This is a genomic window from Gordonia sp. LMA484 (assembly GCF_058129505.1).
Map to the genome: position 1 here is coordinate 3,621,323 of NZ_CM176700.1, position 57,671 is coordinate 3,678,993.

Genomic DNA, 57,671 nt, shown 5'->3' on the forward strand with positions numbered 1-57,671 from the left:
AGCCGGGTCAGCCCGTTCCAACAGAGGTTCACGAGGTGAGCGGCCACCACCTCCTTGGACGGTTCCCGCACGTCGAGCCACCACTGCGCAGTCACCGACACCATGCCGACCAACGCCTGCGCATACAGCGGGGCCAGGGAGGGTTCGAATCCGCGGCGCTCGAAATCGCTCGCGAGGATGTGCTCGACCTGGCTGATGGCGTCGTTCAGCAGACTCGAATAGGTGGTGGTCCCGCTGGTGTTCGTCCGGTCACCGCGCACCAGGATGCGAAAGCCGTCGGTGCGCTCCTCCATGTAGGTCAAAAGCGCGAGCGCAACCTGCTGGATGCGATACAGCGACCGGTTCTTGGACAGCGACGACGTCACCATCTCGAGCAGCGTCTCCATCTCGCGGTCGACGACGACCGCGTAAAGACCTTCCTTGCCACCGAAATGCTCGTACACGATCGGTTTCGACACACCGGCACGCTGGGCGATCTCCTCGATCGAGGTCCCTTCGAAACCCCGTTCGGCGAACAGTCCGCGGGCCACCTCGATCAGCTGCAATCGCCGCTGGGGACCGGTCATACGGGCCCGCGGCGCACGCTGCACCTCATCGGACTTGTCGGTCGGGCGGCTCACTGCCATACGGCAACCCTATCGACGCGGACCGATCTGCGGTAATCAATAGAGATGCTGTCCATCGAGGAGATCTCCGCACGACTCGAGATCCAACAGATCCTGGCCGATTACTCGACTGCAGTCGATGCGGGCCGATTCGACGAGCTCGACGGGGTGTTCATCCCCGACGCGCACATCGACTACAGCGCGACCGGCGGCATCGTCGGAAACCTCAGCGAGGTGAAAGCATGGCTTTCCCAAGTACTTCCAGCCTTCTCCGCTTACTGCCACCTGGTCGGCAACCACGACATCCGGGTGGACGGGGCCACCGCCACGACCCGCACGCTGTGTCTCAACCCGATGCAGACGCCGGACAACTCGACGTTCCTGCTGGGGCTTTGGTACTCCGACACCTGGACGCTGACCGATGACGGCTGGCGCATCGTCACCCGAACGCTGGAAAGGTGCTTCGACAAGCAGCTTTGACTCGGCGGGCGCAGAAGTCGACTTTCTTTGACGAATCGTTACCTCGCGGCATCGCCACAGGTCAGACGGTGTCGCCGACCCGATGGCGGCGATCTCGAGCTCGGACCATCTCGAGCAAAACCGTCGGCGACGAGGATTTCGGTTATATGGTGAAATCCGGTTCAGCTCCCCAGTCCGACGATCGGTCCGGTGAGTGACCACCGTCGGGGCCGACGACGAGGGGGTTCGGTGTGCAGCTGTGGGACTACGTGCAGGGGCACGCGGCCACTCTGACGTTCCTCACGTATCAGCATGCGTCGCTGGCGTTTCAGACTGTGCTGGTCGGCACGCTGGTGGCCGTACTCGTCGCCGTCGCGGTTTATCGGCTGCCTTTCTTCTCGGCGCTCACGCTCACCACCAGCCGTGTCGCCCTGACCATTCCGTCCCTCGCCCTGCTGGCATTGCTGATCGTGCCGTTCGGGCTCGGCGTGGTGCCGTCGTTCATCATGCTCGCGTTCTTCGCGACGATGCCGGTGATCGGCAACGCGATCGTCGGATTGCGCTCGGTGCCACCATCGGTGGTCGAATCGGCGCGCGGAATCGGTCTGTCACGCTGGCGCATCCTCGTGTCGGTCGAGCTGCCGATGGCATGGCCGGTGATTCTCACCGGGATTCGGGTGTCGACGCAGATGATCATCGGGATCGCCGCGATCGTCGCCTACGTGCTCGGCCCGGGTCTCGGGTCCCTGATCTTCAGCGGACTGTCCCGGCTAGGCGGCGCCAATGCGCTCGAGATGGCTCTCACCGGAACGATTCTCATCGTCATCATCGCCCTGGTGTTCGACGGACTCCTGGTTCTGCTCGGACGACTCACGATATCCAAAGGACTGCAATGACCGAATCGTCCACCGCGCCGGGGGCCCCGGACCGCGTCGTCACGGGCGCGTCGATCCACCTCGACGGCGTCATGAAACAGTTTCGCGGGCAGCATGAGCCCGCGGTCGCACGTCTCGACCTCGAGATCGACGCGGGCGACATCGTCACCTTTGTCGGCCCGTCCGGGTGCGGAAAGACCACGACGCTGAAGATGATCAATCGGCTCATCGAACCGACCGAGGGCCGGATCCTGATCGACGGCCGGGATGTCACGCACGAGAACCCGGACAAATTGCGTCAGGGCATCGGGTACGTCATCCAGTCGGGCGGGCTGTTCCCGCATTGGTCGGTGGCCAAGAACATCGCCGCGATCCCGAAGGTGCTCGGCTGGGACAAGAAGCGGATTGCCGACCGTATCGAGTATCTGCTCGACCTCGTAGGTCTCGACCCGGCCACCTACGCCGATCGTCTGCCCAAGGACATGTCGGGTGGGCAGCAGCAGCGGGTCGGGGTGGCTCGCGCACTGGCCGCCGATCCGCCGATCCTGTTGATGGACGAGCCGTTCGGGGCCGTGGATCCCATCACCCGGGTCCGCCTGCAGGACAGCCTGATCGCCATCCAGCACGAGCTGGGCAAGACGATCGTGGTGGTCACGCACGACTTCGACGAGGCCACCAAGCTCGGCGACAAGGTCCTCATCCTGTCTCAGGGCGGCCACATCGAGCAGTACGCGCCGCCCGAGGACATTCTCGCCAACCCGGCCACGCCGTTCGTGGAGGACTTCGTCGGATCGGGTGCGACACTGGCGCATCTGACGCTGTCGCGGGTGCGCGATGTCCCGGTCGAGCCGGTCACCACCGCCGAGGTCGGCGAATCGTCGCAGACGGTGCTCGGACGTGCGCACGCCGCCGGGCACACGTGGGTGGTCGTCGTCGATGAGCATGGGCACCCGCGCGCGTGGCCGTCACTGGACGAACTCGGCGCCAAACCACAGGTCTCCGACTACATCGACCGGCGACTGCCGGTCGTCGCCAGGTCTTCGACACTGAACGACGCCCTCGACTCCATGCTGGCGGCCAGCCAGGGTGGTGTGCTCATCACCGATGGTCGCGGCGCGGTGGTGGGCTCCCTGTCGATCGGGACGGTCATGGAGATCATCCGAGGGCAACTGTCGGAGGCTCGGCCCGACGAGGACATGAGCTACGTGGGACACCCGGAGGGCACATCAACCGACGAGATGCCGGTGATCGTCGCCGCCGACGACGAGCCCCACGAGAAGCCATGAACCGCCTGCGACGACTGCCGATGGATGTGTGGTTCGAGCCACTCATCATCGTCGTGCTACTGGTCGGTTACATCGTCTGGTATCGGACGACCACCTTGACCGAGACCGAGCAGGCCGCGTTGGCGTGGGACAACCTGCGCATCACCATCTACGACCACATCAAGCTCACCGTCGTGTCGACCGTGATCGTGGTGGTGATCGCGATCCCGCTCGGGATCGTGCTGACCCGGCCATCGATGCGGTGGCTCAATCCCATCGCCGTGAACATCGCGAATGTCGGTCAGGCCGCCCCGGCCGTCGGTCTCCTGGTCCTGTTCACCTTCTGGCTGGGCACCGGGTTCAGAACCGCCGTGGTCGGCCTCGTGGTCTACGCGATCCTGCCGATCCTGCAGAACACCATCGTCGGGCTACGACAGGTCGACCAGCGAACCGTGGAGGCCTCGCGCGGAATCGGCTACTCCGGACTACGCACCCTGGTCCTTGTCGAGCTCCCGCTGGCGGTGCCGGTGATCCTCAACGGGGTCCGGACCGCGCTGGTCATCTTGGTCGGCACCGCGACGCTGAGCACGTTCATCGGCGCGACGAGCCTCGGCACTCTCATCACCACCGGCGTCACCTTGTTCCTGCCGAAACTCCTCCTGTCCGGCGCCGTGCTGGTCGGCCTGCTGGCCCTGACCATCGACTGGCTCGGGCGTCTGTTCGAGTTGTTCGCCACGCCCAAGGGGATCTCATGACCGGACGTGGCGGCATGGTGCGCATGGCCCGGATCGTCGCCGGGGTGGCGATGACGATGCTGACCGTCGCCGGCTGCGGCCTGGTCAGTTCGTCCGGTACGTTTCACAGCGCCTCACTGCCCGACGGCGAGAAACCCCTTGACGGCGCGAAGATCACCGTCACCTCCAAGAACTTCACCGAGAGCATCATCCTCGGCAAGATCGCCGCGACGTATCTCGGCGCGGCAGGCGCCGCGATCACCGACATGACCAACGCGCCCGGGTCCGCGTCGTCGCGGCAGGCCATGCTCAACGGCACCGCCGACCTGACGTGGGAGTACACCGGCACCGCCTGGGTGACCTATCTGCACGAGACCGACACCATCCCGGACCCTCAGGAACTGTGGCAGAAGGTCCACGACGTCGAACTCGCCGAGAACGACCTGGTGTGGTTGCCGCCGGCCAACTTCAACGACACCTATGCGTTCGCCGTGTCCACCCCGACCGCCGAGCGCCTGAACGTGAAGACCATGTCCGACATCACCCGTCTCCCGGTGGCCGAACGCACCTTCTGCATCAACGACGAATTCTTCAGCAGGCCAGACGGATTCCTGCCGATGCTGCAGACCTACGGCATTCCCTACAACACCCCGAACGGCGTGCCGACCGGCAATGTGACCCAGATGGACTCCGGCATCGTCTACACCTCGACGGCCAAGAGCTCGCCCTGCAATTTCGGCATGGTGTACACCACCGACGGACGTATCAAGAACCTCGATCTCGTGGTCCTCGACGACGACAAGAAATACTTCCTCCCCTACAGCGGCACCGTCGTCGTCCGCAAGGAGGTCTTCGACGCGTACCCCGAGATCGCGCCACTGATGAAGCCGGTGTCGGAGCGGCTGACCGACGAGGTAATGCAGGAACTCAACGGTCGCGTGGACATCGACGGCGAGGACCCCTCCGACGTCGCCTATGACTGGCTCAAGAGCGAGGGCCTCGTCGAGTGATCACCGGGCCTGTCACGGCCCGAAAATCATGTGTCCCCCACGTGGTTCGCCTGTATCTCGCGAACCTGTCCCTCGGTGATGGGCGGCGCGGACAGCGGCGTGTGCCCCGGCGCACGGACACCGTCGAGAATGATGCCGAGGTAGCGGCGCCACGCGTCGGGCACGGTCGGCCCGATGGTGTCGGTGACTGCTCTCATCATGGTCAGGATCGCGAAGAAATCGGTCGGTTCCAGATCTGGACGCAGTACTCCCGCTGCGCTGGCACGCTCATAGACCCGTTGTAGTTGCTCGGTCAACGTCGCCTTCGCACTCACGATGTCGGGATGCGAGTGGTCGATGCGCATGATGACGGCTCCGAGTCCACGGTCGGCGGCGATCGAGGACACCACCAGGGTGAAGATGTCGACGACGGCCTGCCACGGATCGGTGTCGTCGAAGGTGGCGCGAGCCTTTTCGGCGACCTCGGCGAGATGCTCGGTCAGCACACCCACGATCAGTTCGTCGCGGTTGGCGAATCGTCGGTAGACGGTACCCACTCCGACACCGGCGTGGGCGGCCACATCATCGAGCGTGACCTCCAGCCCCTGCTCGGCGAACAGCTCCCGAGCCGCGGCGATGATGCGCAACCGGTTCCGTTCGGCATCGGCCCGGAGCTTGCGGCCGCCGCCGACCTCGGCCTCTGAGGTGTTCATGGTCACAGAATAGCAAGTGGAGGAATTACCTCCGGTTGGCGTACGTTGTGACCATCAGTAACCGGAGGAATCACCTCCGCCTAGACCAAGGAGGCTCGGATGAGCATTGTCTACGACGCCCTCGACGATCCGTCCGTCGAGGAGTCACACGAGGCGCGGCATCACCGCCTTCGCTGGGTGATCCTGGGAGTCCTCGCACTCGCACAACTCATGGTCGTGCTCGACGCGACCATCGTGAATATCGCACTTCCGCACGCACAGGAGTCGCTCGGCTTCGGCAACGAGGACCGGCAGTGGATCGTCACGGCGTATGCGCTGTCGTTCGGCAGCCTGCTCCTGCTGGGCGGCCGCCTGTCGGACCTGTGGGGACGCCGCACGACCTTCATCGTCGGGCTGATCGGCTTCGCGGGCATGTCCGCCGTCGGCGGTGCCGCGGTCAACTTCGAGATGTTGGTCGCCGCACGCGCCGGCCAGGGGATCTTCGGTGCACTACTCGCGCCGGCCGCACTGTCGCTGCTCACCACGACCTTCACCGACCCCTCCGAACGGGGTAAGGCGTTCGGTATCTTCGGCGCGATCGCGGGCGGCGGCGGCGCGCTCGGCCTACTGCTCGGCGGCATGCTCACCGAGTGGGCCGACTGGCGCTGGTGCCTGTATGTGAACCTCGTGATCGCTGCGATCGCGCTGGTCGGAGCGGTGATGTTCCTCGGACGGAACACCTCTGATCACCGGCCCAAGCTGGATCTCCCGGGTGTGGCCGCCGCCTCCGCAGGCCTCTTCTCGATCGTCTACGGATTCTCGAACGCCGAGACCAACGGCTGGGCCGACTGGGCGACCATCACCTGGCTCGTCGCCGGCGCATTGCTCCTGGCCGGCTTCGTCTGGTGGCAATCCCGCACCGAGCACGCGCTGCTGCCACTGCGGGTGATCACCGACCGCACCCGCGCGGGGTCCTACATGGTGGTCTTCATCGCCGGTATCGGTATGTTCGGCATCTTCCTGTTCCTCACCTACTACCTGCAGCAGAACCTCGGGTTCAGCCCCATCCGGACCGGATTGGCCTTCCTCCCGATGATCGCCATGCTGGTGGTGACCGCTACGACGGCGACGGGAGTACTGCTCCCTCGCTTCGGTCCGCGGTGGCTGATGTCCGGTGGCATGATGATCGCCGCCGGCGGGATGCTCTACTTGACCCAGATCACCGAGACAAGCTCGTACGCAAGCCATGTGCTGCCGGCCTTGCTGATCCTCGGCGTCGGCATCGGCGCCTCCATGGCGCCGGCCATGCAGGGCGCAATCTCCGGGGTGTCACCGCAGGACGCCGGGGTCGCATCGGCCACGGTCAACACGATGCAGCAGGTCGGCGGTTCGGTCGGCACCGCATTGCTGAGCACCATCGCGGCGAGCTCCGCGACCGCGTACTTCACCGATCACGCTGCGCACGTGACCAATCCGGCTGAGCTGGCACAGCTCGCGGCGGTCCATTCGTACACCACCGCGTTCTGGGTGGCCGCAGCCGTCTTCGCTCTGGGTAGTGTGCTCGCCGCGCTCGTGGTGCGGAGCGGGAAGCTGCCGGCCGCACCGGAGGGTGCGCCCGCCATGGCGCACTGAGGTTCTGCCTCGCAACGCAAGCTGGACACTGCTACGTCACCCGGCCTCTGAGGCGCGGAGCGCCACAGCATCCGGCCCCTGAGGAGGCCCGGAGCGCCAGCGGAGGGCCGTCAGCATCCGGTCCCTGAGGAGGCCCGGAGCGCCAGCGGAGGGCCGTCAGCGTCCGGCCCCTGAGGAGGCCCGGAGCGCCAGCGGAGGGCCGTCACGAAGGGCGGCCCTTCGTGACGCTCGCAAGCTCGCTCCTCAGGGACCGGATCGTGGGTTCCTCTCCCCTCCACAGAAAACCGGATGGTGGGTTCCCTCCTCGCTCCTCAGGGACCGGATCGTGGGTTCCCTTCCCCTCCACAGAAAACCGGATGGTGGGTTCCCTCCTCGCTCCTCAGGGACCGGATGGTGGATTCCCTCCTCGCTCCTCAGGGACCGGATGTTGGGCCCGGAGCGCCGTCATCCGACCCCTGAGGAGGCCCGGAGCGCCAGCGGAGGGCCGTCACGAAGGGCGGCCCTTCGTGACGCTCACAAGCTCGCTCCTCAGGGACCGGATGTTGGGGCCGGATCGTAAGCGCTCCCCTCCACAGAAAACCGGATGACGGGCACTCTCCCCGCTCCACGACGGCCGCCGAAGGCGGCCGTCGTGGAGCCGAGTTCAGGCGGCGAAGACCGCCAACCGCGAGGGCTCCTCGACACCCGAATAGTGGGTCGCGTCGCCCTGCAGGATCTGACTGCGCTGCCCGTGGACGTCCACCGGCACATCACCGGCCAGGGTGATCCGGTGCAGCTGGCGCTTCTGGTTGCCGTAATCGGAGATCCCGTAATGCTGGGTCGCCCGGTTGTCCCAGATCGCGACATCCCCGAGACTCCAGTTCCACCGGAAGGTGTTCTCCAGTTTGGTGATACGCGACTGCAGCAACTGATACAGATTTGCGAACTCGGCATTCCTCAGCCCGCGGAACTCCTTCGCGAAATGGCCCAGGAGAAGGCTCCGTTCCCCCGTCTCCGGGTGAACGCGGACCACCGGATGCAGGGTTTCGTACTCCGTCGCGGTGAACTCCTTGTAGTGATCCACCTTCTGACTGACGTCGACACCACCCGATGGTTCCGCCTGCCCCACATAGTCGTACAGATTGCTGTGCGTCGCCCAGAGTTCTTCGGTCAGCGCGCGCAACGCATTCGGCAGCTGGTCATATGCTGCGACGGTCGACGCCCAGGTCGTCGCACCGCCGTAACTCGGCAAGGTGACCGCACGCAGGATGGACGCCTTCGGAATCCGATCGACGAACGTGACGTCGGAGTGCCAACTGTTCGCTGCGCCTTCGATCGTCAGCAATTGGGTCCCCCGCGAGGTGACCGTGGGGTGCGGCGCGGTGGGCTCACCGAGCAAGCCCGCGAACGCGTACTGAGCGTCGTCGTCGAGGTGCTCCTGCCCCTGAAACACGACGGTTTTGTTGATGGCCAATGCGAGCCGGATCGCTTCCACCTGCTCGGGCGGGAGGTCTCCGCCGAGACGAACCCGGCCGATCCGTGCGCCGATGTGCTCGCCGAGCTTCTGGACCGTGATCCCGGCATCGGCATAGATGTCCTGTGCCGCACGCTCCCGATCTGTCCGATCCTCGATCTGTGCAAGCGTCATCCCAAAATCCTCTCTCACCAATATCTCTATCTCTCAGACGAATTCATCTCAGCACGACGGCAACGTGCTGTTCGAGTCAAAACTCACGGTGATCGGAAGTCTCCTCAGTCGGCGGCGTACTCGGCGGCGTCGTCGATCACGCGGCGAACATCGCCCGGCACCCGAACCGTTCCGGGGCGATAGGTAACGGCCCGCAACGCGGGGCCGAATCGAAAGGAGCCCCGTTGTCGTCGCAGCTCGACATCGACCGGCCCGCGTGCGTCCACGCCCACCGATATCCCGGTCCAGGGGGCCATTCCGACGAGCTGGAACTGATCGTCGAGTTTCGCCACGACCGACGTCTGTCCACCTGCCACGGCCTCGATCGAGAAGTCCCAGCGGACCGACTGCGTCGCGACGGCGCGCACAACCAATGTGGTCGTTCCCGGCGGTACAGCTCCCGAGGCCCGATGCAGTCGCCCATAGCTGTTGAAGACGAAATGCACTGATCCCGAATCGATGTATGCCAGATATCCGCCCTGTTGGTCGCCGTGGGCCACGAGAACCCCCTCGTCCGCGGCGGTCCAGTCCACCAGATCCACCTCGATGTCGAAATCGCGGTAGGCGATCAAACGGCTGGAACGGTAGCGCTCCAGCGTCGGGGTGCCGGCGACGATCCGGACCGCGCCACTGAGGCGTTGCTCGTCAGGCCGACGCCTGATCTGGTCCCCAACGGAGTCGAAAAGTGGAAACACTGTGTTGTGCCAGGCCGCGTCGTCCCAGGCTCGGGCCAGTTCGGCCACCTTCTCCGGATACCGTTCCGCCAGATCTCGCGTCTCCGCGGGATCGCGCGTCACGTCGTAGAGTTCCCATCGAGGGGCGTCGACGGCGGCCGGATCGGTGTGCAGGGACACGAGCTTCCAGCCGTCCCGGTAGAAGCCGCGATGGCCACCGAACTCGGCATACTGCTCGGTATGCCCGGACGGCGCACTCCGATCATGCAAGAAGTCGGCGATGCTCACACCGTCGCGGCCCTTTGCCGGGCGTCCGAATCGTTCGGTGGGTGTGTCGATCCCGGCCAGTTCGAGCAACGTCGGCACGACATCGGTGACGTAGGAGAACTGGCGGCGCACTCCGTTGTCGCCATTCGGGCGCGACAATCCGCGTGGCCAGGAGATCACGAACGGTACTCGCACCCCGCCCGCGAACGTCTGGCCTTTGTAGAAGCGGAAGGGTGTGTTCGAGGCCTGTCCCCACCCGCGCGGGTAATGGACACCCAGTTCTGCGGAACCGATGAGTCGCTCGTCGTGAGCGACGTCGCGTTCCCAGTCGGGCGGAACCGGACCGTGCACGAATTGACTGAAATACGAGCGGGTTCCGACCGGGCCTCCCTCTGCGGTGCCACCGTTGTCCGAGGTGAACACGATGATGGTGTTGTCGAGCTCGCCGAGCTCGGTGAGGGTGTCGACGATGCGCCCGACGCTCTGATCGACGCTGTCGACCATCGCGGCGTACACCTCCTGATAGCGCTGATATCGCTGCTGCTCATCCGGCTCGAGGTCGGCCCAGTGGGCTGCCTCGAACCCCGGTTCGGTGTTTCGCGGCGCGATCGGTGTGTCCGGATCGAACAGACCCTCCGCGATCTGACGTTCGAAGCGGCGCTGCCGGACGACATCCCAGCCGTCGGCATACCGTCCTCGGTACTTACGCAGGTCGTCGTCCTTGACCTGATGCGGTCCGTGCATCGCGATGTGCGCGAAATACAGGAAGAACGGTTTCGTCGCGTCCTGGGCGCGCAGGGACTTGATCTGCGCGACGGCACGATCGGTCAGATCATCGGTCACGTAGTAGTCATCGGGATACTCGGTGATGTCGACGACGGAATTGTCCGAGATCAGTTGATTCGGGTAGAAGAACGAGTTGAGTCCCTCGAGAGAGCCGTAATAGCTGTCGAATCCGCGTTGCACCGGCCATGAATCCCGTGGTCGTCCCGGACCCATGTTCGCGTCGCGGACCAGGTGCCATTTCCCGACCGCGTAGGTCGCATACCCGCCCTCCCGCAAGATCTCCGGCAGGGTCAGCACGTCGTCGGCCAACTCCAACCGCAACCCGGGGAATCCGGGATCGGAGTTCGCAACACTGCCGTACCCGGCCCGGTGCGGGTTCAGGCCGGTCAGCAGTGCGGCCCGGGCCGGCGAACACACGGGCGTCGTGTGATAGTTGGCCAGCCGAATTCCACGTCGTGCCAACCCGTCGATGTTCGGTGTGTCGATCTCGGCACCAAAGGGTGAGATATCCGAGTAGCCCATGTCATCGACGAGGATGACCACGATGTTCGGAGCCCCGGGCGGAGCGGATCGCTCCTGCGGCCACCACGGTGTCGATCGGGAGCTCGTGCGCCCCACGACACCACCGAAGCCCTCGTATCCGCGTGCATTCGCCGGGATCGCCGGCGTTTGGTTCTCGACCATGTGGCCGCCTTCCTGTCGTTGCCGTCGGCGTCGGAGATGCCCGGCAGACAGCGACCGTGCCGAAGCAAACCAGTCATGTCAAGAGTTCGATCCGCGCCAAGCAGAACCCGGCGATCATTCGTCGGTATCGCCATAATGAACGTCGATCCCGCAGCTGTGCAGTTTATTTCGACGTTCGTTCCTCGGCCGGGATCGTTCCGCTTCGACCCGAGAAAGAAATGTGGTCCCCATGCCCCGACATCGAGGTATCCGCGTGTGCTGTGCGGTCGCCGTCACACTCCTGCTGACGATCGCGACTGCCGGGTGTCAGTCTGCCGTCTCGCAGCAGCAGAATACGACGGCGCCTTCGCTCGCTCCGGGTCAGGCCGTGCCGAGAGGAGGAGATCTCCGCGTCGGCGTCCTGGGTGACCTGTCTCCGAAGACGTTCCTGCAGATCGGAACCGGAGCCCTCAACGGACAGGTGGTCGCGAACACCTATGACACGCTGATCCGGTACGCGCGCGACTCGTTGACGGTGCAACCCTCCCTGGCGACCGCCTGGCATCTCGCTCCGGACGGCCGCTCGCTCGCACTGGACCTACGCAACGACGTCACCTTTCATGACGGGCGGCCGTTCGTCTCCACCGACGTGGAGAACTCGATCAAGGCCTATCTCGGTGGCCCCTGGACCCCGCAGTTCAAGCGGACCGCGGCCGCGATCACGCGGTTCGACACCTCCGACCCACATCGCGTCGTACTCGGGTTCGCCCACCCGCTCAGCAACATCTTCGATCTGCTCGACTCGGCACCGGTCATCGACCAGAACACGCTCGCCGATCTCAAGGCCGGCACGCAGTTCAACGGGACCGGTCCGTTCCGGTTCGACAGCTGGCAACCGAATTCGTCTGTGCGACTGGTCCGCAACGAGCATTACTGGGGTGGCACACCTCCGCTGGAAGCGATCACCTTCGTGGTCGTCAAGGACGATCAGTCACTGTTCACGCGCCTGCGGACCGGACAGATCGACGTTGCCGACGGCCTCGACTACCACGACCAGCAACTGGTGTCATCGAGATACGGCTTCAAAGAGGTGACGCTCACCGGCGCCGAATCGCAGGAGTATGTGGGGATCAACGTCGCGAATCCCGCGCTCGCTGACGTGCGGGTGCGACATGCCATCGCGTACGCCATCGACCGTCGACGCATCATCGACGACGTCTTCCGCGGAAGTGGGTACACCGTCAACCTGCCGTGGCCGACATGGTCACCCGCCTACCGTGCCGACGCCAACGCGACCTACACGCGAGACGTCGCCAAGGCACGCGCACTGGTGGCCGCCGCCGGCCCCATTCCCACTCTGACACTGGACTACTCGACGCACAGCGTGGACGGGGTCATCGCCGAGATCGTGCAGTCCAATCTCAAGGACGTCGGGATCCGGGTGAAGTTGGTCCCGAACGACAAGACCCAGCAGTCGTCGAAGCTCATCGGCGGCAAGTTCGACGGGCTGTGGCTGCTGCAACACGCCTTCGCCCAGTTCACCCCGTCGACCCTTGCCGTGTCGGCGTATCCGTTCAATGCCGCCAAGAACTCCTCGAACTACACCGATCCCGGCTACTCGGCCGCGGCCACCACGGCCTGGACCACACGCGACAGTTCCTCACCGACCGCACTCGCGGCATACCGTCAACTCGACGACAAGTGGCTCAACGACCTCTTCCTCATTGAGATCGGTGTGGTCCTGCGAAAGGTCGCGACGGCGGGCGCAGTCGGCAACGTCGACTGGGATCGACGCAATCAGCTCCACTTCGCCAACACCTACCTCGCATCGGAAGGGAAGCAATAGACGATGCTCGGATATCTCCTGCGGCGCATACCCACCGCCATCCTCGTCTTGTTCGTCGCGTCCATCCTCATCTTCTCCGTGCTGCGCCTGATCCCGGGCGGCCCGGAATCCGCCCTGGCCGGCCCCGACGCCTCGGCCGCTGATCTCGCGGCCATCCGGCACGACCTCGGCCTCGACCACAGTTTCTTTGCCCAGTATCTCGCCTGGATCGGTGGGGTGATCACGCTCGACTTCGGACAGAGCTACCAGGTCGGTGGCAGCATTGCCGCGCTCGTCGGATACGGACTCATGAATACGATCATCCTCACGCTCTCCGCGTTGGCGATCGCGATCGTTCTCGCACTGATCCTGAGCCTCACTGCGGTGCTGTCCGACAACCGATATCTGGGCGCACTGCTGACCGGCATCAACGCCGCTGCGATCGCGTTACCGACCTTCGTCGTCGGGACCGCGTTGATCCTCGTGTTCGGGGTCCGGCTGCGACTGTTGCCCGCCGGTGGCACACCGCCGGACGGGTTCTCCGACAGCCTGCAGATCAGCGCGCAGTTCATCCTGCTGCCGGCATTGACGTTGGGCCTGCCGGCCGGCGCGATGCTGGCCCGGTTCCTGACCGAGTCGCTGCGCACCGAGCTGCGAGCGCCATATGTACTGACGGCGAAGGCTCTCGGCGCCTCCCACACCGACGTCGTCCTCAAGCATGCGCTGCGTAATGCGCTGCCGCCCACACTCACCGCGCTCGGCATCACGGTCGGTTCGCTGCTGGGCGGTGCCGTCCTGGTCGAGTCCATCTTCGGGTGGCCCGGACTCGGATTGCTCACCGAGGAGGGGATCTTCGCACGCGACTACCCCTTGGTGCAGGTGCTCGTCTTGTTGTCGGTCGGGGTGTTCGTGATCATCCAGCTCCTCGCCGACATCGTCCACGCTTGGCTCGACCCCCGTATCCGACTGGCAGGTGAATGATGACCTCGAGTACTACAGGTATCCCGAGCGCCGACACGGTGCTCGCTGCAACGGGCCACGACGCCGACGTCGGGCCCGGGCTGCTCCCCGAGAGCCCCGGCGACCGGGAGGCGAGAAGTCCGCAGATACCGCTGTGGCGCAGCCTGTCCCACGGAATCGGACTCGTCGGGAGCATCCTGGTCGTCGGTGTCGTCCTCCTGGGTGTCATCGGCCCGCTGTTCACCCCGTACGGCCCGGACCAGCAGATCGACGGCGCGTATCTCCTCACGCCCGGTCTCGATCACTGGCTGGGCACCGACGACGTGAACCGCGACCTGCTGACCCGGGTGCTCTACGGGATCCGGATCGATCTGCTCATCATCTTCGTCGCCGTGCCGATCGGTGCGGCGTTGGGGACGTTGGCGGGTCTGACCACCGTCATCACGCCCATCACCGATGTTGCAGCCCAAAGGGTTTTCGACGTGATCCTGGCGTTCCCGGCGCTGGTTCTCGGTATCACGCTCACCGCGGTGCTGGGCCCCGGAGCGTTCACGGTCGGCCTCGTCATCGCGCTCGCCGAGATCCCGATCTTCGGGCGTCTCACCCGTACATCCGTACTGCGGATCCGGGAGATGCCGTTCGTCGAAGCCGCGCGCGTGAGTGGCGCGAGCACGTCGCGGGTGCTCCTTCACCACGTGCTGCCCCACTCGCTCGAGTCGCTCTCCGTTCAGTTCGCCCTGTCACTGTCACTGGCGGTGTTCGTCGAGGGCGCGCTGAGCTACCTCGGCATCGGGGTGGTTGCCCCGACGCCATCGCTGGGTTCGATCCTCGCCAGCGGCAACGGCTACCTCGAGACCAATCCCTGGTTCTCGATCGGTCCGCTGATCGTGGTGTCGGCTCTTGTACTGGGCTTCTACCTGATCGCCCAATCGATCTCACACGACCGGAGGATCGGACGATGACATCGTCGACACACCCGACACCCACGCCCGCACTCGTCGTCGAGGACCTCCGCGTCCGCTTCGACTTCCCCCGACCGGCGGTGGCCGGGATCAGCCTTCGCGTCGAACGCGGTGAGATCGTCGCACTCGTCGGGGAATCCGGATCCGGAAAGACGATCACCGCGCAAGCTGCCATCGGGCTGCTGCCCGAAAGTGCACACGCCACCGGCTCGATTCTCGTCGACGGCGTCGAGGTGCTCAACCAAGCCGAGAAGGTACTCACCTCGATCCGCGGCGACCGGGTCGCGATGATCTTCCAGGAACCACAAACCGCACTCAATCCCTCGCAGACCGTGGGTTGGCAATTACGCCAGGCACTTCGGGCGCACCGGAACATCTCTCGCAAGCAGGCGCGCCAACGCGCCGTCGAGTTGCTGACCCTGGTGGAGATCCCCGATCCCGACGAGAGGATCGACTTCTATCCGCATCAGCTGTCCGGTGGGCAGAAGCAACGAGTCGTGATCGCCCTGGCCCTGGCCGGAGATCCCGTGCTGCTGCTCGCCGACGAGCCGACCACCGCTCTCGACGTGTCCGTCCAGCTGGAGATCCTCGATCTGCTGGCGCGCCTCCGCGACCGTACCCAGGCCGGAATCCTGCTGATCACACACAATCTGGGGGTCGTCGCGGATATCGCGGACCGCGTGGTCGTCGCGCAGCTCGGCGAGATCGTCGAATCCGGTGAGGTTCACGACATCTTCGCCCACCCGACGCAGCCGTACACACGTCAGCTGCTCGCCGCGGTGCCGCGCCTGCCGGACCTCCGGGCCGAGGACGATGACGCCGAGGCCGACACCACCGGTGATCCGACGCCGGTCCTCACCGTCGACACCGTGACCGTCACCCATCCGGGCAGATTCGGCGCGCGGCCACACACCGCGTTGTCCGGGGTGTCCTTCACCGTCGGCCGCGGCGAAGTGGTCGGCGTGGTAGGTGAATCCGGCTCGGGCAAAACCACACTCGGACGGGCCGTGGGCGGCCTGATCCCCGTGCGAGACGGCCGCATCCTGGTCGACGGGGACGACATCGCGACCCTGTCGCGCGCCCGCTTACGCTCCGTGCGCCGCAAGCTGGCGTTTGTGCCGCAGGACCCGACAGCGTCGCTCGATCCGCGCTTCACCGTCTCCGAGTCGATCTCCGAGCCTCTCGACATCCAGGACATCGGCGATCGCGCGAGCCGTGACCGTCGCGTCCACGAGCTGCTCTCCGCGGTTCAACTGCCGCGGGTGTTCGCGTCCCGCCTCCCGCACGAGCTGTCCGGCGGTCAGCGGCAACGGGTCGCGCTCGCACGCGCGCTCTCGGCGGAACCGGAGTTGTTGATCGCAGACGAACCGACGAGCGCGCTCGATGTGTCCGTCCAGGCCAAGGTGCTCGACCTGTTCGCGAGCCTGCAGGAGGAGTTGGGCTTCGCCGCGATCTTCATCAGCCACGACCTGGCGGTCGTCGAGCAGGTGTCCGATCGTGTGGTGGTGCTGCGGGACGGCCACGTCGTCGAGGCCGGGGGTGCGCGCCGTGTTCTCACCGCGCCGTCCGACCCCTACACGCGCCGATTGGTCGACGCGGTGCCGTATCCGGACCCGGTGGTGCAGCGGCAGCGGCGAGCGCGTGTGGCGGCTGTGTGAGCAATCGAAGCTCCCCCACCAGGACTCGAACCTGGAATGCCTGAACCAAAATCAGAAGTGTTGCCGATTACACCATGGGGGAATACTGCGCAGACGATTGTGCCATAGGCCCCGCCCGCACGAATCTCGGCGTTACCGCTCCTCCGTTTCGTATCCGCTCCCTCGATCGAAGGAGCGGGAACGAAACGGAGGAGCGGGAACGAGATCAGTCCTTCGGGCCGCCCGCCACGTAGACCACCTGGCCGGACACGAAGCCGGCACCCTCGCTGATGAAGAACGACGCCGTGTGTGCGATGTCCTCCGGAGCGCCGACCCGGTTCACCGGGATCTCGGCGGCTGCGGCCTTCTTGAAGTCCTCGAACGGGACACCCACGCGCGCGGCGGTGGCGGCGGTCATCTCCGTGGCGATGAAGCCGGGGGCGATCGCGTTGGCGGTGATGCCGAACTTGCCGAGCTCGATCGCCAGCGTCTTGGTGAAGCCCTGCATGCCGGCCTTGGCGGCCGAGTAGTTGGCCTGCCCGCGGTTGCCCAGGGCGGACGTACTCGACAGGTTCACGATGCGGCCCCAGCCGGCATCCACCATGTACTTCTGAGCCGCCTTGGTCACGTTGAAGGCGCCACGCAGGTGCACGCCCATGACCGCGTCCCAGTCGTCGACGGACATCTTGAACAGCAGATTGTCGCGCAGAATGCCCGCGTTGTTGACCACGACGGTGGGCGGGCCGAGCTCCTCGACGACCTTCGCCACCGCGGCGGTGACCGAGTCTTCGCTGGAGACGTCGGCGCCGACGGCGATGGCCTTGCCACCGGCCTCGGTGATCGCCGAGACGGTGTCGGCGCAGGCATCCGCATCCAGGTCGAGGACGGCGACGGCCAGCCCGTCGGAGGCCAGGCGTTTGGCGACGCCTGCGCCGATACCGCGGGCGGCTCCGGTGACGATCGCGACTTTCTGAGTGCTCATTGTGGGGGTACCTCCGTTGGTCGTGGGGGCGGTTTGCGCCTCACTGTTTCTATCAGCCCGAACATTCGCTCGGTACTGGGCGGCGGGTGAGCGCATTGTGGTGGTGGCCACTGCGTAGTATCGAGCCACATGACGGAGACGTCCTCGCCTGCAACTGCCGTGATCGTCCTCGCGGCAGGTGCGGGCACCCGAATGAAGTCGAAAGTCCCCAAGATCCTGCACACGCTCGGTGGCCGACCCTTGGTCGGCCACGCCCTGCACGGTGCGGCCGGGATCGAGCCGACCGACCTGATCGCCGTCGTCGGACATGAGCGAGAACAGGTGAGCGCAGCGGTCGCCGAGATCGCCGACGAACTCGGCCGCAAGGTCTCCATCGCCGTCCAGGACCAACCGCACGGCACCGGCCACGCGGCGCAGGCGGGATTGTCCGCCCTGCCCGACGACTTCACCGGGACGGTCGTGGTGATGGCCGCCGACGTTCCCCTACTCGACGCGGCCACCCTCGACGCGCTCGTCGTCGCACACAATGCCCATGGCGGGGCGGCCGTCACGCTGACCAGCTTCCTCGCGCCCGACCCCACCGGGTACGGCCGGATCATCCGGACCAACGACTCGATGGTGCAGGCCATCGTCGAACACAAGGACGCCACCGACCGGCAACGCTCGATCGCCGAGGTCAACGCCGGGGTCTATGCGTTCGACGCGACGTTCCTGCGCTCCGCGCTCGGGCAGCTGTCCACGGACAATGTCCAAGGGGAGTACTACCTCACCGACGTGATCGGGATCGCCCGTGAGGACGATGAGGCCATCCACGCGTTGACCGTCGACGATCCTCTGCTGGTGGCCGGCTGCAACGACCGCATCCAGCTGGCCGATCTCGGCGCCGAACTCAATCGCCGGATCATCCGACGTCATCAGCTGGCCGGCGTCACCGTCGTCGATCCGAACTCGACCTGGATCGACGTGGACGTTGTCATCGGGGTCGATGTCCGGATCGAGCCGGGCACCCAGTTGCTCGGCACCACCACCATCGCCGACGACGCCGTGATCGGCCCCGACAGCACCTTGCGGAACGTCGTCGTCGGGTCCGGCGCAGCGGTGATCCGCACCCACGGCAGCGAATCGGAGGTCGGCGCGAACGCGTCCGTCGGGCCGTTCGCCTACCTGCGTCCGGGGACCCGACTCGGGGTCGGCGGCAAGATCGGCACCTTCGTGGAGACCAAGAAGGCCGATATCGGCGCGGGGAGCAAGATCCCCCACCTCACCTACGTCGGGGACGCGACGATCGGCGAGGAAACCAACATCGGCGCTTCCAGCGTGTTCGTGAATTATGACGGCGTGGCGAAACACCGTACGGTGATCGGGTCCCACTGCCGTACAGGGTCTGACAACATGTTTGTCGCACCTCTGCGCGTCGGGGACGGCGCCTACACCGGGGCGGGTACGGTCTTGCGGGACGACGTACCTCCCGGAGCTCTCGCGGTGTCGGCGGGCCAACAACGGAATATCGAGAACTGGGTGGTGCGCAAGCGCCCGGGTACCGCGGCGGCTCGCGCTGCCGGCGATGCCCAACAGACCAACAGCCAGGTCGACAACCGGTCTGGCGACTGATTCAGCAAGTCTTTCGAGCAGAAGAGTTTTCATGACCTGGACCACGGATAACCAGAAGAACCTGATGCTGTTCTCTGGGCGCGCCCACCCCGACCTCGCACAGGCCGTCGCCGATGAACTCGGCATCAAGGTGACCCCGCAGACCGCGAGGGACTTCGCCAACGGTGAGATCTTCGTCCGCTTCGAGGAGTCGGTTCGTGGTTCCGACGCCTTCGTCCTGCAGAGCTGCCCGTTCCCACTGAACCAGTGGGTGATGGAGGCGCTCGTCATGATCGACGCGCTCAAGCGCGGCTCGGCCAAGCGCATCAGCGTGATCCTGCCGTTCTACCCCTACGCCCGCCAGGACAAGAAGCACCGTGGCCGCGAGCCGATCTCGGCACGGCTGATCGCCGACCTGCTGAAGGCCGCGGGCGCCGACCGGATCATCACGGTCGACCTGCACACCGATCAGATCCAGGGCTTCTTCGACGGGCCGGTCGACCACATGCACGCCCTGGGCCAACTCGCCGACTACGTCCGGGCGAACTACGGCACCGACAATGTCACCGTCGTCTCCCCCGACTCCGGTCGAGTGCGCGTCGCGGAGAAATGGGCCGATGCGTTGGCCGGTGCGCCGCTGGCATTCATCCACAAGACCCGGGATCCGTTGGTCCCCAACCAGGTGAAGTCGAACCGGGTGGTCGGTGAGGTCGAAGGCCGCACGTGTGTCCTGATCGACGACATGATCGACACCGGTGGCACCATCGCCGGGGCCGTGAAGGTACTCAAGGACGCGGGCGCAGGCGACGTCATCATCGCCACCACGCACGGGGTCTTCTCCGACCCCGCCGCCGAGCGACTGGCCAATTGCGGCGCGAAAGAGGTCGTCGCGACGGACACGCTGCCCATCCCGGAGGAGAAGCAGTTCGCGAACCTGACGGTTCTGTCGATCGCCCCGTTGCTCGCCCAGACCATTCGAGAGGTTTTCGAGAACGGCTCCGTGACGAGCCTGTTCGACGGCAGCGCGTAGCACCCAGAACACAAACCACAGTAGAGCGGACCGTCGCGGCGCAGTGCGTCGCGACGGTCCGCTTTTGTGTCGTCTCTGCAGCTCAGTGAGCCGGATGACGATGCGTCCGACCATGCCCGCCTCCCGGTAACCTCGCTGCGCAGTGTCGAGAACTCGGTTCCCATCCTTTTAAGGATAGTAATACTTGTAAATCTTGCGCGCACCTGTTTAGACTCCGACGCGAGCGACTTTGTGGCCTGCATCACGCCGCACCTGCCCGTGCTCCACTCGCCGCAGGAGCAGGTCGCCGTCACCGATTCCTCTCAGCACAGGAGGCCCACCTTGACCCAGGCGGCCCGCTACATCAGCCCTGCGTCCCATGACCTCGCCGACGGCTGGAGCCTCGAGCGCGTTACCGAACCCAGTCGCCTGTTCGGCGCCAACGGCATCCGTTCGGGACCCGACGGGCGTGTCTACGTCGCCCAGGTGGCCGGCAGTCAGATCAGCGCACTCGACCTCGACACCGGTGCGCTCGAGACGATCAGCGCGAAGGGCAGCGACATCGTCGCGCCGGACGACGTGGCCTTCGACAGCCGCGGCGACATGTACATCACCGAGTACTACGACGGCCGTGTGAGCGTACGGGACAGCACCGGCTCGACCCGACTACTGCGCGACGACCTTCCGGGCGCCAACGGCATCACGATCCATCAGGACCGGCTCTTCGTGAACGAGTGTCGACCAGGCGGTCGACTGATGGAGCTCGATCGGTCCGGCGGCGCCCCGAAGGTGCTGCTGGAGGACCTGCCGATGCCCAACGGCATGGAGGTCGGTCCCGACGGCAAGTTGTACTACCCGCTTCTCGGCGCCAACGAGATCTGGCGGATCGACCTCGACGGCGGTGAACCAGAAAGAGTGGCAGGCGATCTCGGCGCGCCCGATGCGGTGAAGTTCGATGCTGACGGCTACATCGTGTCCACCCAGGTCGCGTCCGGGCAGGTACTGAGGATCAATCCGCGCACCGGCGACCAGACGCTGTTGGCCCAGCTCTCCCCTGGCCTGGACAACCTCACGTTCGCCGGCGACCGCCTGTTCGTCTCGAGCTTCACCGGGCAGATCACCGAGATCCTGGCCGGTGGTGAGACGCGCACCGCGCTGGCCGATGGCCTGACGTGGCCGCTCGATCTCACCGTCGGACCTGATGGCACCCTCTACATCGCCGACGGCACCTTCTTGCTCGCCCACCGCCCGGGCGCCGAACCACACACCCTGGGAATGCTTTTCAGCCCGGGCTACCCCGGCTACATCCGGGGTATGACGTCCGTCGGCGACGGCGAGTTCGTCGTGGCCGGCAACGGCACGGTGTCGCGGTACTCACCGGCCGCCGCCGAGAGCGAGGTCCTCGTCGACGGCCTCGACCAGCTCTACGGTGTCGCGGTGTCATCGGCCGGTCTCATCGCGGTTGCCGATCTCGGTACCGGGAAGGTGCATGCCGTGCGGTCCGGTCAGGCCGATGTTCTCGCAAGCGGCCTCGATCGACCGATGGGCGTCGCCTTCACCGCCGACGGAACCTGCCTGGTCTCCGAGTCGGGTGCGGGACGGGTTGCCGCGGTGACGAGTTCGGGCACCGACACCATCGTCGACGGGCTCGAGACACCGCAGGGCATCGTCGTCGACGGATCGCAGCTCTACATCGTCGACGCCGGGAGCAAGTCGGTGGTGAACGTCGACCTCGAGACCAAGAGCCGCCAGGTCATCGCCACCAACCTGCCGGTCGGTGCGCCGCCCGGGGTGACCCCCAAGCCGCTCCTGGGACTGGTCCCCTTCTCCGGACCGCAGGGTCCGTTCGCGGGTATCGCCCTCGGCCCCAACGGAACCCTGTATGTCTCCGCCGACGCCGACGGCAGCGTCATCGCTCTGCGGAAGGGGGCCTGAGCACCGGATGGGTACCCAACAGCTGGACCACAACCCTGTCGGGCTCGCCGGACGCATCGTGATCGTGTCCGGCGCGGCCGGAGGGGGGATCGGCACGACGGTGACGAGGATGGTCGCCGAGGCGGGCGCGACCGTGATCGCGGTGAGCCGTTCGAAGGAGAATCTCGACACGCATATCACCCCGCTTGTCGACCAGGGCCTTTCGGTGATTCCGGTGAGCGCCGACGCGGCCACCGACGAGGGCATCGCGACGGTGCTGGATCGGGTACGGCTCACCGGCGGCGCGCTGTACGGACTCGTCAACGTGGCCGGCGGTGCGGCACCGGCCACCTGGATGCCCGCCATCCGGGTGAGCCGCGAGGACTGGCGGGACCTGTTCACCCAGAACCTGGAGACCATGTTCTTCATGAGCCAGGCGGTGGCCGCCGAACTCAAGTCGCAGGCTCTGCCCGGGTCGATCGTTTCGATCTCCTCCATCAGTGGGATGAACACAGCACCCTTCCACATCGGGTACGGCACCGCGAAAGCAGCGCTGGTGGCGGCGACCCGGACCATGGCCGTCGAACTCGCCACCGACGACATCCGGGTGAACGCCGTCGCGCCGGGGGTGACCGCCACACCGGCATCGATGACCTACGTGGACGACGACGAGGATCGCGACCGCCGTGCCATCGCCATGGGTCGGCGTGGCCGCCCGGAAGAACAGGCCGGCGCGATCCTGTTCCTCCTGAGCGATCTATCCAGTTACATCACCGGACAGACCATCCTCGTCGACGGCGGCCTCAATCTGAAGTGGACGCACATGGGCGCCGACCACACGTCCCTGTTCCTCAAGGACGAGAACTTCCGCGCCGCAATCACGCACTGATTCAACGATTTTTCATCGGGAGAATGTCATGACCAACACCATCGACGACATCAACGTACCGGTTCAGAACTCCACCGATGAGCCGCCGATCACACCGCTGGAGATCGGTGTGGAGGCCTACATCTCCAAGGATTATCTCCGCGCCGAACAGGACAGACTCTGGAGCAAGGTCTGGCAGCAGGTCGGTCGGGTGGAGGAGATCCCGAAGGTCGGCGACTTCCTCACCTACGAGATCATGGACAACTCGTTCATCATCGCCCGCTCGGCCCCGGACAAGATCAGTGCCTACCACAACGTCTGTTCGCATCGCGGACGCCGACTCGTCGACACCCCCGACGGCAAGCGAGAAGCCAAGGGCAAGTGCAAGACCTTCGTGTGTGGCTTCCATGGCTGGACCTACGACCTGGAGGGCCGCAACACCTGGGCCGCCGAACGTGCGGACTGGCCCACCGGCCTCACCGAGGAGAAGACCCGGCTGCGCAACGTACAGGTCGATACCTGGGGCGGCTGGATCTGGATCAACATGGACCCGGAGTGTGAACCGCTGCGTGACTACCTGGAACCGGCTGCGAGCCTTCTGGACCCCTTCCAGCTGGAGAACATGCGCTACCGCTGGCGCAAATGGCTTGTCTTCGAATGCAACTGGAAGGTCGCACTCGAAGCGTTCATGGAGACCTACCACGTCCCCTACACACATCCCGAGTTCCGCGCCTACGGGACCTTTCTCGGATGGTCGCGCGCCCACGGCAAGCACAGCAACATCGGCTACGACGTGCCCAAGGGGATGGAGGACAACCAGTCGAAGCTGCGGGTTGCCGACGGTCCGGACGCACGGATGTCCACCATCGATCTGCAGAACTTCACCTGGGAGAACGCCAACACCAACACGACACGGACTCTTGTCGATGCCGCCCAACGGTTGATGGACGAACTGCCCGAGGGCACTCCGGCCAACGAGGTGCTGGCCCATTGGCTGACGTCGGCCCGTAAGGCCGATGCCGACCGCGGGGTGATCTGGCCGACCGTCGCACCGGAGATCGTCGCCAAGAGCGGTACGGCGTGGCAGATCTTCCCCAATTTCCAGATCGGGCATGCGCTGAACAACATGCTCTGCTACAGCGCACGGCCCTACGGCGATGACCCCGACAAGTGCTACTTCGAGGCCGCGGTATACGAGCTCTTCCCTGAGGGCGAGGCGCCGGAAACCGAGTGGGAGTACACGCCCGAGGACGACCCCGGCTGGCGCACGGTGTTGCCGCAGGACTTCTCCAACATGGCCGCCGTGCAGAAGGGCATCAAGTCCCAGGGCTTCTCGGGCGCCAAACCCAACCCGTACCGCGAACGCAGCGTCGTCAACCTGCACCACAACCTGGCGAAGTACATGGGCACCGGCACACCGGTCGACCTCGGCTGAGCTGTCGCTCACCACTTTCCACCCACATCCATCAGCAGTGCCGAACCAAGGAATTCAGATGCAGAAGTGCGAACCCACGCAGACACCGGACGTCGACATCCCGGCCCTCCACGAGAAATACCTTTCCGAGCGCGACAAGCGTCTCCGATCGGACGGGCAGGCCCAGTATCTCGAGGCCGAGGACGATTTCGCCGAGTTCTACGAGGGCGACCCCCACATGCCGGTGGTCCCGCGACAGCCGATCACCGATGACATCGACGTGGTGGTGCTCGGCGGCGGATTCTGTGGCCTCATCACCGCTCACCGGCTACAGCAGGCAGGGGTCTCGGATTTCAAGATCATCGAACTCGGCGGCGATTTCGGCGGGGTCTGGTACTGGAATCGCTACCCGGGCATCCAGATCGACTCCGACGCCTACTGTTACCTGCCGTTGCTCGAGGAGACCGGCTTCATGCCGAAGGAGAAGTTCTCCAAGGGCGACGAATGCTTCGAGCACGCGCAGCGCATCGGCAAGCATTTCGGCCTCTATGATCACGCTCTCTTCCACACCCTCGTCCGAGCCATGGAGTGGGACGGCTCCGACAACCGGTGGCACATCACCTCGAACCGCGGCGACGAGATCCGCGCCCGGTTCGTGATCATGTGCCAGGGGCCCTACAACCGGCCCAAACTGCCCGGCATTCCGGGGATCAAGGACTTCAAGGGCCACACCTTCCACACCGCTCGCTGGGACTACGACTACACCGGCGGCGATCTGCACGGCGGACTGGACAAGATCGCCGACAAGCGCATCGCCGTGATCGGCACCGGATCGAGCGGCGTACAGGCGATCCCCCACCTGGCCCGCGGAGCCAAGCACCTCACGGTGTTCCAGCGGACACCCTCCTACATCTTCGAGCGTGCCAACTATCCGACCGACCCCGAGTGGGTGCAGAGTCTGGAGCCGGGGTGGCGTGCCGCGCGACAGCGCAACTTCCACAACGCAGCGTTCGCGTTCTACAACCCGGGCGAACCCGACCTCATCTGCGACGGATGGACCGAGGTCGCCCGTAACATGGCCGCGAAGCTCAATGCGACCCCGAACTTCGAGGGCTGGGCTGCGCTCGCCGATCCGGCGAAGTTCATGGAGCTCAAGGAGATCGAGGACTACCGCGCGATGGAACGCCTCCGCCGGCGCGTCGAGCAGATCGTCGAGGACCCGGAGACCGCGGAGAAACTCAAGCCCTATTACCGAAACATGTGCAAGCGGCCGGTCTTCAATGACGACTACCTACCGACCTTCAACCGTCCCAACGTCACGTTGGTCGACGTTTCGGAGACCAAGGGCGTCGAGCGGATCACCGAGAAGGGTGTCGTCGCCAACGGTGTCGAGTACGAGGTCGACTGCATCGTGTTCGCCAGCGGCTTCGAGATCACCACGGCGCTCGAGCGACAGTTCGACATCAAGCCGTTCGCCGGCCGAGATGGGGTGTCGCTCTATGACCATTGGGGCAAGGGCTTCCGCACCCTGCACGGGGTGATGGCGCACGGCTTCCCCAACCACTTCGCCACCGGCTTCGTCCAAGGCGGTGTCACCGCGTCGACGACGCTGATGTTCGAGCAGCAGGCCGACCACATCTCCTACATCGTCTCCGAGGCGCTCAACCGGGGTGCGACCTACGTCGAACCCACCCCCGAGGCCGAGGAGGGCTGGGTGCAGACCATCCGCGAGTACTCGGTGGACAACAGCACCTTCACGATGGAATGCACGCCGGGTTACTACAACAGCGAGGGCGAGCCCAATGGGCGCTCCTTCCTCGGTGATCCGTTCTGGGGCGGCTTCTACGAACTGAGTGACCTGCTCCAGAACTGGCGTGACACCGGCGAACTGGAAGGTCTGGTGCTGGACAAGTGAGCTTGCGTTACGACAACCGGGTCGCTGTCATCACCGGTGCCGGACGAGGTCTGGGACGTGCCTACGCCCTTCTGCTCGCGTCGCGGGGGGCAAAGGTGGTCGTCAACGATCCCGGAAGCAGTATCAGCGGCGAGAACACCGATGCCGGACCGGCGGCCGACGTCGTACAACAGATCACGGCCGCCGGTGGAGAGGCCGTCGCCTGCACCGAATCCGTCGCGACCGCCGAGGGAGGTCGCGCCATCATCGACGCCGCGATCGACACCTTCGGCACGATCGACATCTTGATCCACAACGCCGGCAACAACAGATATGCCTCGTTGTCGGAGATGACGTACGAGGACTTCGACGCCGTCCTCGACGTGCACCTGCGGGGCGCATTCCACGTTCTCCGCCCGGCCTTCCCGCGGATGTGCGCCGCCGGCTACGGACGCGTGGTGCTGACCTCGTCGATCGGCGGCATCTACGGCAACAGGAACGTCGCCAACTACGGCGCGGCGAAGGCCGGGATCATCGGCCTGTCCAACGTCGCGGCCTTGGAGGGAGCCGAACACGGTGTGCGGTCGAACGTGATCGTCCCGGCGGCCCTGACCCGGCTCGCCGAGGGCCTCGACACCTCCGCCTATCCACCGATGGAGCCCGAATTGACCGCGCCCGCCGTGGGCTGGCTGGCACACGAATCCTGTTCGATCACCGGGGAGATGCTGGTGTCGATCGCGGGTCGGGTGGCGCGGGCCTACATCGCCGAGACCGAAGGTGTGTACCAGCCGGCCTGGTCGGTCGAGGACGTCGGCGAACGTATCGCCGAGATCCGCGACACCGAGAATTCGTGGCTCCTGCCGGTCGTCCCGTCAGGCCACGTCGACCACATCACGAAGAGTTTCGCACTAGCGACGGAAGGCAGCGCACGTGTCAGTCAAGGTCTATGAACGGATTCTCGATCTCTTCGAGGCCGAGGGCATCAACACCATCTTCGGCATTCCCGATCCCAACTTCGTCCATCTGTTCCACACGGCCGAGGAGCGGGGCTGGAATGTCGTTGCCCCGCATCATGAGGAGACAGCAGGCTTCATGGCCGAGGCGGTCTCCCGGATGACCGGCAAGGCCGCGGTGTGCATCGGCACTCTGGGGCCGGGCATCGCCAACATGGCCGGCGCGGTCATGTGTGCCAAGGTCGAGAACTCGCCGGTCATCTTTCTCGGCGGCCAACGCGCCCGCATCACCGAACAGCGGGTGCGCCGCGGCCGGATTCAGTTCGTCCAGCAGTCCGGGCTGATCGAACCGTCGGTGAAGTACAGCGCCAGTATCGAATACGCCGACCAGACCGACGAGATCATCCGTGAGGGGCTCCGGAAGGCACTGTCGGGGACGCCGGGACCCGTCTACATCGAGTACCCGTCGCACGTCATCCAGGAGGAACTCGACGTTCCGCCGGTCCTGCCGCCGAGCGCGTATCGGCTGGTCGGCCAGACCGCAGGCCAGGACAAGATCGACGAGGCGGCACGGCTGATCGGCGCCGCCGAACAGCCCATCCTGCTCGTCGGGCACGGCGTGCACACGGCGCGCGCGGGTGCATCGGTGAAGGAACTCGCGGATCTGATGGCCTGCCCGGTGATCCAGACCTCTGGCGGCACCTCGTACATCGAGGGTCTGGAGGACCGCACCTTCGCGTACGGGTTCTCCACGTCGGCTGTGGAAGCGGTGGTGCAGTCCGACCTGTGTCTCGCGATCGGCACGGAACTCGGCGAGCCGGTCCACTTCGGCCGGGGACGGCATTGGGTGGAGGGCGAAGCCAACCGGTCCTGGCTGCTCATCGAGCAGGATCCGGCCGCGATCGGGGTCAACCGCCCCATCGACGTGCCGATGGTCGGCGACCTGCGGGCGGTGGTGCCGCAACTCGTCGAGGCCCTCAAGGACTCCCCGCGCACCGCCACACCCGAACTCGAGCGGTGGATCTCCGAGGATGCCTCGCAGCTGGCCGAGCTGGCCGAGACGGCACCGTCGGGAACGACGCCGGTGCATCCGGCCCGACTGATCGTCGAGGCGACCAAGGACTTCCCCGCCGACGGCATCATGGTGCGCGACGGCGGCGCCACGACCATCTTCGGGTGGACCTACTCGCAGGCCAAGCCGCACGACGTGATGTGGAATCAGAACTTCGGCCACCTGGGTACCGGTCTCCCCTATGCGGTCGGCGCGGGCGTCGCCGACGGCGGCAAACGGCCGATGATGCTGATCACCGGCGACTCGTCGTTCCAGTTCCACATCTCCGAACTGGAAACCGCAGCCCGTCTGAACCTTCCGTTGGTGTGCGTGGTCGCCGTCGACTATGCGTGGGGTCTGGAGGTCGGTGTCTACAAGCGCACCTACGGCCACGGGTCGCTCGAGACCGGTGTCCATTGGAGCGAGGCCACCCGCCTGGACAAGGTCGCCGAGGGATTCGGCTGCTACGGCGAATACGTCGACAAGGATGCGGACATCGCTCCCGCGATCAAGCGGGCGTACGCCAGCGGGAAGCCCGGCGTGATCCACGTCGCCGTGGACCCGAAGGCGAACTCGGAGGAAATGCCGAGCTACGACGAGTTCCGCACCTGGTACGCGGAAGGCCAGCAGTGAGACGCCGGCGATGAGACCTCGGATTGCACAACAACAGAATTGGGGCTGTCATGCGTGAGTACCACAAGTTCTACATCGACGGTCGGTGGCTGGAGCCGGCCCAGACGGACACCTTCGAGGTGACCAATCCGGCGACCGAAGAGGTGTGCGGCACCGTTTCCCTCGGCTCGGCCGCCGACGTCGACAAAGCGGTGTCCGCGGCCCGGCGGGCGTTCAGCACCTGGTCATCGTCGTCGATCAAGGACCGCATCGAGCTGCTGCAGAACATCTCGGTCGAATACCAGAATCGCAGCGGCGACCTCGGGGCGGCGCTGACCGAGGAGATGGGTGCGCCGACCGCCCTGGCCAACGGCTTCCAGATCGGGCTCGGCGCCGGACATCTGGGCACCGTCATCGAGACACTCGGCAACTATGTGTTCGAGGAACAGCGTGGCGCGTCGCTGGTGGTGAAGGAACCGATCGGCGTGTGCGGCTTGATCACTCCGTGGAACTGGCCGTTGAACCAGATCGCGGTCAAGGTCTTCCCCGCGCTGGCAACCGGTTGCACGATGGTGCTCAAGCCGTCGGAACGGTCGCCGTTCACCGGACAGATCTTCACCGAGATCCTGCATGCCGCAGGCGTTCCTGCCGGTGTGTTCAATCTGGTCCAGGGCGACGGACCGAATGTCGGTGTCCCGCTGTCGAGCCATCGGGATGTCGACATGGTGTCGTTCACCGGTTCGACCCGGGCTGGTATCGACATCGCGAAGAACGCGGCCGCCGGCGTCAAGAGGGTCACGCAGGAACTCGGCGGTAAGGGACCCAACGTCGTCCTCGACGACGCCGATTTCGCGGAGAATGTCACCAAGGGTGTCGTGACGATGATGCTCAACTCCGGCCAGACCTGCAGCGCCCCCTCGCGCATGCTGGTACCGAACCAGCGCATGGAAGAGGCGATCGACGCCGCGAAGCAAGCGGCGTCGACCGTGACGGTCGGCGACCCCGCCGGAGACTTCGCCATCGGCCCGGTGGTGTCGAAGTCGCAGTTCGACAAGATCCACAGCCTCATCCAGCAGGGTGTCGACGACGGCGCCACCCTGGTGGCGGGCGGCCCCGGGCGGCCCGAAGGACTCACGAAGGGCTACTACGTGCAGCCGACCGTGTTCGCAGATGTCAAGAACGACATGACGATCGCGCGGGAAGAGATCTTCGGCCCGGTACTGACCATCCTCGGCTATGACAGCATCGACCACGCCATCGAGATCGCCAATGACACCGAGTACGGCCTCGCCGGGTTCGTGGCGGGCACCGACCTCGACCAGGCTCGCGCCGTAGCGCGACGCATCCGTGCCGGATCGGTCGCCATCAATGACGCGTTCGATTTCTGTGCCCCCTTCGGCGGATTCAAGAAAAGCGGAAACGGCCGCGAGTGGGGCGAGTTCGGGTTCGAGGACTATCTGGAGATCAAGGGCATCCTTGGCTACGCACCGGCTCCGGACGAGGACGGGGCATGAGTTCAGATACCGAGCGACTGCGCAGGGTCCTCGATCACGCCGACATCCGGGACTGCATCATCCGTGTTGCGCGGGGCGAGGACCGCAGGGATGCGGGGTCGATCCGGACCGCGTTCTGGCCGGATGCCACCACCGATTTCGGCATTTTCACCGGCGGCTTCGACGAGTATCTCGACTGGGTGGTACCCGGCTCCGCCGCGGTCGTGGTCACCCAGCACGTGCTCGGCCAGAGTCTGATCGAGTCCGGGGTCACCGAGGCAACCGCCGAGACGCATGTCACCGCTTATCACCGCGTCGACATCGGTGATGAGGAGCGCGACATGGTCCTCGGTGGGCGCTACCTCGATCGGCTGGAGAGGCGGTCAGATGTGTGGCGCATCGCGCAACGGACGATGCTCTACGACTGGTTCCGAGACCTCGGCACGGCAGTCGACTGGTCGCAAGGTTTGATGGGTCAACCGTTCTCGGCCGGTCATTTCCCGGGTCGAGCGACCGGCGACCACAGCGAGGTCTTCTTCGCTTCGGCCCAGGCCACCGCACCCCGATGAGGTGGCGCGGGTGAAATCGTTGTCGGACAAGGTCGCCGTCGTCACGGGTGCCAGTCGTGGCATCGGAAAGGGTATTGCGCTCGCGCTCGCCGCCGAGGGCGCCACGGTCTACGTCACCGGGCGCACGGTGACCCCGGGGACCTCCGCGTTACCGGGCACTGTCGGCGAAACCGCCGAATTGTGTGACCGCCTCGGCGGCCGAGGTGTCGCGGTCCCGGTGGACCACTCGAACGACGACGACGTCTCGGCCCTGTTCGATCTGGTCGAGAGCGAGCGGGGCCGGCTCGACATCTTGTTGGTCAACAACGCGTTCGCGCTACCCGACGACCTCACCGACCCGGAACCCTTCTGGCGCAAACCACTCTCGAACTGGGAGATGATCGACGTCGGAGTGCGATCCAGCTTCGTGGCCGCGTGGCACGCCGCGAGGATCATGACGGCGCAGAGATCGGGGCTCATCGTCGCGATTTCCGGCTACACCGGAGTGACGTACACCTACGGCGTCCTCTTCGGAATGGCCAAGAGTGCGGTCGATCGGATGGCGCGGGACATGGCGGTCGAACTCAAACCCCATGGGGTGAGCTCCATCTCACTGTGGCAAGGCTTGACGTTCACCGAACGCGCCGAACGGAATCTGGCCGAGATCAGCGGACTGGACGGTCAGCCGGCCACCCGTCCCGAGAACGGTTGCTCGCCCGAATACGCCGGCCGGGTCATCGCAGCCCTGGCCTCCGACGGCGAGATCATCGCGCGCACCGGCGGAACCTTCATCACCGCGGAGCTCGGTGAGGCCTACGGCATCACCGACATCGACGGCAGACACATCCCGTCGTTGCGTGCGACACGTGGAGAACCGATCTGGTCTCCGGTGTGAGACCAACCACCATCAACACGAGATCAGAGGACATCATGCAGACATCGGTAGCGGCGCAGACACTCAGCAAGTTGGAAGAGTTGCTCGATCGCCAGAACATCCTCGACACACTGACCCGGTTCAGTCGCGGCATGGACCGTTTCGACCGCGACATCTTCCTGTCCGCGTTCCACCCTGATGCCACGATCGCCGCGGGCAGCTTCGTCGGCGGGCCGATCGATCTCTTCGAGTGGTCCATCCCCATGCACGAACAAGGCCAGGTCGCGACTCACCACAATCTGCTCAACCACACCTGTGAGATCGACGGCGACATCGCACACAGCGAGACCTACTACCTGTTCGTTGGCCGCAACCGCGACGACACCAACTGGATCGCCGGCGGCCGGTACATCGATCGGCTGGAGCGCCGCGACGGCGAGTGGAAGATCGCGTTGCGCACGAACGCCATCGAGTGGTCCGGGATGGTGCCGACGATGGACATCCCATTCGCGGATGTACCCGACATCAACGACAACGGCGCACCGTCGCGCAGCAAGCACGATCCCTCCTACACACGGCCACTGATCAACCGTCGCCGATCTAACATCCCCACCTGACCTGGACGAAAACACCCGACGATACGAGGGCAGCCATGAGCACACTGAGAACCGAACCACTGTCGGAAAAGGTCGGCGCGAAGATTCTCGACGTCGACACCGACCGACTCCGCAGCGACCCCGACCTCCCCACCGCAGTCGCTGAGGCTCTGGAGAGCTTCGGGGTCCTGCTGTTGCCCGAGTTGCATGCGAGCGACGAGGCGATGGTCGAGTTCTGCGGAAAGCTGGGCATACTGATCGACTTCTCGCATCGTCCCCCTGCCAACGACAAGGTGATGGAGATCAGCTTCGATCCGTCGAACCCGAACGCGGAGTACCTGCGCAGCAACGAGTTCTGGCACATCGACGGTCTCCTTGACGAGATCGCACCGAAGACATCGATTCTCACCGCACGGGTCACGTCGGCCGAAGGCGGGGAGACAGAGTTCGCCAGTACCTATGCGGCCTACGACGAGCTGTCGGGCGAAGAGAAGAAGCGCTTCGCCGGTTTACGCGTCGTACACACCTTCGATGCAGTTCAGCGGATGACCTACACGGACCCGACACCGGAGCAGGTGGCGGACTGGGCCACCCGCACAGCTCACGAGCATCCGCTGGTGTGGGAGCACGACTCCGGCCGGAAATCACTGGTATTGGGCGCCACCGCGTCACATATCGCCGGGATGGACCTCGACGAGGGACGGGCGCTGCTCGCCGAGTTACGGGATCGGACCACGGCCGATGGCAAGGTCTGCAGCCACAGCTGGACCGAGGGCGACACCGTCTTCTGGGACAACACGGGCCTGGTGCATCGCGTGCGCGAGTTCGATCGTGACAAGCCCCGGATCATGCACCGCCTCACGGTTGCGGGTGAGGAGAAGATCAAATGAGTGGCCGCACGGCGATTGTCACCGGCGGAGCCTCAGGAATCGGTGGGGCGATCAGTGATCGCCTGGCCGCAGGTGACGACATGGTGGCGATCTTCGACATCAACGAAGAGGCCGCCGCCGCAAAGGCACGCTCGATCGAGGAGACCGGCGGCAAGGCGCTGGGACTGGCGGTCGACGTGACCGACCGTGCCCAGATCGACGCCGGTATCGAGGCGGTGCGAGCGCAGCTCGGCCGCCCGACCATCCTGGTCAACAGCGCAGGCGGCACCTTGGCAGGTCCCTTCCTGGAGATCACTGCCGAGCGATGGAATCGAGCCCTGGCCCTGAATCTGACGAGCACATTCGATTGTTGCCAGGCCGTCATCCCGGACATGCTCGAGGAGGGATGGGGACGCATCGTCAACATCTCGTCGTCGAGCGTGCACAGCGGCTCCCCAGGGCTGGCCGGTTACGTCACGTCCAAGTCCGGAGTCGTGGGTCTGACAAAGGTTCTCGCTCTGGAGTTCGGTCGCCGCGGCATCACGGTCAACACGATCCCGCCTGGATTCATCGACACACCGATGCTGCGGGAAACCGTGGCATCGGGAAGGTTCGATGTCGACACCCAGATCGAGAAGACCCCGGTCGGCCGGATCGGACTACCCGAGGATGTCGCCGCCACCTGCGCATTCCTGGTGAGTGAAGAGGCCGGCTACATCACCGGACAGATGATCGGTGTCAACGGCGGGCGGAACACGTGACGGCCAGGATACCGCCGGCGTCGAGAGCGGAGTGGTCCGACGAGATGCGCGCATTCGTCGAGGGCTTCCGGTCGTCGGTGAAGAGCGTCGACGCCGAGGCCAAACGCCAGGCGGGAGACAATCTTCTCGGCACACTGGCCCGCTATCCGGGTCTGGCCATGGCATTCCTGTCGTTCAACAAGCACCTGTTGGCCACGTCCGCCCTCTCGGCACGGCAACGGGAATTGTTGATACTCCGGGTCGCCCACATCCGGCACGCGGACTACGAGTGGGCGCAGCACGTGATACTCGCGGACCGTGCAGGTTTGACCGCTGAGGAGATCGACCGGGTGACCGAGGGAGCGGGCGCACCCGAATGGTCACCCGCCGAGCGGGCCTTGGTGAGTTCGGTCGATGAACTGGTCGATGAGGGGTCGATCAGTGACGAGACCTGGACCGTCCTCGCACACGAGTTGGACGAGCAGCAGTTGATGGATGTGGTGTTCACTGTCGGCTGCTATGCCATGCTCGCAATGGCGTTGCGCTCGTTCGGGATCGAACCCGAACCGGGTCTCGTGCCGTTCCTCCCGCAGCTGGCACGGTGAATTCGTCCACGCTGGTTGAATAGCCCGGAGCGCCGGCGGAGGCGTATCGAAACTCGCGAGGCGATCTCGATACGCCCCACTGCCTCGCGTCTCGGTCTACTCGATCAGCGGGTGGGCGGCACGTCTACGGGTGTCGGCAGCGTCGGTCGCGATAGAGATACATCCTGCCGACGTGGGGTGTCGCACGGGGTCGGCATCCGCTGATCGTCGCCGGGGTGTCGGCGATGTCGAACGGTAAGTCGATGACGTCGATGACGTCGATGACGTCGATGACCAGGGTGTCGGGTGAGCTGAAGACGTGGCGATCGCCGATGTCGATCGACTCGGGCAGGCCCTCGGGCTCCGTGGGTGCCGGCTCGGCGCTGGATTCGACCGGGCCGCCGGTTGGTTCGGTCACTGACTCCGGGTCGTCGATGGGAGATGTCTCGTGCTCGACGAACTGCTCGCGGCCTTCCGGCTCGTCGATCGGAGCTGCCCCCGGCTCGACGACCTGCCCGCGGCATTCCGGCTCGCCGATCGGAGCTGCCCCCGGCTCGACGACCTGCCCGCAGCCTTCCGGCTCGACGATCGGAGCCGTTTCCGGCTCATCGAACGGCTTGCGGTATTGCGCGCGCTGCTGCGGGGCCTGGACGGTCTGCTTGTGCGGCTCGGACTGCTCGGCCTGCGTGGTGGGACATGTGTCGAAGCCACATGTGCACGCCAGCTTCGCCCCGGGCACACCATGGATTTCCGCAAGGGCCAGCGCACGTTGCACGCCGATACGCCGCGGGTCACGCCGGCACACCCGCTCGCAGATCATCGCGGCGATACGCTGCTGCACGAACACCCCGTGCTCGGCACTGATACACGCCGACATCTGCATGTGCCCGAACGCTTCCTTGGCGAACGTCACGTTCTGAAACGTCTGCGCGACATCCTCACGAGCCTCGGCACAACCATCGGGATCCAACGAGATCACCGATTCACCGAGTTGATCACGCAACACCGGATCGGTCGTCGCACGGTAACCCAACTCCAGCGCGATGTCCTCGAAATCGATCGGCGACTTACCCGGAGTATCAGCGGAATCACCAGAGTCACCGGAGTCGCCGGCAGAATCATCGCCGGCAGAATCATCGGCGGCGGCGTCATCGTCGGCAGCACAGTCGTCGGCGGAGTGGTCGTCGGCAGAGTCTGCGGTGTCGGGCGCGCCCTCGCCGTCTGCGGAGTCGGCGGCACCCTCGCCATCTGCGGTGTCGGCGTCCTCGTCACCGGCGGCACCCTCGGGTCCGGGACCCAGGGCGGCATCGATGATCGCGTCGATACGTTCGCGCAGATCACCTTTGGGGGCCACCTGCGCCGCCCGCACCATCTCCGACATCCGATGGGTACTGAAATCACCGGCCAGGTAGGCCAGCTGGAACTTGGGCAGATCCTGCAGCAACTCACCCAGCTTGAACCAATCACCGGCCTTGGAGCGCGAGAGTCTCAGCTGCAACGAGATCTCCCCGGTCGCCATCTTGTGCGCCTTCACCAACGACGAATTCGACGTGTACGGCCCGTCACGGTTCACCAACTGGTTGTAGACCGACATCCCGATCTCATAGGCACCCAACACCGCACGCGCCTCGGCCTGACGACTCAGCTGCAACACATCCCGCACCGCATCCGTACGCGCCATCTCCGCCTCGACACCCTCACACGGCGCCGACAAAGCCGCGGCGTCGCCGGCATGATCGGAGAACGAGAACACCACGCGCCTTCCTGTACGGACGAACTCACCAGGTCGAATGTGGAACTACCACCCAGGCTAACGGGCGGCACCGACAAGAAACGTCATCGACAGAAGGACACAGCGTCGGGGGCCGAAACCCTCTCCGGACAGCCGCGCGGATGATCTACCGGCGGCCCGCTGAGGTGTCATCTGGGTCAGGAGGCAGCTCAGACCGGCGCGCAGCAGACGGGCCGGCCCACGCGCGACCCTCAGCGTCCCTGCCAACGCGGAGCACGCTTTTCCGCGAACGCTGCGGGCCCTTCCTGGGCGTCGTCGCTGTTGTAGCACACTTCTGCGGCCGCTCGGGCCGCCTGCAACGCCGCCGAGCGGCCCATCTCGGTCGACAGCATCACCGTGTCGCGAGCGGCACGAACCGACAGCGGCGCACCGGCCAGGATCTCATGGGCGAGTTCGACGGCGGTGTCCATCAACACGTCCGGTTCCGCAACGCGGTTGACGAGGCCGATGTCGTACGCCCGCTGGGCGGTGATCGGCCTGCCGGTCAACAGGATCTCCATAATGATCCGTTGCGGGATCATGTGGATCAGCGGCGCCGCCCACGGCGAACTGCGTCCGACCTTCACCTCGGTCACCGCGAACCTCGCGGTGGTGGCCGCCACGCACAGGTCACAGGCCTGCGCGATCATCCACCCACCGGCAAAAGCTGCGCCGTTGACCGCAGCGATCGTCGGTTTGGACAGTTCCACGGTGTCGTACGGCAGCGCGAACATGTCCCGCGGCGGAACCCGCATTCCGGTCGCCACCATCTCCTTGAGATCGCCACCCGCGCAGAAGGTCTCCCCTACACCGGTCAGGATGGCAATCCGCAGCGCGGCGTCGTTCTCGAATCGATTCCACGCGTCGGACAAGCCCTCACGGACGTCGGACGCCAGGCAATTGCGGGTCTCGGGCCGATTGAGGGTGATGATCGCGATCTCGTCGTCCACGTCGAACAGCACGGCGTCTTCCACCGGAACCTGCCTCTCAGAATCGTCGGCGCTGGATCGGGTGCGCCTCGCGTTCCAACTCCTCGCGGAAGTCGGGATGGGCAATCGCGATCAGGCGCCGAGTGCGCTCGGCGAGCGTCTGTCCTCGAAGCTCGGCCGCACCGTATTCGGTCACCACCACGTCCACCTCACTGCGGGCGGTGGTCACCGGCCCCGACAGCCCAGCGGTGATCCGACTGACGCTGCCTCCCTTGGCCGTTGCCGGCAGAGCCATGATCGCGTGGCCGCCCGGCGAGCGTGCGCCCGCCCGGACGAAGTCGACCTGCCCTCCCGTACCACCCAGATAGGCCGCTGCGCTCTGCTCGGCGTTCACCTGCCCCGTGAGATCGACTTCCACCGCCGAGTTGATCGTCACCAGCTTGTCCAGCTGAGCCATCACACCGGCGTCGTGGGTGTACGAGGTCGGACGCATCCGCAACTCCGGGTTACGGTGCGCGAAGTCGTACAGCCGCGACGTCCCGATCAACGCTCCGGCTACCGACACACCACGGTCGATGCCCTTGCGCGCGTTGGTGACCGCACCGGCTTCGACCAAGTCGACGAGTCCGTCCCCGACCATTCCCGAATGCACACCCAGATCTTTTCGGTCGATGAGCAACTGCAGCATCGCGTCAGGCACCGCGCCCACACCCATCTGAATGACCGATCCGTCGTCGATGTAGGCGGCCGAGAACTCTGCAATCTGTCGATCGATGTCGCTGATCCGCGCCGGGCTGACCTGAACTGGAGGCCGTGAGACGTGCACCGCGCAGTCAATTGTCGATGCCGGCAACAGCGCACCGTAGGTGTACGGCACCTGATCGTTGACCTCCGCGATCACCACGCGCGCCTTCTCGACCGCGGCCAGCACGTAATCGCTGATGAGACCGAGGCTGTGGTGGCCATCGGCGTCGGGCGGGCTCACCTGAACGAACGCCACATCGCAGGGCAGGTAGCCCGCCGAGATCATCGGCGCGACCTGCCCCACGTGGCACGGAATGATGTCCAGGGCATGAGCTTTGGTCAACGATCGAAGTGTTCCGATGGCACCCATACTCGAGAGTCCGAGATTGCCGATCGCCTCATCCGTTGTGAGTGTCCCGGAAAAGCTGGTGGCCACGAACACCGAGAGTTCACCGATGTCGCGGGCCTGGGCGACGAGGCTTTCCAGCAGGGTCGTCGGCTCGCCACACGCCTGGCCGACGACGATGTGGTCGCCTCGTCGCAGATAGGTGCTGAGGTCGAGCATCTCCTCCTGCGTCGTGGCCGTCACGCGCGCCGCTCTCGTGAGGCCGCGCGGATCCGCACCTCGTCCAACACGTCCTGCGTGTCGGCGCCAAGCCGCGGCGCGGGCCCGGCGACCCGTCCGGGAGTGCGCGAGAACCATGCGGGAGACCCAGGAAAGCGCACCGTGCCGTTGGGTGTGTCGACTTCCTCGAAGAAGCCGACCTCGTTGAGATGCGGATTGTCGAACAGGCCGTCGAGGCTGTTCACCGGAGCGGCCGGAATGTCGAGTGAGTGCAGCAGATCCAGCCACTCCTGGGTCGTCCGTTCGGCAAATGTCGTTGCCAGGAGCTCGTAGACGGCGTCGATCTGCGCCGCCCGTTGCGCCAAAGTCGCGAATTGCTCGCCCGCCCATGGCGGGTTGACCGCCTCGATGAATGCCGTCCATTGCTTGTCGTTGTAGACCAGTGCAGAGATGTGACCGTCCTTGGTGCGGTACGGCTTTCGGTGCCGCGACACGGCACGCGGGTAGGCAGCGGGGCCCAGCGGCGGGTCGAACATCGCGCCGTTGGCATGCTCGACGAGCATGAACGAGGCCATTGTCTCGAACATGCTGACCTCCACCTCCTGTCCCTCACCGGTCCGTTCACGATGAAACAGGGCCATCATCGTCGCGTACAGGGCGGTCATACCGGCGACCTTGTCGGCCATGATCGTTCCGACATACCCGGCCTCGCCCGTCAGCTGCTCCTGGACGGATGGCAAACCGCATTCGGCCTGGATCGTGTCGTCGTAGGCAGTGCGGTTCGCGTCGGGACCGCGACGACCATAGCCGTAGCAGTTCGTGTACACGACGGACGGATTGATCGCCGCGACATCGTCGTAACCGAATCCGAGCCGGGCGATGGCCGAACCCCGCATGGAATGGATGAACACGTCGGCCTCGGCGATCAGGTCACGGAGGTGACCTCGGCCGCCCTCCGCACGTAGATCCAACACCGCACTTCGCTTTCCGCGGTTCACGTTCACGAAGACGCCAGCCATCGCGGGCTCCGGTCCCACGGAGATGTACCGGGTGTTGTCGCCGGCCGGCGGCTCGATCTTCACCACGTCGGCGCCCATGTCGGCCATGATCTGGGTGCAGTACGGCCCCATCACCATGGCGGTGAGGTCGACAACACGCACCCCGGACAGCGGACCAGTGTGTTTCACTCGGCTGAAGCTATCAGATCAATCCTTACAAGGATAGTGGTATTAGTAGCTGGTGAAGAATTTCAAGACCATCGGAACGGTGCTCGACGCCGGCCTCTCGGCGCGTCCGGACGCTCCCGCGGTCGAGGCCGTGTCGGGGGTCTGGTCGTACGCCGAACTCGACCGGCAGGCCGATCGCGCCGCCGGCGCACTATGGTCGCTCGGGGTCAGGCCCGGGGATCGGGTCGCGGCCTGCCTTCCCAACGACCTCGACATCGTCGCGGCATTTCATGGCACCCAACGGATCGGCGCCATCTGGGCCGGCATCGGCGAAGCGCTGTCGGTGAACGAACAGCACGACCTCCACGACCTGGTCGCGCCCACGGTCACCCTGGCCGGGGACCACTGCCGACTGACTGCTCCCGACCGCGTCGACCTCGACCGGTGGTCCGACCTGCTGAGCCGCGACGAATCAGCGCCTCCCATCGACATCGACGTCGACGCGCCTGCGGGCATCGCCTTCACCAGCGGGACGTCCGGGCACCCCAAGGCGGTGGTGCACAGCCAGCGAAATCTGCTGCTCCCCGGTGCCGTCCTGGGTGCATCCCGTGGTTGGGGACCGACACTGCGCAAGGGCGACAGCTTCCCGCTCACCATCCTCAATCTGATGGTGCTGTCCACGCTGCTCACCGCCCAGTGCGGCGGTTGCGCCGTGATCATGAACCGCCGGGACGTCGACGGCGTCATCGACTGGATCACCGGCCGAGAGGTCACCGTCTGGAACGGCGCGCCCGCCCAGCTCTATGACCTCGCCCGTCGTCCCGACATCGACCTCGGTTCACTCGAGGAGGTATGGAGCGGCGGCAGCGACACCTCCGACGACTTGCGACGGGACTTCGCCGCGGCCCACGGCATCGTCCCCCGTGCGACCTACGGTCTCACCGAAGCCCCCACCGTCGTGTCGATCGACCCGACCGGCACCCAGTGGCGACCGCGTGCGAGCGGACAGGTGCTGGATCACTACGACGTGGCCGCCTACGACGACAATGGCCGACGCCTGCCCGCCGGTGAGCTGGGCGAGTTGAAACTGTCCGGTCGCACCGACGGCGCCTGGGCCGACGCGTGGCGACCCATGCTCGGCCACTGGGAGCACGACGGCCTTCGGCGCGCCGAACCCAGCCCACAGCCCACCGGTGACGTCGGCTCGGTTGACGCCGACGGCTGGCTGAGGGTTGTCGACCGCAAAAAGCTGGTCATCATCCGTGGCGGCGCGAATGTGTATCCACTCGAGGTGGAGCGCGTCATCGGCGGCGATCCGGACATCGCCCGCGTCGCTGTGTATCCGGTCCCCGATGATCGGCTCGGACAGCGTGTGGCCGCCGTCGTGGAGAGCACAGGCGCGCCTGCCGATTTCGACGCGCTTGCCCAGCGGTGCCGAGATGCGCTGTCCCCCTACAAAGTCCCGGAGATCTGGCACCAGATCGACACACTTCCGGTCAACGCCATGGGCAAGGTGGTACGAGCCGACCTTCCCGGCCTCGTCGAACGGGCCACCAGCAGGAGTTCGCGATGACGCGCGAGGTTGGCCCCGGCGTGGCCGAGATGTTCGGGCTCGAAGGCCGGGTGGCGATCGTGACCGGGGCGTCGTCGGGACTCGGGGCCGCAGTGGCGCAAGCGCTCGCCACAGCAGGCGCCCGGGTCGCACTCGTCGCCCGCCGCCGCGACAAACTGACCGAACTCGCCGAGCGGATCGACGGTGCGGCCATCGACTGCGACCTGTCCGAGCTCGACCAGGTCGGGAACATCGCGCCGCGGGTGTGCGATGCGCTCGGTCCGCCGGAGATCGTCGTGAACGCGGCCGGCAGCATGTTCACCGAGGAGCGAGCCGAATCCGAACCCCTCGACGCGATCCGCCAGACGATGAGCCTCAATCTGATGGCACCGTTCCTGCTGGCGCAGAGCGTCTTTCCCCACATGCGCAGCACCGAGCGCGGATCCATCGTCAACATCTCGTCCATCAGCGGGCGCGTCGGTATCCCCGGCATTCCCCAGGCCTCCTACGCTGCGAGCAAGGCGGGATTGTCGGGACTCACTGCCGAGCTGGCGGTCCAGTGGGCACGGCACTCGATCCGCGTGAACACCGTGGCACCGGGCTTCTTTCGCAGCGAGATCACCACCCCCCTGTATGAGAGCGAACGCGCCTCGGAATACCTGCGCCGCAACACCCCGTTGCCGATGCAAGGGTCCGCGCGCGACATCGTCGGTGCCGTGGTCTGGCTGGCCGGCGACTCCGGCGCCTACGTCACCGGCCAGACGATCGTGGTCGACGGCGGCTGGACGGCACGCTGATCCGACCTGCACCCTCTGGTGTCGTGCCCTTCGTGACGCACGCTCACTCCGTTCGCGGGCTCCTCAGGGACCGAAGATTTCGACAGGCATTCCCACCCGGTCCCTGAGGAGCCTCCGAGCTTGCGAGGATGCGTCACGAAGGGCCGGATGAGCTTCGAAGCCGACGAACGTCCACCCGGGGGATTTCGACAGGCACTCCCTCCGGCCCCTGAGGAGCGAGCTTGCGAGCGTCACGAAGGGCCGGCCCTTCGTGACGTTCCTCCGCTAGCGCTCCGGAACTCCTCAGGGACCGGAGGGCACGTCCGCTAGCGCTCCGGAACTCCTCAGGGACCGGAGGGCACGTCCGCCAACGCCCCGGAACTCCTCAGGGACCGGAGGGCACGTCCGCCAACGCCCCGGAACTCCTCAGGGACCGGGGGGCACCTCTGCCAATGCTCCGGACAAGATGCCGAGTCAATAAGTCAAGTATTGCTATCCTTGTGAGGATTGACTAGCGTCGAACGAGAACGACGTTCTCGCATTCCGGAAGGATCGACCGTGCAGAAGTTTTCGGCTGTAGTGATCGAGAAAGGTGAAGCGGGACAATCTGTCTCGGTTCAGGCGCTCGACCGCTCCGACCTCCCCCACGGGGACGTCGAAATCGATGTCGACTATTCCTCGCTCAATTTCAAGGACGCCCTCGCCATCACGGGAAGCTCACCGGTGGTGCGCGCATTCCCCATGGTGCCGGGCATCGATCTCGCCGGCACCGTCGTCGACAGTTCACATGCCGACTGGTCCACGGGCGACAAGGTGATCCTCAACGGTTGGGGCGTGGGCGAGAAGCATTGGGGTGGTTTCGCACAGCGGGCTCGCCTGAGTGGCGATTGGCTCATCCCCCTGCCTGCCGAGTTCACCACCCGCCAGGCGATGGCCATCGGTACGGCCGGCTATACGGCGAGCCTCTGCGTGGATGCACTGCTCGACGCGGGCGTGAGCCCGGACCAGGGCGAGATCCTGGTGACCGGAGCCACCGGCGGCGTGGGCAGCGTGGCCATCGCGTTGCTGACCGCGGCTGGTTTCTCGGTCGCCGCCGCGACGGGAAAGACCTCGGAATCGGCGTATCTCGAGGGTCTTGGGGCCACCACGATCGTGGACCGAAGCGAGCTGTCCGACAAGGGCAAGCCCTTGCAAAAGGAGCGCTGGGCGGGGGTCGTCGACACCGTCGGCAGTCACACTCTGGCAAACGCCTGCGCGCAAACCCGTTACGGCGGATTCGTTGCCGCCTGTGGCCTCGCACAGGGAATGGACTTCCCGTCCTCGGTCGCACCCTTCATCCTGCGCGGTGTGTCGCTGCTGGGGATCGACAGTGTCATGGCGCCCCGGGAGCGCCGGGTCACCGCATGGAAGCGCCTGGCACGTGACTTGGAGGCCGACGCGCTGGAGTCGATCGCCCGCGAAGTCTCGCTGGCCGAATCGATCAGCGCCGCGGGACAACTCATGGACGGTACGGTCCGCGGCCGCATCGTCGTCGACGTCAATCGATGAATCGGAGCACATGGTGAGCAGCACAACGGAAGCCAAGACCACCAGCCGGACCACCAGGACGAGGACGGCAACCAAGAGCACCAAGACCACGAAAGCCGCACCGGCCGCGAAGGCCGAAGCCGTCGAACTCGACCTCTCTGACGTCGATCACCGGGTGGGGCAACCCATCGGTGGCGGCCAGCTCTGGGATCCCTGCAGCCGATCCGACATCCGCCGGTGGGTCATGGCGATGGACAACCCCAACCCGATCCACTGGAACGAGGAGTTCGCCCGCGAGTCCCGCTACGGCGGGATCATCGCACCGCAATCCATCGCCGTCGCGCTGGATTACGGTCACGGTGCGGCACCGGCATGCGTCGGGCACATCCCCGGCAGTCACCTGATCTTCGGTGGCGAGGAATGGTGGTTCTACGGCTCGCCGGTTCGCCCCGGAGACAAACTGTTCCAGGAGCGACGCTTTCACGACTACAAGATCGCCGACACGAAGTTCGCGGGTCCGACCATGTTCTCCCGCGGCGACACCACCCACACGAACCAGCACGGCGCACTGGTGGCGCGGGAGCGGTCTACCGCGATCCGCTACCTGGCAGCCGAGGCGACCAAACGGGGCATGTACGACGATCAGATCGGCGTCGTGAAGAAATGGACGAACGACGAGTTGATCGAGATCGAGGCGCTGCGCCGCGAATGGCTCTTGTCGAACCGGCTCGGCATCTCCCCTCACTTCGATGAGGTCAAGGTCGGAGACACCCTGCCGCGCCGCGTGATCGGCCCCCACAGCATCGCGTCGTTCACCACCGAGTATCGCGCGTTCCTGTTCAACATCTGGGGCACGTTCGAGTGGGTCGCACCCGAGGGCGTCGACGATCCGTGGGTGTATCAGGACCCCGGCTGGGAAGAAGGCTTCGGGTTCGACGAGGAGGATGCGAAGATCGATCCGCGCAAGCGAGACGGGCTTTACGTCGGACCATCGCGCGGACATATCGACGCGGAGAAGGCCGGTGAGGTCGGTATGGCACGCGCCTACGGTTACGGCGCGACGATGGGCGCGTGGTGCACGGACTACCTCGCGAACTGGGCTGGGTACGACGGCATGGTGCGGCACACCAAGGCCGACTTCCGGGCTCCGGCATTCGAAGGTGATGTCACCTATTTCGATGCCGAGATCATCGACAAGCGAGCCGAGACCGAGTGGGGTGTGCCGCTCGTCCAGATCAAGTTGAAGCTCACCGATCAGAATGGCGCCGGCCTCGTGTCGTGCACCGCCGAGGTCGAACTACCGCTCTGACGCGTCCCACCCTCACGCCCACCGCCCATCACTGCGAGGTCAGCCATGAGCACCCCGTCCCCCACCCTGACGCTGTCCGTCGCGTCGGGGCCACCGTTGAGTGAGGAACCCGGACTCGGAACTCTCACCCTGCCAGGGTTTCTCCGGGAGGTTACCGATCGATTCGGAGACCGCGAGGCACTCGTCCAGCAAGCGGAGACGGGGGCAGTCCGCTGGTCCTACACCGATCTCTGGGAACGGTCGGTAGACGTCGCACGCGCGCTGCGTGCGCGTGGCGTCGGCAAGGACAGCCGAGTCGGTGTGCTGATGACCAACCGCGCCGAATGGCTCACGTCGGTGTTCGGTACGTCGCTGGCCGGCGGGGTCGCCGTCACACTCAGCACCTTCTCGACGCCTGCCGAATTGGACCATCTGCTGAGATCGTCCGGCGTATCGGTCCTCTTGTTCGAGCGCACCGTCGCGAAAACGAATCTCACCGAGATCCTCGTGGGTCTGGAACCGCAGATCGCGACGTCGAGCCCAGGGACCTTGCAGTCGAACAGTTACCCGTTCCTGACCTACCTGGCGGTGACGGGCGGATCGGCCGATGTCGCCGGGATCGACGACTGGGACAGTTTCCTCGCCGCCGGGACGGGCGAATCCCGTGAGTTGATCGAGGCCACCGCGGCGACAACGCAACCCAGCGACACCGCGGTGCTGTTCTTCTCCTCTGGTTCGACGAGCAAGCCCAAGGGCATCCTCAGCGCTCACCGCGGCGTCACCATCCAGATGTGGCGCTTCTGCCGGATGTACGGTCTCACCCCGGATGATCGAGTCCGCTGCTGGTCCGCGAACGGCTTCTTCTGGTCCGGGAACTTCGGCATGGCAATCGGCTCCACACTGGCCAGCGGCGGTTCACTCATCCTGCAATCCACTTTCGACGCCGCCGAGGCACTCGACCTGATGGACACCGAGAAGGTGAACTTCCCCGTCGCCTGGCCGCACCAGTGGGCCGCACTCGAGGCCGCGCCCAACTGGCGCAACGTCGATCTGAGCAGCATGCGATTCGTGGACCGCAACACTCCGATCGCTCGCCACCAGACCGTGTCGACGACCTACACCGAACCCGGACACGCCTACGGGAACACCGAGACCTTCACCATCACAACGTGTTTCGCCGCAGGTACGCCCGAAGGCATCATCGGCGGCAGCAGCGGAGAGCCACTGCCCGGGAACACGGTGAAGATCGTCGACGCATTGTCGGGCGAGACCGTGCCACTCGGTGAACGCGGCGAGATCTGTGTCAAGGGCCCGACGCTCATGCTCGGCTACATCGGAACGCCGCTGTCGGAGACACTCGACGACGAGGGGTTCTTCCACACCGGCGACGGTGGATACCTCGACGATGCCGGGCGGCTGTTCTGGGAGGGCCGGCTCACCGACATCATCAAGACCGGCGGCGCCAACGTCTCCCCGCTCGAGGTCGATGAGGCGCTGATCGCGCATCCGGGAGTGAAAGTCACTCGGACGGTTGGCGTCCCGCACGACACACTGGGCGAGGTGGTGGTCGCGTGCATCGTGCCGCACGCCGGCGCCGACCTCGATCCCGAAGCCGTCCGCGGATACCTCCGCGAACGGCTGGCCAGCTACAAGGTACCCCGCCATGTGTTGTTCTTCACCGACGACGAGATCAGCCTCACCGGCAGCGCGAAGATCAAGTCCAGTGACCTGAAAACCCTCGCGGCGAGCCGACTCGCCTCCTGATCGATACACGAAACCCGTTCTTCCCCCGGGTATCTCATCGCCTTCCGCGTGACGTGGGGGGACGAAACCATACCCGGGGGGAAGAACTCTGGGCCTGTTTTCTGTCAGGTGTGATCGGGGTTGGCGCGGTAGCGTTCCGCGAGAACCGCACGATGCTGTGCGGGTGACCCGAACAGCGACCGGTTCAACGTCGCCCGCTTCAGGTACACATGTAGTCCGCTCTCCCACGTATAGCCGATACCGCCGTGCAGTTGGATCGCCGTGCCGGCGATGTCGACTGCCATGTCGCTCGTGAAGGACTTGGCCATGGATGCGGCGATGGTGGCGTCCGGCGCGCCGTCGCTCACTTTCCGCACGGCCGACGCGACCAGGCGCCGTGCGACCGTCAGGTCGACGAGCATGTCGGCGCAGGCATGTTTGACCGCCTGGAAGGAACCGATCTTTCGCCCGAACTGCTCGCGCATCCCGGCATAGGCGACAGTCGTCTCGAGCATGGTCTCACCGAGCCCGAGGCTGTCGCAGGCGACGGCCACCGCCGCACGATCGCGCAGCCTCGCAATCGGGTCCGCGCCGGTCAGCCGCCACACCGAATCGCTCTCGACACGAACGGTATCCGCACTCACCCGAGCGAAATCGCGGGTGCCGTCGACCACCGCACGCTGCTCGACCACGACACCCGGCATCGTCGGATCAAGACAGACGATCGCCGTCGCACCGTCGGCTGTGGCCACGGGCACCAACAACCGGTCCGCTCGTGGACCGCCGAGGACGAACTCGGCCGATCCGCTCACCGTCCACCCGTCGGCGGACGAGTCGAGGCCGAACAGTCCGCCGGACCGACCGTCGCCGTCGAGCACCAGAATCGGCACCGCGTCACCGGATACGGTCCTCCTCAGCAAGTCGTCCCGGCGCGCCGTCGGCTCGGCCGCATTCAATGCACCAAGCGCGAGTGCCGCCACAGCGGGATAGGGTCCCCGGGCGGCGACGCGGCCGATCTCCCGGAGGATCACGGCGGTCTCGGCGAAGGTCGCATCGGCACCGTCGATCGCCGCGGCCGCCTCCAGGCCAAGCCATCCCGACCTCGCGATCAGCGACCAGTCGACCGTGTCGTCGGATGCCCTGGTACCGAGCACATCCCGGGCAACCGCAGAAAGGTCACCGTGGAATTCGGAGAGATCGTGGGTCGAGGTCGTCATCATGGCCCTTTCGGCTCACGGGGAAGTCCGAGCGCACGCTCGCCGATGATGCTGCGCTGAATTTCGCTGGTGCCCCCGGGGATCGTCCATTCCCACGAGCCGATGAAGTCGAGAACCCAATTGCCCGACTCCCATCCGCTCGACATGGGTTTGCGGATGTGCGTCTGCGCCGCGAGCCCACCGACCTCGACGCCGAAATCCATGACCCGCTGCAGGAGTTCGCTGTAATAGAGCTTGACGATCGAGGCGTCCGCGGGTCCCCGATGATCGACGACGAAGTCCGCGCAGAGCAGACGTAGGCCGGTGATCTCGGTTTCCAGCTCCGCGAGTCGATCCGACACGCGCGAATCGTCGACCGGTCGTGAACCGTCGACCCCTGGCGTCGCGCAGAGCTCCACGAGCCACGGGAATCCGCCGTGCCCGAGTCGTTCGGCGAGTTCGAGCATGGTCATCCCTCGTTCGGCACCGAGAGTTTCCTGAGCCACGCGCCAGCCGGCGTTCTCCGCCCCGACGAGGTTGTCGGCGGGGATCTCCACGTCGTTGAGAAAGATCTCGCAGAAGTGGGACTCGCCGGTGGCCTGCCGGATCGGTCGGACCTCGATGCCCGCACTGGCCATGTCCATCAGGAAGTAGGAGATCCCCTGACGTTTCGGCGCCGTCGGATCAGTCCGGGCGAGAAGCAGACACCAATCGGCGTGCAGCGCCCCGCTGGCCCAGAGTTTCTGCCCGTTCACGATGTAGGTGCCCCCGGTCCGGCGCGCCGACGTGGACAGCGCCGCCATGTCCGAACCGGCCCCTGGTTCGGAAAACCCCTGACACCAGATCTCGCCGTCGAGGATCGCCGGGAGATGGCGCCGACGTTGGTTTTCGGTTCCCGCGGCCAGCAGCGTCGACGCCGCGTGGTGGATCGAGACGAACGGAAGTACGAGCCGAGGTGCGTCGTACGCGGCGAGTTCCTGGTACAGGACGATCTGATCTTCGACCGACATTCCACCGCCCCACGCCGACGGCCAGTGCGGAACCGCGAAACCGGCGCTGTGCAGCGTGGCAAACCAGTCCTTCTGGAAGGCGACGAACTCCTCATCGGAGGCGCCGGTCTGCGCGGCCCGCCAGTTCTCGGGGACATGAGTGGCACACCACTCGCGGACCTCAGAGCGAAAGTCACCGGACCGGCGGGCTCGGACGGGCGAGGTCGCGGTCGTCATCGGCGAACGGCCTTGTCCGCCATCGACAGCAGTCGTTTCCGATGTTCGTCGGACTGCATGGTCACGACCTCGGCAGCGAAACCTGCCTGCAGTGGACCACCCAACGCCTGGGAGAGATGCATGTTGACAATGCGTTTCGTACTCTGCAGAGCGTCGGCCGGTTGGGCCGCCAATCGGCCGGCGAGTGCTCGTGCCTCGCCCATCAGTTCGTCAGGTGCGATCATCCGGGTGGCGAGCCCGAGCTCGACGGCGGTGGCCGCCGGGATTCGGTCACCCGTGTACAGGTATTCGCGAGACCGCAGGATCGGGGTCAGCAACGGCCAGAACGCCGCGCCTCCGTCACCTGCGACCAATCCGACCGCCACGTGCGGATCGGCGAGATGAGCCCGCTCGGAGATGAGCACGACGTCGCAGAGCACCGCGATACTGCAGCCCAGGCCCACTGCGGGACCATTCACGGCGGCGATCACCGGCAACGGGAACCGCAACATCTCGTCGATGATCTCGGCGCCCTCGCGGATGCTGTCATCGCGGGCGACCGGATCGTCGAGAAACGAAGTGATCCAACCCAGGTCGCCACCAGCGCTGAACGCCCGACCAGAACCTGTCAGGATCACCACCGCGGCGTCCCGGTCGGCGGCCAGCTGCCGCCAGACGTTGGCCAACGCCCAGTGCAGGGACCTGTTGACCGCGCCCAGCTCCTCTGGCCGGTTGATGGTGACGATACGGAGCGGACCGTCGCAGACGACGCTCAATTCGTCGGGCAGGTCGTAGATCATCGGGTCACCACCGCAGAGATGCCCGCCAGTTGCTCTGCCCCACTGAATAATCCGGTGAGTCCACGGCGGCCGAGGCGCCGCGTGAGTATGTCGCCCGTCCCCGACGTTCCGAACGGCAGGCGGCGCAGCGGCAGACTGTACCGCGACAACCAGGACAGGGTGGTCTCGTCACAGAAGCCGGTGGCACCGTGTAGCTGGTGGGCGATGCGGAACACGGTCTCCGCCGCCTCGATTGCGGCCAGCCGCAGTGCCAGTGCGTCGTCGAGCGCGTCCTGACCGGCGGTCTCGATACTCCACAGCGCGTACTTCGCCAGCTCCTCCACTCCGGCGCGTTCCACCGCCGCATCGGTGAGCTGGAACTGGACGCCCTGCAGCCGCGCGAGCGGCTGCCCGAACTGCTCGCGGAGCAGAATATGCGATCGGGTGAGTTCCATTGCGCGGTCGAGCATCCCGAGCAGCGTCCACATCGGAAGCACCAATCCCAGCGCGACGTCGGCGGCACCGTTGCCGTCCATCGGGGTCAGACCGAGTGGTGCCATGAACGCCGAGGTACGCGGGGATTCGGCCGACGGCAGAATTTCGACGCGACTGCGCTGCCCGGTCACCGTGACCGCGGCAAAGCGCAGGTCCAATCCCGCGAAGGCCGCCGACGGGTCGTGCTCGGAGACGACAACCAAGGCGTCGACATCGAGATCAGTTGGTCGGGAGAGGCGTTCGGCAACCGGGTACGGCACCGCCCAATAGCCGGCGCTGCGACACAGCGCGGCCGCTGCCTCGAGTTCGTCGCCGCCGGCGCGGGTGTCGAGGTCGAAGGCCCCCAGGCCCGACAGCACCGGCTCGATCATCGCAGCCCGGCCGTGCGGGTCACGTTCGGCCGCCTCCACCAGCCGGTCCCCGCCCGCGCCGGCGAAAGCGGAGAGCGCCGCCGCGCCGAAATCAGTGGCCTCCGTGGACAGGTCGATGTTCATGAGGCCACCAGATCACGCGCCAGCAGGATCCGTTGCATCTCGATGCTGCCCGATGACACGGTCGCAGCCTGCGAATAGCGCCAGTGATCCTCGACGTCGGCACGGAACCGCGGGGCCGCGTCGTGGTCGGCCGGAGCATAGGACGCGATCTCGGCGAGAACATCGGCGCTGGACTGATCGAGCGTGGTCACCGCGATCCGGTACAGCGCCGAGTCGCCCGGCCGCACTCGTCCCTGCGCCTGCGTCGACACCACGCGGTACGCGAGCAGTCGGGCGCGACGACACCGCACGAGCTCGCGGGTCCACCGCTCCCGCAGTGCCGCCGGCAGCTCGTCCCAGCGCTCGCCGAGCACGGTCGGCGCCCGCTGCAGCAAGAGCTCACAGCGTGCATAGCGCGCGATCCCGACCCGCTCGAAGGCCAGGACCTCTTGCACGACGGACCAACCGTCGTCGACGGCGCCCAACACATTCGCCTCGGTCACCTTAAGTTCGTTGAAGAAGACCTCGTTGAGGTGGTGGGGACCCAGCATGGAACGGATCGGCCGCACCTCGATGGCCGGATCGGACATGGGGACCAGGAACACGGTGAGGCCCTGCTGTTTGCGCTCGGCGGTCGACGTGCGCGTCAACAGAAAGCACCACTGCGCCATCGTGGCGTAGGACGTCCAGATCTTCTGGCCGGAGATACTCCAGCCGTCGCCTTCACGTCTGGCCGCCGTACGCAGCGACGCAAGGTCTGAACCGGACCCCGGCTCGGAGAAACCCTGACACCAGATCACCTCGCCGCGGGCGATCGGCGGCAGATGTTGTCGCTGTTGTTCGGCTGTGCCGTGCCGCATGATCGTCGGTCCCACCCAGTTCACACCCATGTACTGCGCTCCTCTGGGTTCGTGGTGAGCCCACATCTCCTCACGCACCACCGTCTGTTCCCACACCGACGCGCCGCGGCCACCGAATTCCTCGGGCCAGGCCAGACAGAGCAAACCGCGGTCGGCCAAGAACCGACAGAACTCCTGAGCGGCGTCGAGATCAGACTGGTCATCGGTGAACGCACCCCGGAAGTCCGGAGGCATCCGCTCGTCGATCAGCGATCGCAGCTCTGCCCGAAGCCGAGCCGCCGCTTCGCCCATTGTGAAGTCCATGCGACGCACATTACTTCAATCATAACAAGGATTGGAATACTTGAATGTAAAGGTTCTTGCGCGTGGATTAGACTCTGCGCATGAACGAATTGCGGTCGGCGTGACGACGATCAGAAACGGTCGTGTCCCACAGCGGCGCATCGCGGAAACCGTCGCCGCCGAGCTACGCGAGATGATCCTGGACGTCGAGGACTACCGACTTCCCACTCAGGAGCAATTGGTCAAGGACTTCGGCGTCAGCTATCCGTCGATCCGCGAGGCCTTGAGAATACTGGAGACCGAGGGCCTGGTGACGGTTCGTCGTGGCAACGTCGGGGGCGCCGACGTCCATCGTCCCGACGAGACGTCGGCGGCCTACCACCTCGGACTCTCCCTGCAGGCCGGCAAGGTCACCTTGCACGATCTCGCCGACGGACTACGGATGCTCGAACCCTTGTGTGCCGCAGAATGCGCCAAGCGTTCCGATCGGGCCGAGGTGGTGGTACCGGCACTCACCGAGGCGATCGACATCTCCGCCGGTCTCGTCGCCAACGGCGTGGAGTTCACCCAGACCGCCCGCGATTTCCACGATCTCGTCGTCTCCTTTGCTCCCAACGCCACCATTCGATATGCCGTCGGAAGCTACGTCGCTCTGTGGTCGGCACAGGAGGAGGCGTGGGCCGAAGCCCGGACAAGACACGGCGAGTACCCCTCCCAGCTCGAAGCCGAGGAGGCAGTGCGCGCACACCGCCGCCTTGTCGACGAGATCGCCGCCGGACATGCCGATGAGGCCGAGCGCCTCGCCAGGGCCCACCTCGCCGCCACGCAGGCGCTCGTACTCGAGCGGTACGGCGACCGGATCGTGAACGCATCGGCAGCGATGTCGCGCCAGGCGATCCACCCGGGGCGGCGTTCGCGGATGTAGTGCGCCGGTCGCCGTGGCCGCCCGCTCAACGTCACTCGCCGTCCGGGTCGGGCCTCGACGTCCGGCGACGCATGCGCCACCACAGAAGCCCGCCGGGTAGTGCCACCAGCGCGGCTATCGCGACGAACACTCCTACCACCGCAGGCTGCGGCTCGCGGGTGTCGTCGGCGGCGAACGGTTTGATGGACGGACCCAGAAAGTCAGCCAGTTCCGCGGCCATCACCGCGGTGTTGTCGCAGAGGGATGCGCCCCACTCCCCGTCCGCGGCGGCCAGACCATCCGGCGTATGTCCCAGCACGACGAGACGTTCGCGATCGAGTTCGAGGTCCATCCCGCAGGCCGCCGACGACGCGGTGGTGAGGACGGTGATCGTCTCCGGCACACGCTGCTTGTAGCTGTTCGCCACCTCGACCCGGTACCGGACCGCGGACCCGTCGACGTCCTTGGCCACCGGGGTGCCGACAACGATTGCCGACGAGTCCTTGACGATGGCCGCGGGCGGACGCGCGACACACGAACAGGCGCAGGCCGTCGCGGGCACGAACGCGACGGTACCCACCAGACATGCGCAGACCAGGAGCAGCCGGACCGCCATCCGACGAAGCGAGATTCCTGCTGCCGTCGCGACCATGCCGACACCGTAATTCGCCGAATCCGTACTGCATAGAGTCGTCGACCCTCCAGGTATCGTTTGCCCCGTGGACGCGACGATTTATCACAACCCGAAATGCTCGACCTCTCGCAAGGCGCTGGACAAACTTCGCGAGGCCGGCATCGAACCGACCGTCGTCAAGTACCTGAACGAGCCGTACACGCGCGAGCAGCTGACCACGATGATCGCCGAGGCCGGAATCACCGTCCAACAGGCCGCCCGCAAGCGCGAGACCCTGTACAAAGACATGGACCTTGCGTCCGCCACGGACGATCAGCTGCTCGACGCGATGGTCGAGAACCCGATCCTCGTCGAACGCCCATTTGTGGTGACCGACAAAGGAACCCGCCTCGGGCGCCCGCTCGATGCGCTCGACGAGATCCTCTGACACAACGAGTCCGCGGCCACGCTGCGAAACCGTCCCGGGCCCGCGACGTACCGCGCCGCGACGTCACCCCGATCCCCGACAACGCACCACGCGCCGCGACGTCACCCCGATCCCTGAGAACGCACCACGCGCCGCGACGTCACCCCGACCCCCGACAACGCACCACGCGCCGCGACGTCACCCCGATCCCTGAGAACGCACCACGCGCCGCGACGTCACCCCGATCCCTGAGGAGCCTCCGAGCTTGCGAGGATGCGTCACGAAGGGCCCTTCGTGACGCTCGCAAGCTCGCTCCTCAGGGACCGGGAGATGACCCAAGCTCGCTCCTCAGGGACCGGGAGATGACCCAAGCTCGCTCCTCAGGGACCGGGAGGTGACGCAAGCAAAACCGACCTCACAGGGACAGAAGGGCGTCGACTGCACCCCCTCGCCTCACGACACGGATGCGGGTGCGGGCGCCGGCATCCGCCGCTGCGCCGCCGGCGCCACGATGGCAAGCAGACCCCTGAGGAGGCCCTTCGTCATGTCGAAATAGTCGAAGTAGTCCCGCCACAGCGTGATCCGGCCTTCGCCCACCTCGAAGCGACCCCACACCCAGAACCGGATGACCAACGGTCCGAACCTCAGCTGGTCGATTCGTTCGGTCAGAACCACGGGACCGTCGGCCGACACATTGATCATGCGGTAGTCGAAGCCCGCCCACGACGAGTCCTCCATACCGCGAAAGATGCGGTGAACCTTGCGCTTTCCGTACACGGTCGGCAATGAGACATTCGAGTAGACGATGTTGTCATCGACGTTCTCGATGCCCGCGGTCACGTCTCCCCTGGCGAATGCGTCGAGCATGGCGGTGACGATGTCGATCGGTGTCTGCGACGTCATGAAGCCAGTATGCCTGTGACTGCGCGTCACGGGAACACCGCTCTTGCAGTCGACTGGTCCGATCGAGACGTCAACCGACGGCCAGACCGACTCCTCGCATCACCTTCTCGACGACCGGTATCGCGGCGTGGCACGCGGTTTCGCCGGCCGCGACCTTCTGTTCCGCGGCGTCGGCCAGGGTGATCTCGAACGTCACGAACCGGCCGCCTGCGCGGTCGGCGACCGCGGCCGCAGCACAGGACCGACGGTCAGTGGCCGCCTCCTTGATGTACAGCCGACCGCCGTCGAACGGGAGGACGGCCCGATTGGAACGGATGACCTCGAGGCCCGACGCCGACGATTCGACGGCGACCTCGATGCCGGCCGAAGCGCCCTCGATCGCCCAGGAACACTTGTTGGCCGTGAGATCGGCACGGCTCACGACGCCGCCGACGAGCGTCGCGACATCGTCGTCGGTCAACAGTCCGCAGACCCCTCCGCGCACCGGCACAGCCGCACTCGACAGCACCTCACCGCCGCCGTTCGGTCGGTCCGACGCCCCGGTTGCGGCAGCACCGCATCCCGCGACGCCGAACAGTGCACAGAGCAGCACAAAGTACTGCACAGCAGATCGCTTCACTGGTTTCCTCCCGCGTCGCCGCGAGGCGGCGACGGATTCATTGCGATCAGGATGCCAACACAGCTCCGCGTTGTCACGCCGAGACGATGTGACATTCGGCCAGGCCATCGACTATTCTGGCCACCGTTGTCTCGGCGAGGGTGAACGATCACCGTTATCGGCGCGACCACCGCGGATCTCTTCGACCGGCCTGTTGGGGCCTGCGTGGATGGCCCCGGTCGTTGTCGCTCGTCGCGACCGACCAGCCACACCACCGCGGTTCACCCGAGCCGCCGAACGAGGAGAAACACCATGGCCACCATTGCCGCCAAGTTGCCGGTCACCGTCCGTACCGAAAAGGGCAAGGGCGCCGCGCGCCGCGCTCGTCGTGAGGGCCAGGTGCCCGCCGTGCTCTACGGTCACGGCACCGATCCGCAGCACCTCAACCTCCCGGCCCGCGAACTGTCCGCCATCCTGCGTAACAGCGGCACCAACTCGATCATCGATCTCGACATCGAGGGCACCAGCCAGATCGCGCTGACCAAGCAGATCGACGTGCACCCGATCCGCAACTACATCGAGCATGTCGACCTGCTGGTGATCCGCCGCGGCGAGAAGGTCACCGTCGAGGTCCTCATCGTCGTCGAGGGTGACGCCGCACCGGGCACCCTGGTCGTCCAGGACGCCAGCTATGTCGAGATCGAGGCCGACGCGCTCTCGATCCCTGAGCAGATCGAGGTCAGTGTCGAGGGCGTCGCCGCCGGCACCGCCGTCCACGCGTCCGACCTGAGCCTGCCGGAGGGCGTCACCCTCATCTCTGATCCCGACACCCTGATCGTCGCGATCAACGAGGCTCCCAGCGGCGCCGAGGCCGAAGACGAGGGCGAGGAGGCCGAGGCCGCCGCCGAGGCTCCTGCCGAGGAATCCGCAGAATAGCCATCACCCTCAACGATCAGTGAAACTGATTGTCGGACTGGGTAATCCCGGTACGAGATACGAGAAGACGAGGCACAACATCGGCGCGATGGTCGCCGATGGCCTCGTCGCCTCGGCCGGCGAGCGGTGGAAGGTGCACAAGAAGTCGGGCGCCGACGTCGCCCCGATCACCCTCGCAGGCCAACAGGTCCTCGTCGCCAAGCCGCGCAACTACATGAACGAGGCGGGCCGCCAGATCGGCCCACTCGCCAAGTTCTACTCCGTGGCGGTCGACGACATGATCGTGCTGCACGACGAGCTCGACATCGACTTCGGTCTCGTTCGTCTCAAGCGTGGCGGCGGCGAAGGCGGGCACAACGGGCTGCGGTCGGTCAGTCAGGCGCTCGGCTCCCGGGACTACCTGCGCGTGCGGCTGGGCATCGGCCGCCCACCCGGCCGCCAGGACCCGGCCGATTTCGTCTTGAAACCGTTCCCTTCATCGGCACGGGCCGACGTCGATCTCATGATCGGGCACGGCATCGATGCGGTGGAGTTGTTGATCGCCCAGGGCCTCGAGTCGGCGCAGAACCTGGTGCACGCATGGTGATCGGCTGCCGCCGATGCCACTGCGGAGTGTTTCCGACGGTGCGACCATGAGTCGGTGTCGGACGCCACCCTCAGCCTGATCATCCTGGCCGTCACGGTCGTCCTGTTCGTCTGGAACCGGCTACCGGTCGGAGTCGTCGCCATCGCCTCGGCATTGGCCCTCTATTTCTTCGGCCTGATCGATCTCGCCGACCTCACCTCCGGACTCGGCGAAAGCGTCATCGTGTTCATCGCGGCGTTGTTCGTGGTCAGCGAGGGACTTGAAGCCTCGGGTATCACGGCCTGGGCCGGGCGGCTGCTCACCAGGGCGGCCGGCACCACGCGCGTACGCGTACTCGGTGCAATCGCCATCCTGGGCGCCATCTTGGCCGCCCTCATCACCATCAACGGGGCCGCGGCCGCCCTGGTGCCGGTCACCGTCGCCGTGGCCCGGCACGCGGGCATGCTGCCATCCAAAGTTCTGATCCCACTGGCCTACGCCTGCAGCGCCGGGTCGATGTTGACCCTGTCCGGCAGCCCCGTGAATGTGATCGTCAACGACGCGGCACGCGACGCCACCGGCGACGGTTTCGGCTACTTCGAGTTCGGTCTCATCGGAATCCCGCTGCTGATATTGACCTTCGGGGTGATCGCGGTCTTCGGCGACCGTCTGCTACCCGACCGCCAGTCCAC

Annotated in this window: 52 protein-coding genes and 1 tRNA gene (2 of these 53 running past the window's edge); 35 read left to right on the forward strand and 18 right to left on the reverse strand. The window is 65.7% G+C overall.

All coding sequences use genetic code 11. The features are described 5' to 3' along the window. Positions 1–626, reverse strand: the 5' portion of a protein-coding gene (locus AC4AMJ_RS15965) for a TetR/AcrR family transcriptional regulator (RefSeq protein ID WP_489913245.1). It extends 70 nt beyond the left edge of the window; the window shows 626 of its 696 coding nt (coding positions 1–626); it begins with the start codon at positions 624–626; its stop codon lies off the left edge, out of view. A 45-nt stretch (positions 627–671) separates the two neighbouring features. Between AC4AMJ_RS15965 and AC4AMJ_RS15970 the strand changes: the two genes are divergently transcribed. The 5 genes from AC4AMJ_RS15970 (at position 672) to AC4AMJ_RS15990 (ending at position 4,948) form a co-directional block, all read left to right on the forward strand. Beyond that, positions 672–1,085: a nuclear transport factor 2 family protein gene (locus tag AC4AMJ_RS15970; protein ID WP_489900159.1), complete on the forward strand. Its 414-nt coding sequence runs from the start codon at positions 672–674 to the stop codon at positions 1,083–1,085. Between the two features lie 230 nt (positions 1,086–1,315). Next, the gene (locus AC4AMJ_RS15975) at positions 1,316–1,960 is read left to right on the forward strand and encodes an ABC transporter permease (protein WP_489900158.1); all 645 of its coding nucleotides are present in this window, start codon (positions 1,316–1,318) and stop codon (positions 1,958–1,960) included. After that, positions 1,957–3,225, forward strand: a complete 1,269-nt coding sequence (locus AC4AMJ_RS15980) for an ATP-binding cassette domain-containing protein (RefSeq protein WP_489900157.1) — start codon at positions 1,957–1,959, stop codon at positions 3,223–3,225. Before AC4AMJ_RS15975 ends, AC4AMJ_RS15980 begins: the two co-directional genes overlap by 4 nt. Then, on the forward strand, positions 3,222–3,959 hold the full coding sequence (locus tag AC4AMJ_RS15985) for an ABC transporter permease (protein WP_489900156.1): 738 nt from the start codon (positions 3,222–3,224) through the stop codon (positions 3,957–3,959). Before AC4AMJ_RS15980 ends, AC4AMJ_RS15985 begins: the two co-directional genes overlap by 4 nt. A 14-nt stretch (positions 3,960–3,973) precedes the next feature. Continuing rightward, complete coding sequence (locus tag AC4AMJ_RS15990) at positions 3,974–4,948, forward strand: glycine betaine ABC transporter substrate-binding protein (RefSeq protein WP_489918445.1); 975 nt, start codon at positions 3,974–3,976, stop codon at positions 4,946–4,948. A gap of 26 nt (positions 4,949–4,974) precedes the next feature. Here the strand turns inward: AC4AMJ_RS15990 and AC4AMJ_RS15995 are convergent, their stop codons facing one another. Next, on the reverse strand, positions 4,975–5,640 hold the full coding sequence (locus AC4AMJ_RS15995) for a TetR/AcrR family transcriptional regulator (protein WP_489913247.1): 666 nt from the start codon (positions 5,638–5,640) through the stop codon (positions 4,975–4,977). A 99-nt stretch (positions 5,641–5,739) separates the two neighbouring features. On the opposite strand from AC4AMJ_RS15995, the gene AC4AMJ_RS16000 reads away from it, so the two are divergent. Then, positions 5,740–7,251 (forward strand): DHA2 family efflux MFS transporter permease subunit, encoded by a 1,512-nt coding sequence (locus AC4AMJ_RS16000; protein WP_489913249.1) that lies wholly within the window; start codon positions 5,740–5,742, stop codon positions 7,249–7,251. A gap of 643 nt (positions 7,252–7,894) precedes the next feature. Here the strand turns inward: AC4AMJ_RS16000 and AC4AMJ_RS16005 are convergent. Together AC4AMJ_RS16005 and AC4AMJ_RS16010 are read right to left on the reverse strand one after the other, a co-directional pair. After that, positions 7,895–8,878 carry a TauD/TfdA dioxygenase family protein gene (locus AC4AMJ_RS16005; protein WP_489913251.1) on the reverse strand — a complete coding sequence of 328 codons (984 nt, stop codon included), beginning with the start codon at positions 8,876–8,878 and terminating at the stop codon, positions 7,895–7,897. Positions 8,879–8,982: 104 nt separating this feature from the next. Then, complete coding sequence (locus AC4AMJ_RS16010) at positions 8,983–11,328, reverse strand: sulfatase family protein (RefSeq protein WP_489913253.1); 2,346 nt, start codon at positions 11,326–11,328, stop codon at positions 8,983–8,985. 229 nt (positions 11,329–11,557) lie between these two features. Here AC4AMJ_RS16010 and AC4AMJ_RS16015 point away from each other — a divergent pair, with 229 nt between their 5' ends. The 4 genes from AC4AMJ_RS16015 to AC4AMJ_RS16030 are packed head-to-tail and all read left to right on the forward strand — an operon-like array spanning position 11,558 to position 16,712. Then, positions 11,558–13,153, forward strand: a complete 1,596-nt coding sequence (locus AC4AMJ_RS16015) for an ABC transporter substrate-binding protein (RefSeq protein WP_489913255.1) — start codon at positions 11,558–11,560, stop codon at positions 13,151–13,153. Positions 13,154–13,156: 3 nt separating this feature from the next. After that, positions 13,157–14,113, forward strand: coding sequence for an ABC transporter permease (locus AC4AMJ_RS16020; protein WP_489900150.1), 957 nt, complete (start codon positions 13,157–13,159; stop codon positions 14,111–14,113). Beyond that, on the forward strand, positions 14,113–15,054 hold the full coding sequence (locus AC4AMJ_RS16025; RefSeq protein ID WP_489913257.1) for an ABC transporter permease: 942 nt from the start codon (positions 14,113–14,115) through the stop codon (positions 15,052–15,054). The genes AC4AMJ_RS16020 and AC4AMJ_RS16025 overlap by 1 nt, the downstream gene beginning before the upstream one ends. Beyond that, complete coding sequence (locus tag AC4AMJ_RS16030; RefSeq protein ID WP_489913259.1) at positions 15,051–16,712, forward strand: dipeptide ABC transporter ATP-binding protein; 1,662 nt, start codon at positions 15,051–15,053, stop codon at positions 16,710–16,712. Before AC4AMJ_RS16025 ends, AC4AMJ_RS16030 begins: the two co-directional genes overlap by 4 nt. Positions 16,713–16,722: 10 nt before the next feature. Here AC4AMJ_RS16030 and AC4AMJ_RS16035 read toward each other — a convergent pair. Together AC4AMJ_RS16035 and AC4AMJ_RS16040 are read right to left on the reverse strand one after the other, a co-directional pair. After that, positions 16,723–16,794: transfer RNA gene (locus tag AC4AMJ_RS16035), tRNA-Gln, on the reverse strand. Positions 16,795–16,917: 123 nt separating this feature from the next. Further along, positions 16,918–17,673 carry an SDR family oxidoreductase gene (locus AC4AMJ_RS16040; RefSeq protein WP_489900146.1) on the reverse strand — a complete coding sequence of 252 codons (756 nt, stop codon included), beginning with the start codon at positions 17,671–17,673 and terminating at the stop codon, positions 16,918–16,920. A 129-nt stretch (positions 17,674–17,802) separates the two neighbouring features. Between AC4AMJ_RS16040 and glmU the strand changes: the two genes are divergently transcribed. The 15 genes from glmU (at position 17,803) to AC4AMJ_RS16115 (ending at position 34,703) form a co-directional block, all read left to right on the forward strand. After that, a complete protein-coding gene (gene glmU / locus AC4AMJ_RS16045) occupies positions 17,803–19,284 on the forward strand; it encodes a bifunctional UDP-N-acetylglucosamine diphosphorylase/glucosamine-1-phosphate N-acetyltransferase GlmU (RefSeq protein WP_489913261.1) in 1,482 nt (493 codons plus the stop codon). A 31-nt stretch (positions 19,285–19,315) separates the two neighbouring features. Further along, on the forward strand, positions 19,316–20,293 hold the full coding sequence (locus AC4AMJ_RS16050) for a ribose-phosphate diphosphokinase (RefSeq protein ID WP_489900144.1): 978 nt from the start codon (positions 19,316–19,318) through the stop codon (positions 20,291–20,293). Between the two features lie 321 nt (positions 20,294–20,614). Beyond that, positions 20,615–22,207, forward strand: coding sequence for an SMP-30/gluconolactonase/LRE family protein (locus tag AC4AMJ_RS16055; RefSeq protein ID WP_489900143.1), 1,593 nt, complete (start codon positions 20,615–20,617; stop codon positions 22,205–22,207). A 7-nt stretch (positions 22,208–22,214) separates the two neighbouring features. Further along, positions 22,215–23,075: an SDR family NAD(P)-dependent oxidoreductase gene (locus AC4AMJ_RS16060; protein WP_489913263.1), complete on the forward strand. Its 861-nt coding sequence runs from the start codon at positions 22,215–22,217 to the stop codon at positions 23,073–23,075. Between the two features lie 28 nt (positions 23,076–23,103). Continuing rightward, positions 23,104–24,489: an aromatic ring-hydroxylating oxygenase subunit alpha gene (locus AC4AMJ_RS16065; protein ID WP_489913265.1), complete on the forward strand. Its 1,386-nt coding sequence runs from the start codon at positions 23,104–23,106 to the stop codon at positions 24,487–24,489. A 58-nt stretch (positions 24,490–24,547) separates the two neighbouring features. Beyond that, on the forward strand, positions 24,548–26,383 hold the full coding sequence (locus AC4AMJ_RS16070) for a flavin-containing monooxygenase (RefSeq protein ID WP_489913267.1): 1,836 nt from the start codon (positions 24,548–24,550) through the stop codon (positions 26,381–26,383). Further along, entirely contained in the window at positions 26,380–27,312 is a 933-nt protein-coding gene (locus AC4AMJ_RS16075; protein ID WP_489913269.1) for an SDR family NAD(P)-dependent oxidoreductase, read from the forward strand. Before AC4AMJ_RS16070 ends, AC4AMJ_RS16075 begins: the two co-directional genes overlap by 4 nt. Then, complete coding sequence (locus AC4AMJ_RS16080) at positions 27,293–28,999, forward strand: thiamine pyrophosphate-binding protein (RefSeq protein ID WP_489913271.1); 1,707 nt, start codon at positions 27,293–27,295, stop codon at positions 28,997–28,999. Before AC4AMJ_RS16075 ends, AC4AMJ_RS16080 begins: the two co-directional genes overlap by 20 nt. Positions 29,000–29,049: 50 nt before the next feature. Beyond that, the gene (locus AC4AMJ_RS16085) at positions 29,050–30,492 is read left to right on the forward strand and encodes an aldehyde dehydrogenase family protein (RefSeq protein WP_489913273.1); all 1,443 of its coding nucleotides are present in this window, start codon (positions 29,050–29,052) and stop codon (positions 30,490–30,492) included. Continuing rightward, complete coding sequence (locus AC4AMJ_RS16090; RefSeq protein WP_489900135.1) at positions 30,489–31,040, forward strand: nuclear transport factor 2 family protein; 552 nt, start codon at positions 30,489–30,491, stop codon at positions 31,038–31,040. Before AC4AMJ_RS16085 ends, AC4AMJ_RS16090 begins: the two co-directional genes overlap by 4 nt. Positions 31,041–31,050: 10 nt before the next feature. Continuing rightward, on the forward strand, positions 31,051–31,914 hold the full coding sequence (locus AC4AMJ_RS16095; protein WP_489913275.1) for an SDR family NAD(P)-dependent oxidoreductase: 864 nt from the start codon (positions 31,051–31,053) through the stop codon (positions 31,912–31,914). A 35-nt stretch (positions 31,915–31,949) separates the two neighbouring features. Beyond that, complete coding sequence (locus AC4AMJ_RS16100) at positions 31,950–32,510, forward strand: nuclear transport factor 2 family protein (protein ID WP_489913277.1); 561 nt, start codon at positions 31,950–31,952, stop codon at positions 32,508–32,510. A gap of 35 nt (positions 32,511–32,545) precedes the next feature. Continuing rightward, positions 32,546–33,379, forward strand: coding sequence for a TauD/TfdA dioxygenase family protein (locus tag AC4AMJ_RS16105; protein WP_489913279.1), 834 nt, complete (start codon positions 32,546–32,548; stop codon positions 33,377–33,379). Next, positions 33,376–34,119: an SDR family NAD(P)-dependent oxidoreductase gene (locus AC4AMJ_RS16110; protein WP_489913281.1), complete on the forward strand. Its 744-nt coding sequence runs from the start codon at positions 33,376–33,378 to the stop codon at positions 34,117–34,119. The genes AC4AMJ_RS16105 and AC4AMJ_RS16110 overlap by 4 nt, the downstream gene beginning before the upstream one ends. A 44-nt stretch (positions 34,120–34,163) precedes the next feature. Then, entirely contained in the window at positions 34,164–34,703 is a 540-nt protein-coding gene (locus tag AC4AMJ_RS16115; protein ID WP_489900130.1) for a carboxymuconolactone decarboxylase family protein, read from the forward strand. A gap of 124 nt (positions 34,704–34,827) precedes the next feature. Here the strand turns inward: AC4AMJ_RS16115 and AC4AMJ_RS16120 are convergent, their stop codons facing one another. The 4 genes from AC4AMJ_RS16120 to AC4AMJ_RS16135 form a co-directional block, all read right to left on the reverse strand. Further along, positions 34,828–36,438, reverse strand: coding sequence for a hypothetical protein (locus AC4AMJ_RS16120; protein ID WP_489913283.1), 1,611 nt, complete (start codon positions 36,436–36,438; stop codon positions 34,828–34,830). Positions 36,439–36,665: 227 nt separating this feature from the next. Further along, positions 36,666–37,427 (reverse strand): enoyl-CoA hydratase/isomerase family protein, encoded by a 762-nt coding sequence (locus tag AC4AMJ_RS16125; protein ID WP_489913285.1) that lies wholly within the window; start codon positions 37,425–37,427, stop codon positions 36,666–36,668. Between the two features lie 13 nt (positions 37,428–37,440). Next, the gene (locus tag AC4AMJ_RS16130) at positions 37,441–38,715 is read right to left on the reverse strand and encodes an acetyl-CoA hydrolase/transferase family protein (RefSeq protein WP_489913287.1); all 1,275 of its coding nucleotides are present in this window, start codon (positions 38,713–38,715) and stop codon (positions 37,441–37,443) included. Continuing rightward, positions 38,712–39,878 (reverse strand): CaiB/BaiF CoA transferase family protein, encoded by a 1,167-nt coding sequence (locus tag AC4AMJ_RS16135; protein WP_489913289.1) that lies wholly within the window; start codon positions 39,876–39,878, stop codon positions 38,712–38,714. Before AC4AMJ_RS16135 ends, AC4AMJ_RS16130 begins: the two co-directional genes overlap by 4 nt. Positions 39,879–39,930: 52 nt before the next feature. On the opposite strand from AC4AMJ_RS16135, the gene AC4AMJ_RS16140 reads away from it, so the two are divergent. The 5 genes from AC4AMJ_RS16140 to AC4AMJ_RS16160 all read left to right on the forward strand — a co-directional run bounded on the left by AC4AMJ_RS16140 (position 39,931) and on the right by AC4AMJ_RS16160 (position 46,764). After that, positions 39,931–41,430 carry a class I adenylate-forming enzyme family protein gene (locus AC4AMJ_RS16140; protein ID WP_489913291.1) on the forward strand — a complete coding sequence of 500 codons (1,500 nt, stop codon included), beginning with the start codon at positions 39,931–39,933 and terminating at the stop codon, positions 41,428–41,430. Beyond that, positions 41,427–42,206 (forward strand): SDR family NAD(P)-dependent oxidoreductase, encoded by a 780-nt coding sequence (locus AC4AMJ_RS16145; protein ID WP_489913293.1) that lies wholly within the window; start codon positions 41,427–41,429, stop codon positions 42,204–42,206. Before AC4AMJ_RS16140 ends, AC4AMJ_RS16145 begins: the two co-directional genes overlap by 4 nt. A gap of 537 nt (positions 42,207–42,743) precedes the next feature. Next, positions 42,744–43,733 (forward strand): acrylyl-CoA reductase (NADPH), encoded by a 990-nt coding sequence (acuI, locus tag AC4AMJ_RS16150; RefSeq protein WP_489913295.1) that lies wholly within the window; start codon positions 42,744–42,746, stop codon positions 43,731–43,733. 13 nt (positions 43,734–43,746) lie between these two features. Beyond that, entirely contained in the window at positions 43,747–45,021 is a 1,275-nt protein-coding gene (locus AC4AMJ_RS16155) for an FAS1-like dehydratase domain-containing protein (RefSeq protein ID WP_489900122.1), read from the forward strand. 45 nt (positions 45,022–45,066) lie between these two features. Further along, on the forward strand, positions 45,067–46,764 hold the full coding sequence (locus AC4AMJ_RS16160) for a class I adenylate-forming enzyme family protein (protein ID WP_489913297.1): 1,698 nt from the start codon (positions 45,067–45,069) through the stop codon (positions 46,762–46,764). A gap of 104 nt (positions 46,765–46,868) precedes the next feature. On the opposite strand, the gene AC4AMJ_RS16165 is transcribed toward AC4AMJ_RS16160, so the two are convergent. The 5 genes from AC4AMJ_RS16165 to AC4AMJ_RS16185 are packed head-to-tail and all read right to left on the reverse strand — an operon-like array spanning position 46,869 to position 52,054. Then, positions 46,869–47,963, reverse strand: a complete 1,095-nt coding sequence (locus AC4AMJ_RS16165) for an acyl-CoA dehydrogenase family protein (protein ID WP_489913299.1) — start codon at positions 47,961–47,963, stop codon at positions 46,869–46,871. Then, entirely contained in the window at positions 47,960–49,165 is a 1,206-nt protein-coding gene (locus AC4AMJ_RS16170) for an acyl-CoA dehydrogenase family protein (RefSeq protein WP_489913301.1), read from the reverse strand. Before AC4AMJ_RS16170 ends, AC4AMJ_RS16165 begins: the two co-directional genes overlap by 4 nt. Beyond that, positions 49,162–49,944: an enoyl-CoA hydratase/isomerase family protein gene (locus AC4AMJ_RS16175; RefSeq protein ID WP_489900118.1), complete on the reverse strand. Its 783-nt coding sequence runs from the start codon at positions 49,942–49,944 to the stop codon at positions 49,162–49,164. The genes AC4AMJ_RS16170 and AC4AMJ_RS16175 overlap by 4 nt, the downstream gene beginning before the upstream one ends. After that, entirely contained in the window at positions 49,941–50,912 is a 972-nt protein-coding gene (locus AC4AMJ_RS16180; RefSeq protein WP_489900117.1) for an acyl-CoA dehydrogenase family protein, read from the reverse strand. The genes AC4AMJ_RS16175 and AC4AMJ_RS16180 overlap by 4 nt, the downstream gene beginning before the upstream one ends. After that, entirely contained in the window at positions 50,909–52,054 is a 1,146-nt protein-coding gene (locus AC4AMJ_RS16185; protein ID WP_489913303.1) for an acyl-CoA dehydrogenase family protein, read from the reverse strand. The genes AC4AMJ_RS16180 and AC4AMJ_RS16185 overlap by 4 nt, the downstream gene beginning before the upstream one ends. 100 nt (positions 52,055–52,154) lie before the next feature. Here AC4AMJ_RS16185 and AC4AMJ_RS16190 point away from each other — a divergent pair, with 100 nt between their 5' ends. Next, positions 52,155–52,958 (forward strand): FadR/GntR family transcriptional regulator, encoded by an 804-nt coding sequence (locus AC4AMJ_RS16190; protein WP_489913305.1) that lies wholly within the window; start codon positions 52,155–52,157, stop codon positions 52,956–52,958. A 31-nt stretch (positions 52,959–52,989) separates the two neighbouring features. Here AC4AMJ_RS16190 and AC4AMJ_RS16195 read toward each other — a convergent pair whose 3' ends face one another. Continuing rightward, positions 52,990–53,589: a hypothetical protein gene (locus AC4AMJ_RS16195; RefSeq protein WP_489913307.1), complete on the reverse strand. Its 600-nt coding sequence runs from the start codon at positions 53,587–53,589 to the stop codon at positions 52,990–52,992. A gap of 67 nt (positions 53,590–53,656) precedes the next feature. Between AC4AMJ_RS16195 and arsC the strand changes: the two genes are divergently transcribed. After that, positions 53,657–53,998: an arsenate reductase (glutaredoxin) gene (arsC, locus tag AC4AMJ_RS16200; protein ID WP_489900113.1), complete on the forward strand. Its 342-nt coding sequence runs from the start codon at positions 53,657–53,659 to the stop codon at positions 53,996–53,998. A 432-nt stretch (positions 53,999–54,430) separates the two neighbouring features. Here arsC and AC4AMJ_RS16205 read toward each other — a convergent pair whose 3' ends face one another. Together AC4AMJ_RS16205 and AC4AMJ_RS16210 are read right to left on the reverse strand one after the other, a co-directional pair. Further along, positions 54,431–54,880, reverse strand: a complete 450-nt coding sequence (locus AC4AMJ_RS16205; RefSeq protein WP_489900112.1) for a limonene-1,2-epoxide hydrolase family protein — start codon at positions 54,878–54,880, stop codon at positions 54,431–54,433. 70 nt (positions 54,881–54,950) lie between these two features. Beyond that, positions 54,951–55,499, reverse strand: coding sequence for a hypothetical protein (locus AC4AMJ_RS16210; protein WP_489900111.1), 549 nt, complete (start codon positions 55,497–55,499; stop codon positions 54,951–54,953). A gap of 291 nt (positions 55,500–55,790) precedes the next feature. Here AC4AMJ_RS16210 and AC4AMJ_RS16215 point away from each other — a divergent pair, with 291 nt between their 5' ends. The 3 genes in view from AC4AMJ_RS16215 to AC4AMJ_RS16225 are tightly spaced (at most 54 nt apart) and all read left to right on the forward strand, a layout consistent with a single transcriptional unit that may run on beyond the window. Continuing rightward, a complete protein-coding gene (locus AC4AMJ_RS16215) occupies positions 55,791–56,414 on the forward strand; it encodes a 50S ribosomal protein L25/general stress protein Ctc (protein WP_489900110.1) in 624 nt (207 codons plus the stop codon). 19 nt (positions 56,415–56,433) lie between these two features. After that, positions 56,434–57,000, forward strand: a complete 567-nt coding sequence (gene pth / locus AC4AMJ_RS16220; protein ID WP_489900109.1) for an aminoacyl-tRNA hydrolase — start codon at positions 56,434–56,436, stop codon at positions 56,998–57,000. Between the two features lie 54 nt (positions 57,001–57,054). Further along, positions 57,055–57,671 carry the 5' end (the start) of an SLC13 family permease gene (locus AC4AMJ_RS16225; protein WP_489913309.1) on the forward strand. Its footprint extends 1,195 nt past the window's final position, so 617 of the gene's 1,812 nt are visible here — the first part of the coding sequence; the start codon lies at positions 57,055–57,057; its stop codon lies off the right edge, out of view.

Bases quoted from the DNA above. Each gene is read 5' to 3' on its own strand.
- AC4AMJ_RS15980 (WP_489900157.1), top strand. From the start codon at position 1,957: ATGACCGAATCGTCCACCGCGCCGGGGGCCCCGGACCGCGTCGTCACG.
- AC4AMJ_RS16065 (WP_489913265.1), top strand. From the start codon at position 23,104: ATGACCAACACCATCGACGACATCAACGTACCGGTTCAGAACTCCACC.
- AC4AMJ_RS16110 (WP_489913281.1), top strand. From the start codon at position 33,376: ATGAGTGGCCGCACGGCGATTGTCACCGGCGGAGCCTCAGGAATCGGT.
- AC4AMJ_RS16195 (WP_489913307.1), bottom strand. From the start codon at position 53,589: ATGGTCGCGACGGCAGCAGGAATCTCGCTTCGTCGGATGGCGGTCCGG.
- AC4AMJ_RS16060 (WP_489913263.1), top strand. From the start codon at position 22,215: ATGGGTACCCAACAGCTGGACCACAACCCTGTCGGGCTCGCCGGACGC.
- AC4AMJ_RS15995 (WP_489913247.1), bottom strand. From the start codon at position 5,640: ATGAACACCTCAGAGGCCGAGGTCGGCGGCGGCCGCAAGCTCCGGGCC.
- AC4AMJ_RS15990 (WP_489918445.1), top strand. From the start codon at position 3,974: ATGGTGCGCATGGCCCGGATCGTCGCCGGGGTGGCGATGACGATGCTG.
- AC4AMJ_RS16215 (WP_489900110.1), top strand. From the start codon at position 55,791: ATGGCCACCATTGCCGCCAAGTTGCCGGTCACCGTCCGTACCGAAAAG.
- AC4AMJ_RS16185 (WP_489913303.1), bottom strand. From the start codon at position 52,054: ATGGACTTCACAATGGGCGAAGCGGCGGCTCGGCTTCGGGCAGAGCTG.
- AC4AMJ_RS16040 (WP_489900146.1), bottom strand. From the start codon at position 17,673: ATGAGCACTCAGAAAGTCGCGATCGTCACCGGAGCCGCCCGCGGTATC.
- AC4AMJ_RS16025 (WP_489913257.1), top strand. From the start codon at position 14,113: ATGACCTCGAGTACTACAGGTATCCCGAGCGCCGACACGGTGCTCGCT.
- AC4AMJ_RS16015 (WP_489913255.1), top strand. From the start codon at position 11,558: ATGCCCCGACATCGAGGTATCCGCGTGTGCTGTGCGGTCGCCGTCACA.
- AC4AMJ_RS16175 (WP_489900118.1), bottom strand. From the start codon at position 49,944: ATGATCTACGACCTGCCCGACGAATTGAGCGTCGTCTGCGACGGTCCG.
- AC4AMJ_RS16160 (WP_489913297.1), top strand. From the start codon at position 45,067: ATGAGCACCCCGTCCCCCACCCTGACGCTGTCCGTCGCGTCGGGGCCA.
- AC4AMJ_RS15970 (WP_489900159.1), top strand. From the start codon at position 672: ATGCTGTCCATCGAGGAGATCTCCGCACGACTCGAGATCCAACAGATC.
- AC4AMJ_RS16145 (WP_489913293.1), top strand. From the start codon at position 41,427: ATGACGCGCGAGGTTGGCCCCGGCGTGGCCGAGATGTTCGGGCTCGAA.
- AC4AMJ_RS16000 (WP_489913249.1), top strand. From the start codon at position 5,740: ATGAGCATTGTCTACGACGCCCTCGACGATCCGTCCGTCGAGGAGTCA.
- AC4AMJ_RS16070 (WP_489913267.1), top strand. From the start codon at position 24,548: ATGCAGAAGTGCGAACCCACGCAGACACCGGACGTCGACATCCCGGCC.
- AC4AMJ_RS16105 (WP_489913279.1), top strand. From the start codon at position 32,546: ATGAGCACACTGAGAACCGAACCACTGTCGGAAAAGGTCGGCGCGAAG.
- AC4AMJ_RS16005 (WP_489913251.1), bottom strand. From the start codon at position 8,878: ATGACGCTTGCACAGATCGAGGATCGGACAGATCGGGAGCGTGCGGCA.
- AC4AMJ_RS16165 (WP_489913299.1), bottom strand. From the start codon at position 47,963: ATGATGACGACCTCGACCCACGATCTCTCCGAATTCCACGGTGACCTT.
- AC4AMJ_RS16115 (WP_489900130.1), top strand. From the start codon at position 34,164: ATGCGCGCATTCGTCGAGGGCTTCCGGTCGTCGGTGAAGAGCGTCGAC.
- AC4AMJ_RS16100 (WP_489913277.1), top strand. From the start codon at position 31,950: ATGCAGACATCGGTAGCGGCGCAGACACTCAGCAAGTTGGAAGAGTTG.
- AC4AMJ_RS16030 (WP_489913259.1), top strand. From the start codon at position 15,051: ATGACATCGTCGACACACCCGACACCCACGCCCGCACTCGTCGTCGAG.
- AC4AMJ_RS16020 (WP_489900150.1), top strand. From the start codon at position 13,157: ATGCTCGGATATCTCCTGCGGCGCATACCCACCGCCATCCTCGTCTTG.
- AC4AMJ_RS16010 (WP_489913253.1), bottom strand. From the start codon at position 11,328: ATGGTCGAGAACCAAACGCCGGCGATCCCGGCGAATGCACGCGGATAC.
- AC4AMJ_RS16085 (WP_489913273.1), top strand. From the start codon at position 29,050: ATGCGTGAGTACCACAAGTTCTACATCGACGGTCGGTGGCTGGAGCCG.
- AC4AMJ_RS16050 (WP_489900144.1), top strand. From the start codon at position 19,316: ATGACCTGGACCACGGATAACCAGAAGAACCTGATGCTGTTCTCTGGG.
- glmU (WP_489913261.1), top strand. From the start codon at position 17,803: ATGACGGAGACGTCCTCGCCTGCAACTGCCGTGATCGTCCTCGCGGCA.
- AC4AMJ_RS15985 (WP_489900156.1), top strand. From the start codon at position 3,222: ATGAACCGCCTGCGACGACTGCCGATGGATGTGTGGTTCGAGCCACTC.
- AC4AMJ_RS16090 (WP_489900135.1), top strand. From the start codon at position 30,489: ATGAGTTCAGATACCGAGCGACTGCGCAGGGTCCTCGATCACGCCGAC.
- AC4AMJ_RS16170 (WP_489913301.1), bottom strand. From the start codon at position 49,165: ATGACGACCGCGACCTCGCCCGTCCGAGCCCGCCGGTCCGGTGACTTT.
- AC4AMJ_RS16180 (WP_489900117.1), bottom strand. From the start codon at position 50,912: ATGAACATCGACCTGTCCACGGAGGCCACTGATTTCGGCGCGGCGGCG.
- AC4AMJ_RS16205 (WP_489900112.1), bottom strand. From the start codon at position 54,880: ATGACGTCGCAGACACCGATCGACATCGTCACCGCCATGCTCGACGCA.